The 57,671-nt window shown below is 37.7% G+C and carries 57 protein-coding genes (1 of these 57 running past the window's edge); 31 read left to right on the top strand and 26 right to left on the bottom strand.

What is annotated here, in order from left to right; all coding sequences use genetic code 11:
- Positions 1–742, top strand: the 3' portion of a protein-coding gene (locus CD138_RS05890) for a prephenate dehydratase (RefSeq protein WP_019169333.1). It extends 62 nt beyond the left edge of the window; only the last 742 of its 804 coding nucleotides appear in the window; its start codon lies beyond the left edge, outside the window; the stop codon is at positions 740–742.
- A gap of 69 nt (positions 743–811) precedes the next feature.
- On the opposite strand, the gene CD138_RS05885 is transcribed toward CD138_RS05890, so the two are convergent.
- The gene (locus CD138_RS05885; RefSeq protein WP_019169332.1) at positions 812–1,918 is read right to left on the bottom strand and encodes a glycosyl hydrolase family 28-related protein; all 1,107 of its coding nucleotides are present in this window, start codon (positions 1,916–1,918) and stop codon (positions 812–814) included.
- Between the two features lie 80 nt (positions 1,919–1,998).
- Between CD138_RS05885 and CD138_RS05880 the strand changes: the two genes are divergently transcribed.
- The 4 genes from CD138_RS05880 (at position 1,999) to CD138_RS05865 (ending at position 5,503) form a co-directional block, all read left to right on the top strand.
- Positions 1,999–2,550 (top strand): cysteine hydrolase family protein, encoded by a 552-nt coding sequence (locus CD138_RS05880; protein WP_019169331.1) that lies wholly within the window; start codon positions 1,999–2,001, stop codon positions 2,548–2,550.
- A 57-nt stretch (positions 2,551–2,607) separates the two neighbouring features.
- Positions 2,608–3,534, top strand: a complete 927-nt coding sequence (locus tag CD138_RS05875; protein ID WP_174700863.1) for a manganese-dependent inorganic pyrophosphatase — start codon at positions 2,608–2,610, stop codon at positions 3,532–3,534.
- 29 nt (positions 3,535–3,563) lie between these two features.
- Positions 3,564–3,845 (top strand): GNAT family N-acetyltransferase, encoded by a 282-nt coding sequence (locus CD138_RS05870; RefSeq protein WP_019169329.1) that lies wholly within the window; start codon positions 3,564–3,566, stop codon positions 3,843–3,845.
- Positions 3,846–4,123: 278 nt separating this feature from the next.
- The gene (locus CD138_RS05865) at positions 4,124–5,503 is read left to right on the top strand and encodes an aldehyde dehydrogenase (protein ID WP_019169328.1); all 1,380 of its coding nucleotides are present in this window, start codon (positions 4,124–4,126) and stop codon (positions 5,501–5,503) included.
- Positions 5,504–5,634: 131 nt separating this feature from the next.
- Here CD138_RS05865 and pglS read toward each other — a convergent pair whose 3' ends face one another.
- Together pglS and CD138_RS14150 are read right to left on the bottom strand one after the other, a co-directional pair.
- Positions 5,635–6,684, bottom strand: coding sequence for a 6-phosphogluconolactonase (gene pglS / locus CD138_RS05860; protein WP_019169327.1), 1,050 nt, complete (start codon positions 6,682–6,684; stop codon positions 5,635–5,637).
- Between the two features lie 224 nt (positions 6,685–6,908).
- Positions 6,909–7,082, bottom strand: coding sequence for a hypothetical protein (locus tag CD138_RS14150; protein ID WP_019169326.1), 174 nt, complete (start codon positions 7,080–7,082; stop codon positions 6,909–6,911).
- Between the two features lie 166 nt (positions 7,083–7,248).
- Here CD138_RS14150 and CD138_RS05855 point away from each other — a divergent pair, with 166 nt between their 5' ends.
- Together CD138_RS05855 and CD138_RS05850 are read left to right on the top strand one after the other, a co-directional pair.
- The gene (locus tag CD138_RS05855) at positions 7,249–7,638 is read left to right on the top strand and encodes a hypothetical protein (protein WP_019169325.1); all 390 of its coding nucleotides are present in this window, start codon (positions 7,249–7,251) and stop codon (positions 7,636–7,638) included.
- Positions 7,639–8,354: 716 nt separating this feature from the next.
- Complete coding sequence (locus CD138_RS05850) at positions 8,355–9,398, top strand: C45 family autoproteolytic acyltransferase/hydrolase (protein WP_019169324.1); 1,044 nt, start codon at positions 8,355–8,357, stop codon at positions 9,396–9,398.
- 83 nt (positions 9,399–9,481) lie between these two features.
- Here the strand turns inward: CD138_RS05850 and CD138_RS05845 are convergent, their stop codons facing one another.
- Entirely contained in the window at positions 9,482–10,324 is an 843-nt protein-coding gene (locus tag CD138_RS05845; RefSeq protein ID WP_019169323.1) for a DUF4097 family beta strand repeat-containing protein, read from the bottom strand.
- Positions 10,321–10,884, bottom strand: a complete 564-nt coding sequence (locus CD138_RS05840; RefSeq protein WP_019169322.1) for an HAAS signaling domain-containing protein — start codon at positions 10,882–10,884, stop codon at positions 10,321–10,323. The genes CD138_RS05845 and CD138_RS05840 overlap by 4 nt, the downstream gene beginning before the upstream one ends.
- Positions 10,885–11,063: 179 nt before the next feature.
- Here CD138_RS05840 and CD138_RS05835 point away from each other — a divergent pair, with 179 nt between their 5' ends.
- Complete coding sequence (locus CD138_RS05835) at positions 11,064–11,621, top strand: thioredoxin family protein (protein WP_019169321.1); 558 nt, start codon at positions 11,064–11,066, stop codon at positions 11,619–11,621.
- A 572-nt stretch (positions 11,622–12,193) separates the two neighbouring features.
- Here the strand turns inward: CD138_RS05835 and CD138_RS05830 are convergent.
- The 7 genes from CD138_RS05830 to CD138_RS14630 form a co-directional block, all read right to left on the bottom strand.
- Positions 12,194–13,555 carry a gluconate:H+ symporter gene (locus CD138_RS05830; RefSeq protein ID WP_019167576.1) on the bottom strand — a complete coding sequence of 454 codons (1,362 nt, stop codon included), beginning with the start codon at positions 13,553–13,555 and terminating at the stop codon, positions 12,194–12,196.
- Between the two features lie 10 nt (positions 13,556–13,565).
- Positions 13,566–15,116: a gluconokinase gene (gene gntK, locus CD138_RS05825; RefSeq protein WP_019167575.1), complete on the bottom strand. Its 1,551-nt coding sequence runs from the start codon at positions 15,114–15,116 to the stop codon at positions 13,566–13,568.
- 23 nt (positions 15,117–15,139) lie between these two features.
- Positions 15,140–15,817, bottom strand: coding sequence for a GntR family transcriptional regulator (locus CD138_RS05820; protein WP_019167574.1), 678 nt, complete (start codon positions 15,815–15,817; stop codon positions 15,140–15,142).
- Between the two features lie 727 nt (positions 15,818–16,544).
- The gene (pmtD, locus tag CD138_RS05815; RefSeq protein ID WP_019167573.1) at positions 16,545–17,273 is read right to left on the bottom strand and encodes a phenol-soluble modulin export ABC transporter permease subunit PmtD; all 729 of its coding nucleotides are present in this window, start codon (positions 17,271–17,273) and stop codon (positions 16,545–16,547) included.
- Complete coding sequence (pmtC, locus tag CD138_RS05810) at positions 17,270–18,145, bottom strand: phenol-soluble modulin export ABC transporter ATP-binding protein PmtC (RefSeq protein WP_019167572.1); 876 nt, start codon at positions 18,143–18,145, stop codon at positions 17,270–17,272. The genes pmtD and pmtC overlap by 4 nt, the downstream gene beginning before the upstream one ends.
- A gap of 440 nt (positions 18,146–18,585) precedes the next feature.
- Positions 18,586–18,759, bottom strand: a complete 174-nt coding sequence (locus CD138_RS14145) for an SE1626 family protein (RefSeq protein ID WP_019167571.1) — start codon at positions 18,757–18,759, stop codon at positions 18,586–18,588.
- Positions 18,760–19,017: 258 nt separating this feature from the next.
- Positions 19,018–19,149, bottom strand: coding sequence for a Trp-rich small protein (locus CD138_RS14630; RefSeq protein ID WP_019167570.1), 132 nt, complete (start codon positions 19,147–19,149; stop codon positions 19,018–19,020).
- A gap of 212 nt (positions 19,150–19,361) precedes the next feature.
- On the opposite strand from CD138_RS14630, the gene CD138_RS05805 reads away from it, so the two are divergent.
- From CD138_RS05805 to CD138_RS05790, 4 genes are read left to right on the top strand one after another with little or no spacing between them, the layout of a single operon-like run.
- Complete coding sequence (locus CD138_RS05805) at positions 19,362–20,651, top strand: aminotransferase class I/II-fold pyridoxal phosphate-dependent enzyme (RefSeq protein ID WP_019167569.1); 1,290 nt, start codon at positions 19,362–19,364, stop codon at positions 20,649–20,651.
- A 57-nt stretch (positions 20,652–20,708) separates the two neighbouring features.
- On the top strand, positions 20,709–21,527 hold the full coding sequence (locus CD138_RS05800; protein ID WP_019167568.1) for an SPL family radical SAM protein: 819 nt from the start codon (positions 20,709–20,711) through the stop codon (positions 21,525–21,527).
- A gap of 21 nt (positions 21,528–21,548) precedes the next feature.
- Complete coding sequence (locus CD138_RS05795) at positions 21,549–22,070, top strand: methylated-DNA--[protein]-cysteine S-methyltransferase (protein WP_019167567.1); 522 nt, start codon at positions 21,549–21,551, stop codon at positions 22,068–22,070.
- On the top strand, positions 22,051–23,289 hold the full coding sequence (locus tag CD138_RS05790) for an acetylornithine deacetylase (RefSeq protein ID WP_019167566.1): 1,239 nt from the start codon (positions 22,051–22,053) through the stop codon (positions 23,287–23,289). The genes CD138_RS05795 and CD138_RS05790 overlap by 20 nt, the downstream gene beginning before the upstream one ends.
- 166 nt (positions 23,290–23,455) lie before the next feature.
- Here CD138_RS05790 and CD138_RS05785 read toward each other — a convergent pair whose 3' ends face one another.
- The 3 genes from CD138_RS05785 to groES form a co-directional block, all read right to left on the bottom strand.
- Positions 23,456–23,875: a GNAT family N-acetyltransferase gene (locus tag CD138_RS05785; protein ID WP_019167565.1), complete on the bottom strand. Its 420-nt coding sequence runs from the start codon at positions 23,873–23,875 to the stop codon at positions 23,456–23,458.
- A 414-nt stretch (positions 23,876–24,289) separates the two neighbouring features.
- Positions 24,290–25,909: a chaperonin GroEL gene (groL, locus tag CD138_RS05780; protein ID WP_019167564.1), complete on the bottom strand. Its 1,620-nt coding sequence runs from the start codon at positions 25,907–25,909 to the stop codon at positions 24,290–24,292.
- Positions 25,910–25,957: 48 nt separating this feature from the next.
- Positions 25,958–26,245: a co-chaperone GroES gene (gene groES, locus CD138_RS05775; RefSeq protein ID WP_019167563.1), complete on the bottom strand. Its 288-nt coding sequence runs from the start codon at positions 26,243–26,245 to the stop codon at positions 25,958–25,960.
- Positions 26,246–26,414: 169 nt separating this feature from the next.
- Here groES and mroQ point away from each other — a divergent pair, with 169 nt between their 5' ends.
- Positions 26,415–27,182: an intramembrane glutamic endopeptidase MroQ gene (mroQ, locus tag CD138_RS05770; protein ID WP_019167562.1), complete on the top strand. Its 768-nt coding sequence runs from the start codon at positions 26,415–26,417 to the stop codon at positions 27,180–27,182.
- A 107-nt stretch (positions 27,183–27,289) separates the two neighbouring features.
- Here the strand turns inward: mroQ and CD138_RS05765 are convergent, their stop codons facing one another.
- Positions 27,290–28,660, bottom strand: a complete 1,371-nt coding sequence (locus tag CD138_RS05765) for an SdrH family protein (RefSeq protein WP_019167561.1) — start codon at positions 28,658–28,660, stop codon at positions 27,290–27,292.
- A 162-nt stretch (positions 28,661–28,822) separates the two neighbouring features.
- Here CD138_RS05765 and CD138_RS05760 point away from each other — a divergent pair, with 162 nt between their 5' ends.
- Positions 28,823–29,626 carry a carbon-nitrogen family hydrolase gene (locus CD138_RS05760; protein WP_019167560.1) on the top strand — a complete coding sequence of 268 codons (804 nt, stop codon included), beginning with the start codon at positions 28,823–28,825 and terminating at the stop codon, positions 29,624–29,626.
- A 284-nt stretch (positions 29,627–29,910) separates the two neighbouring features.
- On the opposite strand, the gene CD138_RS14795 is transcribed toward CD138_RS05760, so the two are convergent.
- On the bottom strand, positions 29,911–29,988 hold the full coding sequence (locus CD138_RS14795; protein ID WP_103265969.1) for a delta-lysin family phenol-soluble modulin: 78 nt from the start codon (positions 29,986–29,988) through the stop codon (positions 29,911–29,913).
- Between the two features lie 391 nt (positions 29,989–30,379).
- Between CD138_RS14795 and CD138_RS05750 the strand changes: the two genes are divergently transcribed.
- Genes CD138_RS05750 through agrA form a run of 4 tightly spaced genes read left to right on the top strand, consistent with a single transcriptional unit; the run spans position 30,380 to position 33,130 of the window.
- The gene (locus CD138_RS05750) at positions 30,380–30,946 is read left to right on the top strand and encodes an accessory gene regulator AgrB (protein WP_019167559.1); all 567 of its coding nucleotides are present in this window, start codon (positions 30,380–30,382) and stop codon (positions 30,944–30,946) included.
- A 1-nt stretch (position 30,947) separates the two neighbouring features.
- Positions 30,948–31,085: a cyclic lactone autoinducer peptide AgrD gene (agrD, locus tag CD138_RS05745; protein ID WP_019167558.1), complete on the top strand. Its 138-nt coding sequence runs from the start codon at positions 30,948–30,950 to the stop codon at positions 31,083–31,085.
- A 22-nt stretch (positions 31,086–31,107) separates the two neighbouring features.
- Positions 31,108–32,400: a quorum-sensing sensor histidine kinase AgrC gene (gene agrC / locus CD138_RS05740; RefSeq protein ID WP_026066781.1), complete on the top strand. Its 1,293-nt coding sequence runs from the start codon at positions 31,108–31,110 to the stop codon at positions 32,398–32,400.
- 13 nt (positions 32,401–32,413) lie between these two features.
- Positions 32,414–33,130 (top strand): quorum-sensing response regulator AgrA, encoded by a 717-nt coding sequence (gene agrA / locus CD138_RS05735; RefSeq protein ID WP_019167556.1) that lies wholly within the window; start codon positions 32,414–32,416, stop codon positions 33,128–33,130.
- 59 nt (positions 33,131–33,189) lie between these two features.
- Here the strand turns inward: agrA and CD138_RS05730 are convergent, their stop codons facing one another.
- The 3 genes from CD138_RS05730 to CD138_RS05720 are packed head-to-tail and all read right to left on the bottom strand — an operon-like array spanning position 33,190 to position 36,624.
- Entirely contained in the window at positions 33,190–34,134 is a 945-nt protein-coding gene (locus CD138_RS05730; protein ID WP_019167555.1) for a carbohydrate kinase family protein, read from the bottom strand.
- Positions 34,135–34,137: 3 nt separating this feature from the next.
- A complete protein-coding gene (locus tag CD138_RS05725) occupies positions 34,138–35,622 on the bottom strand; it encodes a sucrose-6-phosphate hydrolase (protein WP_019167554.1) in 1,485 nt (494 codons plus the stop codon).
- Positions 35,623–35,676: 54 nt separating this feature from the next.
- Complete coding sequence (locus CD138_RS05720) at positions 35,677–36,624, bottom strand: LacI family DNA-binding transcriptional regulator (protein ID WP_026066780.1); 948 nt, start codon at positions 36,622–36,624, stop codon at positions 35,677–35,679.
- 237 nt (positions 36,625–36,861) lie between these two features.
- On the opposite strand from CD138_RS05720, the gene CD138_RS05715 reads away from it, so the two are divergent.
- Entirely contained in the window at positions 36,862–37,944 is a 1,083-nt protein-coding gene (locus CD138_RS05715) for a YeeE/YedE family protein (protein WP_019167552.1), read from the top strand.
- Between the two features lie 24 nt (positions 37,945–37,968).
- Complete coding sequence (locus CD138_RS05710) at positions 37,969–38,193, top strand: sulfurtransferase TusA family protein (protein ID WP_019167551.1); 225 nt, start codon at positions 37,969–37,971, stop codon at positions 38,191–38,193.
- Positions 38,194–38,302: 109 nt separating this feature from the next.
- On the opposite strand, the gene CD138_RS05705 is transcribed toward CD138_RS05710, so the two are convergent.
- Positions 38,303–38,950, bottom strand: coding sequence for a redox-sensing transcriptional repressor Rex (locus CD138_RS05705; protein WP_019167550.1), 648 nt, complete (start codon positions 38,948–38,950; stop codon positions 38,303–38,305).
- 153 nt (positions 38,951–39,103) lie between these two features.
- Here CD138_RS05705 and CD138_RS05700 point away from each other — a divergent pair, with 153 nt between their 5' ends.
- Together CD138_RS05700 and CD138_RS05695 are read left to right on the top strand one after the other, a co-directional pair.
- The gene (locus CD138_RS05700; protein ID WP_019167549.1) at positions 39,104–41,056 is read left to right on the top strand and encodes an ABC-F family ATP-binding cassette domain-containing protein; all 1,953 of its coding nucleotides are present in this window, start codon (positions 39,104–39,106) and stop codon (positions 41,054–41,056) included.
- Between the two features lie 363 nt (positions 41,057–41,419).
- Positions 41,420–43,009: a MutS-related protein gene (locus tag CD138_RS05695; protein WP_019167548.1), complete on the top strand. Its 1,590-nt coding sequence runs from the start codon at positions 41,420–41,422 to the stop codon at positions 43,007–43,009.
- A 476-nt stretch (positions 43,010–43,485) separates the two neighbouring features.
- Here CD138_RS05695 and tsaD read toward each other — a convergent pair whose 3' ends face one another.
- From tsaD to tsaE, 4 genes are read right to left on the bottom strand one after another with little or no spacing between them, the layout of a single operon-like run.
- Positions 43,486–44,508: a tRNA (adenosine(37)-N6)-threonylcarbamoyltransferase complex transferase subunit TsaD gene (tsaD, locus tag CD138_RS05690; RefSeq protein ID WP_019167547.1), complete on the bottom strand. Its 1,023-nt coding sequence runs from the start codon at positions 44,506–44,508 to the stop codon at positions 43,486–43,488.
- Positions 44,501–44,971, bottom strand: a complete 471-nt coding sequence (gene rimI / locus CD138_RS05685) for a ribosomal protein S18-alanine N-acetyltransferase (protein WP_019167546.1) — start codon at positions 44,969–44,971, stop codon at positions 44,501–44,503. Before rimI ends, tsaD begins: the two co-directional genes overlap by 8 nt.
- Positions 44,950–45,606: a tRNA (adenosine(37)-N6)-threonylcarbamoyltransferase complex dimerization subunit type 1 TsaB gene (gene tsaB, locus CD138_RS05680; protein ID WP_019167545.1), complete on the bottom strand. Its 657-nt coding sequence runs from the start codon at positions 45,604–45,606 to the stop codon at positions 44,950–44,952. The genes rimI and tsaB overlap by 22 nt, the downstream gene beginning before the upstream one ends.
- Entirely contained in the window at positions 45,587–46,045 is a 459-nt protein-coding gene (gene tsaE / locus CD138_RS05675) for a tRNA (adenosine(37)-N6)-threonylcarbamoyltransferase complex ATPase subunit type 1 TsaE (protein WP_019167544.1), read from the bottom strand. The genes tsaB and tsaE overlap by 20 nt, the downstream gene beginning before the upstream one ends.
- Before the next feature lie 546 nt (positions 46,046–46,591).
- On the opposite strand from tsaE, the gene ilvD reads away from it, so the two are divergent.
- Genes ilvD through ilvA form a run of 9 tightly spaced genes read left to right on the top strand, consistent with a single transcriptional unit; the run spans position 46,592 to position 57,394 of the window.
- A complete protein-coding gene (gene ilvD, locus CD138_RS05670; RefSeq protein ID WP_019167543.1) occupies positions 46,592–48,280 on the top strand; it encodes a dihydroxy-acid dehydratase in 1,689 nt (562 codons plus the stop codon).
- Between the two features lie 19 nt (positions 48,281–48,299).
- On the top strand, positions 48,300–50,054 hold the full coding sequence (ilvB, locus tag CD138_RS05665) for a biosynthetic-type acetolactate synthase large subunit (RefSeq protein ID WP_019167542.1): 1,755 nt from the start codon (positions 48,300–48,302) through the stop codon (positions 50,052–50,054).
- Positions 50,051–50,524, top strand: coding sequence for an acetolactate synthase small subunit (gene ilvN / locus CD138_RS05660; RefSeq protein ID WP_019166388.1), 474 nt, complete (start codon positions 50,051–50,053; stop codon positions 50,522–50,524). Before ilvB ends, ilvN begins: the two co-directional genes overlap by 4 nt.
- Before the next feature lie 36 nt (positions 50,525–50,560).
- A complete protein-coding gene (ilvC, locus tag CD138_RS05655) occupies positions 50,561–51,565 on the top strand; it encodes a ketol-acid reductoisomerase (protein WP_019167541.1) in 1,005 nt (334 codons plus the stop codon).
- Positions 51,566–51,585: 20 nt separating this feature from the next.
- The gene (locus tag CD138_RS05650; protein ID WP_019167540.1) at positions 51,586–53,118 is read left to right on the top strand and encodes a 2-isopropylmalate synthase; all 1,533 of its coding nucleotides are present in this window, start codon (positions 51,586–51,588) and stop codon (positions 53,116–53,118) included.
- A complete protein-coding gene (gene leuB, locus CD138_RS05645; protein ID WP_019167539.1) occupies positions 53,115–54,164 on the top strand; it encodes a 3-isopropylmalate dehydrogenase in 1,050 nt (349 codons plus the stop codon). The genes CD138_RS05650 and leuB overlap by 4 nt, the downstream gene beginning before the upstream one ends.
- Positions 54,165–54,167: 3 nt before the next feature.
- Positions 54,168–55,541 (top strand): 3-isopropylmalate dehydratase large subunit, encoded by a 1,374-nt coding sequence (leuC, locus tag CD138_RS05640; protein WP_019167538.1) that lies wholly within the window; start codon positions 54,168–54,170, stop codon positions 55,539–55,541.
- The gene (leuD, locus tag CD138_RS05635; protein WP_019167537.1) at positions 55,541–56,113 is read left to right on the top strand and encodes a 3-isopropylmalate dehydratase small subunit; all 573 of its coding nucleotides are present in this window, start codon (positions 55,541–55,543) and stop codon (positions 56,111–56,113) included. The genes leuC and leuD overlap by 1 nt, the downstream gene beginning before the upstream one ends.
- A gap of 12 nt (positions 56,114–56,125) precedes the next feature.
- Complete coding sequence (gene ilvA / locus CD138_RS05630; RefSeq protein ID WP_019167536.1) at positions 56,126–57,394, top strand: threonine ammonia-lyase IlvA; 1,269 nt, start codon at positions 56,126–56,128, stop codon at positions 57,392–57,394.
- 72 nt (positions 57,395–57,466) lie between these two features.
- Here ilvA and CD138_RS14515 read toward each other — a convergent pair.
- On the bottom strand, positions 57,467–57,671 hold a 205-nt coding region (locus CD138_RS14515; protein WP_219727719.1), incomplete at its 5' end, for a hypothetical protein.

The following is a 57,671-nucleotide window of genomic DNA, read 5'->3' as shown; positions in this document are numbered from 1 at the left end:
ATCTCAAACACAGCAAGAGGAACAATTGGTTGAATGTTCTAATTTATATGAAGTGATGTCATCCTTACAAAAAGATTCATCAGCAAGTGCCATCGTTCCGATTGAAAACTCTATAGAAGGTACGATTAATGTCATTGCCGACTCACTGATCGAACAAAATTTTGTCATCATTGAAGAAATATTTTTAGATATCGCCTTCGCATTGTATGGCTTTCCACACCAGTCTATCACGGATATCAAGCATGTTTATTCGATTGGACCAGCAATTAGTCAAACACAAAAGTTTATTCATGAACATCAATTTGATTATGATTATACGTCGAGCACTGTAGCGTCTCTCGACAAAATTGATGCAACTACTGGCGCGATTGCCCCTCTCGGAAGTGGAGAAATGTATGGCTATGAACCACTCGCGACACACATTGAGGATTATCCACACAACATGACACGTTTTCTCGTATTAAAACATGCTTCAGAAGTGACAAATCAAATCGGCTCTGAATGTTTATTAGTCATTACACCAACAGAAGATAAACCAGGACTACTGGCGAGCATTTTGAACACTTTTGCGATGTTTCAAGTCAATTTGAAATGGATTGAATCACGTCCACTCAAAACACAACTAGGCATGTATCGCTTTTTCGTACAAGCTGAATGTCCAGATACGATTGTCTTAAACAAAATATTAACGATTTTAGAAACACTTGATTTTAAAATTAAAAATTTAGGACGTTTTCATTAAAAAGTTGAAGTTGGGAATGGGACAAAACACTTATGTTGAATGCTATTTTTGTCCCTCCCTTTACTTCATTTATACGTTTTTATCTGTCATGAGCGCGGTGACTTGTTTTTCATTCCATTGCGGCGGGTTTTCATTATTCAAAATCGCGATGTCATGTACACCTGTTAATTGCGCGACTTGATGCCCACCACAAAATGTATTCCCCAATATATTTACATCTGTATGAGGCGCATCTTGATGACTTCGAATGTGCAAGACATCTTTTGATTGATTATTGACAAACTCGTTATTCATCACAAACAAACCATCGCCCCCTTGTTTGCCTTCATGGTCTCCCTCTAACGTAAATGCATTTTTACCTTGATGGACACCTAAATAGCGAATACCCCCTGCGCAATTTAAAAATAGATTACGTTGAATGAAAATGTTTTTCCCTTTTAACGGTGTCAGCGCATAATCTTGCGTGGCTTCAAAAACATTGTGTTGAATGGTAATATTTTCATAAAAACGATTCAAACGTGTCGCATGTGAACCTATCGCACGATTCCAACTTTGCATCTCACCTTCAAACGAATTACCGAAATAACAATGTTCAATAATTGCATTTTTCGTAATCGTCCCATCGTTGACTCCGAATTTTGGAAATGCGCCTTCAACAAATAAATCTAACTGTACCGCCTCTGAAAACCATCGCTCACCTGTCACATCATAAAATCCAATAAAGTTACAATGATGAATGTGCAAACCGTCGAGTCCACAAGCATCAATGCCATGACCACCGACGACATTTTTAATCGTCAAATGACATATTTCAATTTCTCGTGCATGGCCTATACACATCGCTGTATTATTGTAAGGGTAATGTACGCCGTTCATATTCCAAATGCCGCCTTGAATTTTAATGTGACTGTTGCCATTGTAACCATAATAGCGTTTCAAACGTGAACCATTTTTAAGCAATGCGTCTTTTCCAGTTCTTAACAGTTCAGTATCAGGGTCTAATACAAGTGTCGTTCCTTCATATATCTTTAATGCTTTGGCGATATGATAAATACCACTAGGAATATAGACAGTAATTGGCCCCTTTTTGGCTTGGTTGAGTGCACGTTGTATGCCCCAAGTATCCAAAAATCGATTCTGGCCAATCGCACCAAAATCTAATACATTTATTTTCATATACGTGCCATCCTTTCACGATTAAGTTATACTTATTATACTGTTGTTTAATCTTTATACCACTTTTAGGAGAGAATGAAATGTCAAATAAAGCTTTAGTTGTTGTTGATTATTCGTATGATTTTGTTGCAGATGATGGCAAACTGACTTGTGGCGCAGCTGGTCAAGCGATCGAGCCGTACATTGTTGAACGCATTCAAGCATACCACGAAGCTCAAGAAAGTATCTTTTTTATGATGGATTTACACTTTGAAGATGATCCTTACCATCCTGAGACAAAATGTTTTCCACCACACAATATTCAAGGCACGCAAGGACGTGAATTGTATGGTGAGGTTAAAACATTGTATGATACGATAAAAGATAGCGCACATGTTTATTTTTTAGACAAACGCCGTTACGATTCCTTTTACGGTACACCGTTAGATAGTATGTTACGTGAACGCCAAGTCGACACCGTTGAAATCGTCGGCGTGTGTACAGATATTTGTGTTTTACACACTGCGATTAGTGCATACAATTTAAATTATCAATTAATTATCCCTAAAAAAGGTGTGGCCACATTTAATGAAGCTGGACACCAATGGGCATTGACACATTTTAAAACGACATTGGGCGCTCAGGTAGAATAATGACTACTCTCCGTGCTAAAATAGAACTGAAAATTAGAATATGAATAAGGAGATTTAATAATGACAACTTATATTTTTGGTCATCAAAACCCAGACACTGATGCCATTTCTTCAGCAATCATAATGGCAGATTTCGAACAACAACATGGAAACAAGGAAGCTAAAGCATTTCGTATTGGTGAGTTAGGTCCTGAAACTCAATATGCGTTAGATTATTTCAACGTAGCAGTTCCAGAATTTTTAACGGATGACTTAACTGGACAAGACGTCATTTTAGTTGACCATAATGAGTTTCAACAAAGTGCTCAAAACATTGAAAAAGCGAATATTCGACACGTTATCGATCATCACAGAATCGCAAATTTTGAAACAGCGGGCCCACTTTATTACCGTTCAGAACCTGTGGGCTGTACAGCTACAATTTTGTATAAAATGTATAACGAGCGCAAGTATGAAATTCGTCCGGAAATTGCAGGTTTAATGGTTTCTGCAATTATTTCAGACAGTTTATTATTCAAATCCCCAACATGTACACAACAAGATATCGATGCAGCACAAGCACTCGCTAAAATCGCTAATGTGGAATTAGAAACATACGGTTTAGAGATGTTAAAAGCAGGTGCTTCAACAACAAACAAAACTGAAGACGAATTGTTAAATACTGATGCAAAATCTTTCAGCATGGTGGATCATACAGTTCGTATCGCACAAGTGAACAGTGTCGATATTGAAGAAGTTTTTGAACGTCAAGAAGCGCTAGAAAATGCGATGAATAAAGCAAGTGCTGAAAATAGCTACGACACATTTATCCTTGTCGTAACAGACATCATTAATAGTGATTCAAAAATTCTCGTAGTTGGTGCAGAACAAGAGAAAATCGCACAAGCGTTCAATACAACGTTAGATAATCATACAGCATTTTTACCAGGTGTTGTTTCTCGTAAAAAACAAATTGTACCACCGATTACTGAAGCATTATCATAATATAAAAATATAAACAAAGGTGTGATCGCATGTCTGAAAAAGTGAAAGCTGGATATCATAAGTTTTATTACGGTGAAACAGAAAATAGACCGGATGCCCAAATTCTATTTTCATACTATGATACGAATGTGATTGATGTGTATAGTACTTATGTCAGTCCTTCTTTGCGCGGTGGCGGCGTTGCCAAACAATTGTTTGATGCTGTCATTGAAAAAGCAAAGAATGAAAACTTGAAAATCATTCCATCTTGTAGCTATGTCGCGCATCAATTCGAACGCGATGCTTCACTTGCACCATACAGAGCGGAATAAAGCGCTCACTTGAAGTCGAGACACAGTCCAACGTGTCTCGATTCTTTTTTATCTACTCTGTCATTCAGTGTCATCGCATCCATTCGAAGTACTTTTCAAAACGCTTTTATTATCATGTCGAAAATGATGACCTCTCACCGATGTATTTCAGTGGAATATGTTACAATCATACATAATGATCATTAACAAATCGATAGCTAATGTGTAGCTTCAACGACATGCGTTTCCCCTATCAGAAATGATAAATGACATTCGACTTTTGAAAGGAGCATTCCCTATTGAATCCATTTCACACACAATTCGATGCAACACAACGTTATTTTAAATCACATGCGACACGTTCGCTTAAATCACGCAAAAAAGTTTTAAAACAGTTAGCTAAACAAATCAACTTACACGAACAAGAAATTTTCGATGCACTGAAACAAGATTTAGGAAAAAATGAAGTCGAAGCTTATGGCACAGAAATCGGTTATACATTAAACAATATTCGTTACATTCGTAAAAACCTATCGAAGTGGGCAAAAACAGAAGCAGTTGACACGCCCTTTTTTCTTTTTCCTGCCAAAAGTTTTATCGTCAACGAACCTTTAGGCACTGTTTTGATTATTGGACCTTTTAACTACCCTTTTCAATTGATTTTCGAACCTTTAATTGGCGCAATTGCTGCAGGTAATACTGCCATTGTAAAACCTTCCGAACTGACGCCAAATGTAGCGGTGGTCATTGAAAAAATTATTAAACAGACATTTGATCCAGAATATGTTACCGTTGCGCAGGGTGGTGCCGAAACAATTCAATCATTATTGGAGCTTCCTTTTGATCATATCTTCTTTACTGGTAGTCAAAAAGTAGGCCAAATCGTTTACGAAGCCGCAGCGAAACAATTAATTCCTGTGACACTCGAACTGGGTGGTAAGTCACCTACAATTATTGACAAAACGGCTAACTTAAAAGTCGCAAGTGAGCGTATCTGCTTCGGTAAATTTATGAATGCAGGTCAAACGTGTGTCGCGCCAGATTATATCCTCATTGATGAAACGGTTAAAGCTGATTTTATTGAAGCAATGACGTCAACGATTCGTGAATTTTATGGTCCACAACCGATTGACAGTGACGATTTAGGCCGAATTGTCAATGACCGTCATTTTAATCGATTGTCACACCTTTTAGAAGCACATCAATCGAACGTCATTATCGGAGGCGACACAGATGCCGTACAGCGTTACGTGTCACCAACAATACTTGATCATATTCATGCGAATGATCCAATCATGCAAGAAGAAATTTTCGGACCTATTTTACCGATTTTGACTTATCAAAACTTTGATGAAGCTATCTCGTTTATTCAGTCAAAACCGAAACCATTGTCACTTTATTTATTCAGTGAAGACGAAAATACGACAACACGCGTTTTGAATGAACTATCATTTGGCAGTGCTGCCATTAACGATACGATTTTGCAATTAGCTAATCCGAAGCTTCCTTTTGGCGGTGTTGGTGCTTCAGGTATTGGACGTTACCATGGCAAATATTCATTTGAAACATTTTCACATCAAAAGCCCTATATTTTTAAAACGACAAAGTTAGAAACGGGGTTATTATTCCCACCGTATAAAGGAAAACTTGGATATGTAAAAAAGCTTTTTAAGAAATAAATCTATAACATATAAAGAACAAACCCATGTTATTTTGATTTCTAATCATTGCTTTTACTTTAAAACTAAAAAGAACAGGCTCGGAAAACTTACAGAGAATTCCTGAGCCTGTTCATTATTTTTCTATCGTATTATAAATGTGTTTCGTCTAAAAACTTCACACATACGCCTTCCGATGCCGTTTGTTGATCATCTGTTTTTGTTAATTGCCCCGTATCGAGGTCACGTTGGAATACAACCACTTCTGAATTTTCTTCTTGGTGTGCCGCTACGAGATATGCATCATCTGCTGTAATATTAAAATCTCTTGGGAATGATCCGCCACTTGAAACGATGTCGACCAACTCAAGTTTCGCACCGTCTTCTAACAATTTAAAGATGGCAATACTGTCGTGACCACGGTTACTGACATATAAGTAACGTTGATCATGAGAAAGCCTTACAGCTGCTAACTTTGTTGGTAATAGAAAATCTTTAGGTATCGTCAAATGACGTTCTAATTCTGAAAAACGACCATCCTCATATGCCATCACAACGACAGTGTTTGATAATTCATTGACAACATAAGCATAACGCCCTGTTTTGTGGTACGCGATATGTCTTGGTCCGTCACCTGGTTCCATTGCTGTACGGTGTGCCACTTCTAAACCTTGGTCACCATAATGATATGTCACGAGTAAATCTGCACCTAAGTCAACAGCTACCACATATTTATGTTCAGGTGTCACGTCTAAATAATGGACATGTGACTGTTCTTGTCTATCAACATTAGGACCGTGTGGATAATCGTGAATGACTTCCTCAATTAAGCGCTTAATACGGTTGTTTTCGGCATCCAATTCATATATGCGAGCAACACCATCACCGTACACCGCTTCAAACACATATTTCCCATCCGGTGACACAGCGACATAACAGCCTGAACCTTTAAATGACTCCAATGACTCACCTGTTTTTTCAAGACTGCCATCTTGTTTAATTTTAAATGTTGCTAAGCCGGCATTTTTATCATTTTTGGTAATGCCGATTAATGTATCTTCATGTTGCACAAGATACGTTGACGCATTCAATTCGTATCCTGTTTCTACAGTTTCAATACGTCCTGACTGTTCATCTAATTCAAAACGATAAATTCCTTTACCATCCTTTTTTGTATAAGAGCCTATATAACCTTTTACCATGGCAAGCATCCCTCCATTTTCTTAGGTCTATTTTATCAAATTTTCATGATGAGACACACGAGAAATGTTTCGTGTCTTCATACTTTGTGCACCTTATTTCAATAAAAAAAGCGAGATTGAAATCTAAACCGTTCATAGACTTCATATCCTCGCTCTCAGTATTCAAAACCATAACAATGATTTCACAATAGACACTTTTATCGGTTTAAATCACGAATGTATTTTTATCCTTGATTCGCTTCGATATCCGCAATAATTTCTTTCGTTTTGTTTTCGATTTCTTCAAAATCTTTTTTAAACACATATGTCAACACTGCTAAGCCAAGTCCTACAACGCCAGTAATCACTAGTGTTGAAACGAATAAAAATTTAAATAACCCTTTAATGAAATTACACATAAGTCTTCACCTCTAAATTATTGATGTTACATTTATCATATCATAAATCTACTACATCATTAAACTTATACCCCAATCTCGACTTTTTTAATCAGAAATCAATTCAATTTTTACAGGCAATATGTTACATTATCAGTATAAAGAATAATGAAAGAGGGCTCTTAAAATGCCATATATATCATTAGTAAGTTCATGGAAAAACAATGATATTGATAAAATTAAAGATATGCTGGATGATCGTGTCGCTGCTTATTACGTCAATGAGCTAGGTGAACCACAGTCGCTCACAAAATCAAATGTTATTGATATGTTACGAAAACGCATGAATCAAATTGCAAAGATGAAAGATACACAATGGAACTTTGAAATGATTCATCGTGCACAAATTAACGACGATCAATTGATTATATTTTATGTATACTCAGTAGAAAATCCAGATTATCCAAAAACAACTAAGACACTCATCACTTTAACATTTGGAGACACACCATCGCTTAAACATCGTATTAAAACGATCTATATCACAACCAACGTCACAGAAATTCATTCGACCTAACACCATATTTGAATGCAAAATGAAATCGATTCAAACTGCATTACACTGAATGAGGTTTGCTGTGATACTTCACAAGTCAAACCGCCATTCAATCATGGTGCAGTTCAGTCATGGAATTTTCCACGCCTGAAATCTCCTTCTCCCTTCATTTCGCTATAGATAACTAGGCAGTTAATGCATTAGTACAAACTTTTTTTCGTGTTCGCTTAACCTATGAATGTGAACGCCCCAAACAATTTAACGCAATATGGTTACGCCACATTTGTTATGGTGCGCCGGTTCACCCACAAAAAAAGAACCGAGATACAATGCTTACCTCAGTCCCCTCAATTGAATATATTGATTCCCTATTCGCTTTTCACATTTACATAACGAAATATTTCAACATATCCTCTTTATTATAAATGTGCAATGAATTGATGATCTCTATATGACATATGTTTATTTTGATTACATGTTCTCGTGTGTGCATATTTAATATCTTCTCAAAACTTCAAAACAGCGACTTTAATCAATTGGTAAAATTTTTATAGAACCAACGTTTTGCTTTATAATAGTATTCCCACATACACTTCACCCCTATTGATTTAATATACTTTTACAATTGTTATCATGTTAAAATAAGTATATTAAAGACGTATATGAATTACCATTAAGGAAATATTACAACCTATTAACAAATTATGTTAACAAGATGTCAGAAAGGATGAATACACATGCAACAAGTAGTCTCAGACATTCTAACTTTTCGTGGTACACATTATGATTACGGTGTTGCTACTGGGCAATGGCTACAACGAACTGCCATGTTGAAAAATAGAGAAAGAGAATGGAAAAAGCGTGTCCCACGTTTTGACATCGATGTAGAAGAAACGTATCAAATCTTCCAACAGTTTGCACCTAACATATGGGAAGAAATTCAAGGGATTCAAGATGTATTAAATATACCGACAAGACAAGCTATTTTAAACTTTGCCCATTATCGTTTCACGACATTGCCTGATAGTGGTTGCTCGGTATTTGTTGGTGAAGATTTCTTAGTTCGCAATTACGATTATCATCCAGCTACTTATGATGCACGTTATCAATTGTTTCAACCTACTGATGGCGGTTATGCGCAAATAGGGCCGATGTCACGGACAACTGGGAGAATGGACGGTATGAACGAACATGGTTTAGTCATGGCTTATAATTTTATGCATCGTAAAAAGCCTGCCAATGGTTTTGTCTGTTATATGATCGGTCGCCTAGTATTGGAATATTGTCGTGATGTCGAAGAAGCGATACACTTTTTAAAAGCGTTGCCTCACCGAAGTTCTTTTAGTTATATCGTTCAAGATAAAACCGGTGCACATGCGATTGTAGAAGTCACACCGAGAGGCATTGATGTCCGCTATGATACGACTTGTACCAATCACTTTAAATTACTGACACATGAAAACCGTAATTACACAAAAGAGTCAGAAGAACGTTTGGCGCGACTTGAAGCCCAAGTCCAATTACCTGAACAATCACGCTTTGACATTTTCAAACGCTTTAATGATCCACAATACGAACTGTATAGCAAGTTGTTCAAAAGTTGGAGTGGCACAATTCATACAACAATGTATGAACCGCGTCAACTTTATGCATGGATGACTTTAGGTGAAAATCAGCACCCTGTTAAATTCGATTTTGGGGCGTGGCTAGAAGGCCAGCAAATTGAAACGACGATGTTAACAGGTTATCTTGATACTGACATTCATTTTGCCACACATTGATGGCGGATAGCTTTAACGACACGACATCGAAATAAAAAATACAGGTGCTCGGATCAGTTAATATCCAAGTCCCTGTATTTTTCCTATTCGACAGTAATATCCCCACGTGTCGTATAAAGTTCGATTTGATGCGTGCCTTTCCCATTTTTACCTTTTTTGATTTGGTCATTATTAATAATTGCTTTACCCTTTTCAGGGTTGAGCGACAGCATCACATCAGTTGGCGGTTGACGATATCCTAAATAAATGTTGCCGTCTTTAACCGATCCTTTAAAGTCACACCCCATTAGCATCTCTTGCAAATGAATATCACCTCTATTCAACTTGAAAATGCTGTTCTTTAATAATGTCTTTTCTCCGTTGATTTTTCCTTGCTCAATATTGAATTCGCTATGATCTAAACGACTATTTTCAATGTTTACAAGTGTTTCATTAGCACTAAATTTTGAATGGGTTAATTGACTATTTCGAATATTCAATTCTCCACTATCGCCGTTCCAAATTGAGGCATGATCAATGTCTACATTTTCTATATTCACCGCACCTATATTGGAGGTAAGATCCACTTCTTTTAATTGTGCTGGCGGAATACCGATTTCAAGTTGTCCTTCTAAATTATTAAATGGATTCAGATTCGGTGTTCGAATACCTGATCGATTCATTTCAGTAATCGTCAATACTCGGCTTTGTTTCGAAACTTTCATTTCTTGTTTTCCTTCATAAGATATGTGAAAGTAATCACTCGGCACCATTTTAATATTCGTCGCATCCACGTTAATGACAATTTGATTGATGGCATTTTTTTCAAACGTTTGATCTATTTTTTCAACAGATTGTTTCTTATTTTCAAAACCAAACCACACTACTGTTCCTAAAATAAAGCATATTAAAAAGCAACTGAGACCAAATACGAAAAGCTTTCTCATGACTGTGATGTTCCTTTTTTAATAAAATTGACGTTCCATTTTAAATATTTAATCAGTAAGTTACGAATGGCCATAATCAGTTTAACAATGATCACGATAAACATCATGCCCAATCCTAAATATGCAAAACTATATAGATAATTGCTGAGGGAAAATGAAAACTTCCCCGACCAAATATCTGTAATCAATAATAACAGTGGCGATAACAACATGCCTAAAGTAATAAATGTACCAATCAGTATGAGTAAACCTACAAAAAAGAGCGGAATCACAACAAAAAACAAAGTAATCATACTCATTCCAATCGTCGCAAATACTGCACGAACTAAATGCGTCACATCTGGTTTCTTTTCAGCATTTTTTACTGCATATTTGGCATAACGTTGCTTCGCGATTTGTTTCGGAGTATCCAGAGCATTGACGATGGCTTTATCCGATTTGCCATTCAAACCTTCACGATAAAAATGGTTTTCATATTCATTCATGACTTCATCAACGACGTGATTTGGCAATCGATTCAATTGATATTCTAATTCATTTAAAAACGTAATTTTATCCATCGCAGCCCCTCCTTTTTTTGAATATTTTCATTACCACAAATTATAAGGAGTTGTGCTGTAAAATTAAACACTTTTTGAATATTTGTATTGTAAATGTCATAATCTTAATTTGTCGTAATCTTTTTAATTTTCTTCAAATTCATACACTGGTATAATAGATAAAAAGGGAGGGGTATTTTATGGCACATTTAAGAACTTATTACGCAGAAGCTAAACCTTTCGAACAATACATTCAAGATATGGAACAAAACCAAAATGAAGTCTTAAATATTTATAAAGATTTCGAGATGCCTACTGAAGATCCAAGAATTGAAAAAATTAAAGACAGTGGTTACAAATATGTCTTAGTCATTACAGAAGATTGGTGTGGCGATGCAATGATGAACAACCCAATTTTGAAACACATTGCAGAACAAGCAAATTTAGAAGTTCGCGCATTTTACCGTGATGACAATACAGATTTAATCGATCAATATTTAACAAATGGTAAGTCACGTGCTATTCCAATTTATATTTTTATGAATGAGAAGTTTGAACAAAAAGCGGTATGGGGACCTCGTGCAATCAATGTCCAAAAATTTGTAGAAGAAGTACGTAAAGACACATTACCAGACAAACAGGATCCAAGTTTTGAAGAAAAGCAAAAAGAAGTACATCTCAAGATTCGTGAACGCTATTTGACAGACGCATCATTTTGGCACGATGTGTATGAATCCATCATCACTCGACTCGTTTAATGCAACAAAGAATCAGGACTGGGAAATTAAGTTTTCCCAGTCCCTATCCTTTTTATGGACATATATCGATTAATAATGATAAAACAGGCAAAAATGAGGGTGAATGGGACGTTATCATTGGATGTTATGGGGAGCTCCATTTCATCAACTTGCCCTCAGTGACTGTATTTGATGTGTGATTGCCCTGAAGGCTGAGACTCCCGAGGGATATAGTAAAAAACAAAAGGTCGTCTTTTAACTTTGGTAGTGGTTGCTGTTTATCGCAGTAGCTGTCTGACTTCTCAATGCTCATGCTTTTGAGAAGTCTAGTCAGCCTTACGGGGGCAGTACGACGAAATCTTTGTTATACATGAGATTTCTGTACTGCTCCCAAAATCCGCCAACGCGACATGCATGTCATCGTTCAATCAAGCGTTGGCTAGTTGAGACAAGTCCCCTGGGAACGCAAAGCCATAAGGGCAATCAGAAGCCACAAATCACAGCGAAGGCAAGTTAAACTAAAACTGCACTCATAGCATCAAAAATGATTATATCCAACCCTCTTTTAAATTTATGCATTTTATTTTCAAAGATTAAACGAACAAGCTCAAGAAGAGAACGAAAACGAGTCCACTGACTGAAATAATCGTTTCAATTAAAGACCATGTTAAAAATGTTTCTTTCACTGTTAACCCGAAATACTCTTTGAACATCCAGAAACCCGCGTCGTTAACATGTGAACAGAAGATGCTACCCGCCCCAATCGCTAATGCGACAAGTGCTAAATTCACATCGGCTGTTTGTAATAGCGGTAATACGATACCTGTTGTTGAGATTGCTGCTACAGTCGCTGAACCCAGCGCGAGACGTAAAAGCGCTGCGACTAACCAAGCTAATAAGATAGGCGAAATGTGGACGTCAGTAAATATCTTTTCAATCGCACCGCCAACACCACCATCAATAAGTACTTGTTTGAATGCCCCACCAGCACCGATAATCAACAGCATCATCCCAATCGGATAAATCGCCTGTGTTAATGTATTCATTACTTGTTTCGTTGGGATACCGCGACGCACACCCATGCTGAAGATCGCAAATACAACGGCGATTAACATAGCTGTACCTGCACTACCGATAAAGTAAATGATACTTTCAAGTGTATTGTGCGCTTTACCTTCATGGCCAGAAATCAGTTGCCAAAGCGTCGCAAATAGCATGAGCAATACAGGTAATAATGCTGTGAAAGTACTGAGTCCAAAACTTGGTAATTCTTCTTCTTTAAAAGATTTCGTTGCACCTAGTGATGAAATATCTCCTTCACGTTGAAACGCAGTCGGTGTGAGTCGTGGCGCGATTTTCGCAAAAAGTGGACCTGCGATAATCGTAACCGGTATTGCAACAATAAAGCCATATAATAATACTTCTCCAATGTTTGCACCTAGTTCTTTAGCAATCACGACCGGACCCGGATGCGGCGGTAAGAAACCATGTGTCACTGATAAAGCTGTTACCATAGGCATACCAATTTTCAATTGTGATACATTCATTCGTTTTGCAATTGTAAAGACAAGTGGGATGAGTAGCACGAGACCCACTTCGAAAAATAGTGCAATCCCAATAATAAATGAAGCAATAACCATCGCCCATTGCACATATTTTTTACCGAGTTTAGCAATCAAAGTGTCCGCAATTTGCGTTGCACCGCCACCATCAGCGAGCAACTTCCCGAGCATCGCACCAAGACCAAAAATTAATGCGATATGCCCGAGTGTGCCGCCCATTCCAGTTTCAATCGTTGCAACTATTTTATCAAATGGCATACCGAGTAATATGCCGGTTACCATCGCCGTAATAACAAGTGCCACAAACGTGTTTAACTGGAACTTCATAATTAATAATAATAAAATTAAAATCGCAATAACCACACTCAATAGTGGCCAAATTTCTTGAAACATAATATCCCCTCTATTCTTTGTTCATTTCTAAATCGCGTTGAAATTGTGCTAATGTTTGATATGACGGACTTAAATCTCTACTAATTTGGATAAAGATAGAAGCCAGTTTTTGATAAACATCGACATGTGAAGGTTCTGGTTGATGTTGATGTGTGGCACCTACCCATGCTTTCACAATGTCATAGTTATCAATTTGTTCAAGTGCTTTTAACCCTAAAACACAGGCGCCGAGACATGAGCTTTCATAACTTTTTGGTATTTCAACATACGTGTTAAAAATATCCGCCATCATTTGACGCCATAAATGACTTTTTGAAAAACCACCCGTCGCTTTAATTGATTGAGGTGTCGTACCAATCACTTCAATTAATGCTAAAAAGACAGTATATAAATTGAATAATACGCCTTCCATGACCGCACGAATCATATGTTCTTTTTGATGTGATAATGTCAATCCAATAAATGAGCCGCGCGCATCAGATGTCCATAATGGCGCACGTTCACCTGTTAAATAAGGATGGAACAACAATCCTTGTGCCCCCGGTTGAACATTTTGTGCAATACGCGACATCACATCATACGTTTCTATGCCTAATCGTTTGGCCGTCTCGATTTCACTCGCTAACAATTCATCACGCAACCAGCGCAAGACGACACCCCCATTATTGACAGGTCCACCAATGACATAATGTTCATCATCTAGCACATAACAGAAAATGCGACCTTTTTCGTCAATAACAGGATGATCAACAACTGTACGTATCGCGCCTGATGTCCCAATCGTAATAGCCACTTCTCCTGGTTCAAAACTATTCACACCCAGGTTTGACAGTACACCATCACTCGCACCAACAACGATAGGTAAATCACGACGTAAACCGAGTTTTTCGGCCATATTATCATCTTTGAACTCAAGTACATGTGTTGTCGATACTAATTTGGGAAGTTTTGAATCCGGAATTTCTAGTAATGACAGTACCTCTTCATCCCATGATTGCTCTTTTAAATTGTACAATCCTGTCGCCGAAGCAATCGAAGCATCCATCACCCATTCACCCGTCAATTGATAGAGGACATACGATTTAATATCGACATAACGTGCGGCCGTTTCAAATAGTGCGGTTTCATCTTGTTTCAACCACCATAATTTACTTAACGGTGACATCGCATGAATCGGTGTACCGGTACGTTGATAAATGGTATGTCCATCATGATGGTTCAACAAATCTTCAGCTGCAAAACGCGCACGATTATCCGCCCAAGTTATACTTTTTGTTAAAGGACGTTGTTGTTCATCAATCAGTAATAAACTATGCATTTGTGCACTGAATGAGATAAACTGAAGTGCGTCTGGTTGAACATGTCCTTCGCGCACGACTTCTGAAATGGTTTCTGTCACTGCATGAACGATAATTTGTGGGTCTTGCTCTGAAACGTCAACACGTGGCGTGTGCAATGCGTATTCTATCTGTGCTTTATGTTGTACGACCCCATCAGTATTAAACAACACTGCTTTCGTGCTAGTCGTTCCAATATCTACACCAATCATATATTTCTCCATAGTGATACACCTTTCTTTTCAAATTACTGAGCCCAAAATGCGCCAATATCATCATTTAAATCATTAAAATTCGCTTCAAACGCTTGATACATCATTGCTCTATCTTTTTGTTCAATTGCCGTAACAAATAATTCATGGTTTCGAATCACACGTTCAAAATCATCAAAATCTTCTTCCATGCGCTTTTTCATTCCAACATAGTTAAGACATAACATTGTTGGCATAATTTGTTTCCATAAATGTGTTAAATAATGATGATCACAGGCGAAAACCATTAACTCGTGAAACTTCAAATCATTTTCCGCAAAACTCGCGGCATCTTTATACTGTATATTCACTTTCATCATGGCTAATGCTTGCTGCATGGATTGCACAATTGCCATCCAATCCGACCGTTGAATGACCTTCGTGAATGCAAACGACTCAATCATCAGTCGAATGTCAGTCAATTCTTGCCGTTGCTTATCTGTAAAGGGTAAAATTTCTGCACCCATCCGTTCCAAACGAATTAAACGTTCTTGCGCGAGTATTTTAAACGCATCTCGCACAGGTGAACGACTCACTTGAAATTCATTTGCCACTTGATTTTCGGTTAGTAATTTATGCGTTGTACGTTCCCCACTAATGATACTTAAACGTAAAGCAGCAGCAATGGCCTCCCCTTTTGATAAATACGTCAGCCACTGTTTAGGAATTTCCATCTCATCACCCCTAACTTGTATACAAGTATTCTAATTCAAAAAATTTAAAATGTAAACGCTTACGCAAAATGTTAGAATTTTCTTATTTTTATAATTGCCGTATGGATACGCATTTCCTAGGTGCGATTTTGGAAAGCATTACTCAATTTACTATCAACACTAAACATCCAAAATAAAAATCACGCTACTTTTATTAAGCAACGTGATTTTTTATGATTGCCAACCGGGGAACGAGACGCCTGAGGGTTACGGCATTGATTGAGTGTAATCTTTGGTAATTTAATAGAGGATAATGTTTAACGCAGTAGCTGTCTGACTTCTCACTGCTTTTGCTATTGAGAAGTCTAGTCAGCCATGCGGGGGGCAATACGACAAAATCTTTGTTACACATGAGATTTCTGTATTGCTCCCGAAAATCCACTAACGCTTCCATCAATATAGCAATATGGTTAAAGCGTTTGTGAGTTGAGGTGAGGCACCTAGGAACGCGAATCCCCCAGCATCAATCACTACCCATACAATACAAAAATCACGCCACTTTCTTAATTCATGTCACTTTTGATTGCAAAAAAACCGCGCAAGACGCCTGAGACATTAGCTGAAACTGAAAATCCATTTTTTGCTTTACTGTTTTTTCAATAAGCAAAAATGCGTTGAAGTTTCAGCGCCTCGGAAAGCGTAGCGCGGTTAAGCAATCAAATGTTTCAAATATAAAAGTGAATTATTTTTAAATATCTTTTTTCGCAATTAAACCTAAGTTCGCCAACCACAATACGATAATTGATGCGACATTAATAAACCACTGCCAATTGGTAAAAGTCACACCATTACCCAACGTCTTATCACTTAAATAACTAAACGGAATATACTCTAATGAATCTTGAATGCTGTCCCCAATCTCAGGAATGAGTGGAATAAACGGTTTAACAACAGGTAATAATAGTAACAGTAAAATACCAAGCGTATACACTAATGCTGGCTTTTGAACGATTAAGTTAATTAAAAACAATAACAATCCATAAACAAAGAATAAAATTAAATAAAACACGAGCAATTTCCAAGATTGATCATTATCTAAATTTGTGCCATCCGTCATCCATTGAATCAAATATGTGACAATCACGACAACTGCAGTCGTGAAAATACTAATAAAAATGATCGATAACGTTTTAGCGATGAAGTAACCGATACGACTCTGTCTTTGATTCAAAAAGAGTTGAATCGTCCCCTGAGCCGTATCACGCGTAATGGTTTTAATCACAAAGAGTAAACCAATTAGCGAAAAGAACCATTTCCCTACACTGAACATCGTATTCGCATCGACTGGATGATCGTTAGTCACTTGAATAATCACTGTGATAACCAATGGCGCAATACCGAGAAGAATCGCTAAATATGTAAGTGGGCTTTTTAAAATGCTCACGATATCGAATTTGAACAGTTGCATGATATTCATGATTGATCACCTCGTTGATTAATATTGAAGTAAGTGTCTCGTAATGAAACTTTACGTGTTTCAATATATTGCGGATAAATTTCTTTTTGGGCTAAACCTTGAAGGAATTTTCGATAGTCGCGTTGCCCATTTAAGATAATTTCTCCTGATTCTTTCTGTGATTGCACAACTTTAAAATGATCGGTTAAGAAATACAATGCTTGTTCAAAATCATCGGGATCAACTTGAATAATGGTTTGGTCTGTGGATTGTCCTTCAGCCATGTTCACATCTTGTACAAAGTGTCCATCTCTTAAAAATACGGCACGATCACAAATGAGCTCAATATCTTCTAATTTATGACTAGAAATGAGAATTTTCATATCTAATTGTTGGACAAGTTGCTCAATCGTTTTTAAGACATCGATTGAACCGTCTGGATCCATCCCATTTGTCGGCTCATCTAAGATTAAATATTTTGGTTTATTCATCAGTGAAACTGCGATGGCGAGTTTTTGTTTCATCCCCATCGAATATTTTTTCACTTTTTTCTTAATATAGGATTCCATACCAAACGCTTTAATAATATTGTTCGTATATGCTTCATCAAAACCTTTACCTAATACTTGTGCAAAAAGTTTTAAATTGTATAGACCAGATTTATTATCGTAAAGTTTTGGATGTTCAATTAAATAGCCAATATGATCATCATTCGCAACTTGAACATCTCCTTGGTAATTGATAATGTTGTCATTCATAATTTTCATTAAAGTGGTTTTCCCCACACCATTTTTACCAATTAACCCAACAATTTTACTATCATTAAATGAAAAATCAATGCCATTAATGACCGTATTGTTGCCATATTGTTTGGTGATTTGTTTCAATTCCATCCACGAATCCTCCTGTTTATTTTTTAGATGATACATTCGAGATTAAAATAACTACAACCTTAACCTGTCATAAAGTATGGCGCACTTATCAAAGAGAAATTCACCGCATTTAAAATAGCGCATCCTGTTCAATATTATCGGTCAGTCACGACAATGGCGATATGTATTTTTGCGACTCAACCTCACTGTAAAAATTGCCCTTATATCATTTGTCATATTGAATTCATGATTTAAATGAGGACTTTCGTATGTGCATAGTGTCAGTCTCTTATGTTTATCACTTCAACTTCTCTCCCAAAAACTTCTACTATATCATAGAAAATCTTCAACACTCGTAAAGATAACAAAATGAACCGATAGAATACAACTATCAACTTGTTATATTTAAAATTTTAAACTTTTTTACAATTTATTTCATCAAATTCAATGATTTAAAATGTTTAACGTTGCTTTTTTCGATCATTATGCCGGCTAATAAATGCACAAATCATAAATAAAATGGTCGCGACAAATAATTTAATGGCTGAAGTCTCTTCACCTAAAAACTGTAAAACGATACCAATAACAAAAATGATTAACGCAATCACCACAAAAATTTTCGTTAAATGTTTCATTTGATTCTCCTTATTTTAATTGTTGATTCAAACATTAGAAAAAGCCGTCTCATTTGTCAACAATACTTCATAAACTTATAATATTTAAAAACTTCAGTTGCGTAGGAAAGATGACCATTGACAGAATACATATTTTTCGTAAATAAATCGTTTGCCTCCAAATTATGAAGATGATAATATAATAGTGTATCCACACATGATTAAATCACCCCAAACTTGTTGCCGCAAGTTTGGGGCTTTTATTTGTTGAGTCTTGCATTACGAATGCATGGAATCATCTTTTTTCTTTTTTTCTCTATCTCGACTTCTCCACTTCGATTCAACCCAACATCTAAAAATAATTAAAATGCCACCATTAATTAATAACATCCAAAATTCTGTCCACGACATGATTAAACACCTCCTACTTTTAGAAACCATATTCTATCAAACGCCAAAAATGTAGGGTGTGGTGGCTACATATATTTTAACACAAAATACCGAACGTGTGTTCTCATTTTGCGCTTATAACTTGAATTTTTTATCAGTCTATTCTTTAAATTTATAGCTATTCACTGTATGATAGACGTATATGATGAAAAAATAGAAAGAGGTCGAATCTTATGAACCCTTTAGCGCTACAATTAAACGAACAGTTAAGTGAAGAAAACCCAGTCGTCCTAGATATGCTTTCCGACCTTGGTACAAATATGTATTATCCCAAAGGCATTTTGACGCAATCAGCTGAAGCCAAAACGACGAAATATAATGCGACAATCGGTATGGCTACAACTGCTGAAGGTAAAATGTACACTGAAACGTTATATGGCATGTTTGACCATTTAACGACAGATGAAGTTTTTGCTTATGCCCCACCACAAGGTTTAGCTGAATTACGTGAACTTTGGCAACAGAAAATGTTAAAAGAAAACCCTGACTTAACGAAAGAAGCGATGAGTTTACCTATCGTGACGAACGCTTTAACGCACGGTTTATCATTAATTGGAGATTTATTCGTGAATCCTGGCGACACTGTACTATTACCTCAACACAATTGGGGCAACTATAATCTTGTGTATGGTATTCGTCATCAAGCGACAATGCAAACTTACCCTATTTTTGATGCACAAGGTCATTTCACAACTGAACATCTCGTAAAAGCGTTAGATGACTTTGAAGCAGATAAAGTGATCATGTTATTAAATTATCCGAACAATCCGACTGGCTATACACCAACAACAGAAGAAGTTGAGACGATTGTGCAAGCCATTGATCGACTCGCAAAACGCGGTGTCAATGTCGTTGCAGTTGTCGACGATGCGTATTACGGATTGTTTTACGAAGATGTCTACACACAATCCATTTTCACTGCACTGACACAATTGAACAATGAACGTGTGTTACCTATTCGTTTAGATGGTGCAACAAAAGAATTTTTCGCATGGGGATTCCGTGTCGGTTTCTTAACTTTTGGTACTTCAAATGACACGACAAAAAATGTGTTAGAAGCTAAAATGAAAGGGCTCATCCGTAGTAATAACTCAAGTGGTGCCACACCTTCTCAAGCAGCAGTTCAACATGCGCTGAAACAAGGTGCCTCTTTCAATGATGAAGTGCAACACAACATTCAAATTTTACAATCGCGTTATGAAGTGACAAAAGAACTCGTATATAACGAAGATTACCAATCATTATGGCAGCCTTATGACTTTAACTCTGGCTACTTTATGGCATTGAAAGTGAAAGGTGTCAACGCTGAAGAATTGCGTGTACATCTGATTGAAAAACATTCGATTGGTATTGTCGCTCTGAATGATACTGACATTCGTATTGCCTTTAGTTGTATCGAAAAAGAAGATTTACCGCACGTATTTAAATCAATAGCAACAGCGATTCAAACTTTACAATCATAAATCCAGCACAGACAGGTCGTCGTTAGTCACCTGTCTGTTTTTATTTAGGGGGATAAAATGGAAATTCATGCACGCCAACCACAACAATTTTTAACGAAAGCGAGTGGCTATTTAAAAGATTATACACATACGCTTAATCCTTATATGGGCTGTCAATATGGATGCACTTATTGTTATGTCCGTCGCTCTCCTATTTCACTATTTTCAGGCAAAACTTGGGGTGACTGGGTTACTGCCAAAACAGATGCGCAGTTGAAATTTAGAAAAGAACTTCAAAAAAACAAATCTAAAGGACCATTCACGGTATTCATGTCCTCTTCCACCGACCCGTATCAACCGCTCGAGAAAAAATATGAAATCACACGCTATTTGTTATCTGAAATGCATGATTGCCCACCCGATTTTTTATTCATTCAAACACGGAGCCCACTCATACAACGAGACATCGACATGCTTCAATCTTATCCTGGAAATTTCATCGTAAGTATGACCGTTGAAACAGACCGTGAAGATATCATTCGGCATTTCACACCAAAGGCACCAAGTATTGAAGCTCGTCTTAAAGCAGTAGACAAACTTTGTGCAGCTCACATTCCAACTCAAATAGCCATCGCGCCTGTCCTTCCTTGTACCAATCAGTTTGCCCAAAAATTAGCCAAACATGTCGATCTTATTACGATTGACGATTACTTTATGGGGGATGGCTCAAACGGCCGTCGCACGCAATCTCTTGGTATTCAATCTTTATATGAAACACTTGATTTACAGTCTTGGTATCATCCAGACGCGTATCTGCATGTGTTAAAATTAATGCAAGACGTTTTTCCACATGAGAATATTGAGATCAGTCGTGATGGTTTCGTGCCATTTCAATAAATTCAAAGGAGGTTGATTTTTATGCCATTTTATTTTCAACATATTGATACACCCCTCGGTTTAATGACCGCTATTGTCAATGATGATGCGTTGTTAGGCTTATCGTTTACAGATTCTAAAGATTATCACACTGCATTGAATCATTTTCAAAAACAAGCACCGCTCATTCAAATTTCACATCATCCAATCGTGAATCAAATCGCATTTGAATTACAAGGTTATTTTCATGGTCATTGTCAAACGTTTAAAACACCTGTTGCGCATGTCATTGGTACACCTTTTCAACAAGAAGTGTGGCAAGCGCTACAACAACTTCCTTTTGGGGCGGTTGTCAATTATAGTGATATCGCACAAATGATTGGACGTCCAAAAAGTGTACGTGCTGTCGCTTCTGCTATTGGTCAAAATCCACTTTCTATTATTGTTCCTTGTCATCGTGTATTAAGAAAAGATGGCCAATTAGGTGGTTTTAATAGTGGACTCCATCGTAAAAAACATTTATTAGCATTGGAAGGTGACATTCATGGAACAACGCCATTATGATATTCTTGAAACATTAGTTGCACATCCAACAGTCAGTCCCCCTGCCCGCAATACCGTTACTTTACAACGACAAATTGCTACTTGGCTTGAAGACATAGGTTTTGAAGTCCAAACCATTCCTTTTTACGATAATGACTGTATCGTGGTTGGAACATTGAAAGGACGTCAACCTGATGCACCTCGTCTTATTTTAAACGGCCATGTCGATGTCGCTGAAGTGGAAGACGAACAATTTTGGCGCTTTAACCCCTTTCAACTGACTGAAACAGATGGATTTCTTTATGGCAGAGGCGTCGCAGATATGAAAGGTGGTATGTCCGCCCTCTTTTACAATTTAGAGCGTTTGCATCAAGAAGGTAGACAACCTGAAGGCGATATTATTGTCCATTCTGTTGTTGGTGAGGAAGTAGGAGAAGCAGGTACGAAAATTGCTTGTGAACATTCACCTCAAGCCGATCTAGCTCTAGTATTAGATACGAGTGACAATATTGCGATGGGACAAGGTGGCGTCATTACAGGTTGGATTACGATTCAAAGTGAGGAAACCATTCATGATGGTGCAAGAAGCCATATCATTCATGCAGGTGGCGGTCGTCATGGTGCGAGTGCTATTGAAAAAATGGTGAAGATCATCCAAGCGTTACAAGAACTCGAACGTCATTGGGCCGTTACGAAATCCTATCCCGGCATGCCACCCGGCGCGAATACCATTAATCCAGCCGTGATTGAAGGGGGTCGTCATCCTGCTTTTATTGCAGACCAATGTCGATTATGGATAACAGTACATTATTTGCCTGATGAAAATTATGACACCATTATTGAAGAAATTGAAACATATTTAAATAAAGTTGCCGATAGTGATTTATGGCTCAGTCAAAATCCACTTCAATTTGAATGGGGCGGCACTTCTATGATTGAAGATAAAGGTGAAATTTTCCCAAGTTTCACTTTACCGACATCTCATCCTGGATTTCACATGTTAGCTGAAGCACACGAACACGTGCATGAGACACCGCTTCAAACGACGATGAGCACAACGGTAACAGATGGCGGTTGGACCGCAGACTTTGGCATTCCAACTATTTTATACGGTCCCGGTAAACTTGATGAAGCCCATGGAACCAACGAAAAAATGAGCATTCAAGATTTAGATCATTTTACCGAAGTCTTGTATACATTTTTAAAAACATGGTATGAAACACCTCAGCGGAAATCATAGACATTTCCATAATATATAAAAAGCAGCATTCAAAGATAGACCCTACACTTTGGACGCTGCTTTTTGATTTGTTATGAATGTATCCTATTTTTTCGACATACCATACATTCATCACCACTTTAAATCGAACTGTAATGAATGGATGCATTCACGTATTGGCATACGATCATTCAGTATATGCCATCTTTAATTTTTCGCTTTGATATATAGCCATCGCTGTTTTCAACTTTTTAAAACCTTGTTTATTATAAAATTCTATTTTTCCTGTCGTTGATATTAAATGAATACAGGACACATCTCCAATTTGCTCTAATAAGTCATTGACAATTCTACTGCCTATTTTTAAATTTTGATATTCAGGCCTAACAATCACATCGTAAATCGCTGCATTAAAAACACCATCAGATAGCGCTCTACCTATACCAATCACTTTACTATTATGAATAGCGAATACATTGTGCGTACTATTTTTTAGAATGCTTTCAATATTATCTTTGTTATGATTCAACCAGCCTACTGATTGATAAGTTTTATAAATAGTGTCTAAGTAGCTATTATCAAATGTATCAACAAGTTTTATCTCCATATTAACCTCATCCCCATTTATATTTATTCACTGTCCTTTGCCAAAATCCATCATCTTCTCTTAGTACTCATTACAAGTATTTATCGATACATTTGCTCTATATAATTAAAGTGAAAATGATAAATAATTGCTGGTATTTTATGGTATTCAACTGTATTAATTTGTTTTACAAGGTTTGATAAATAAAAAATTAGCTTTTTGCCAGAAATATCATTTGAAGTAAACGATATCAAAACATTATCCAGTTCTTTCTAGCAAATTTTGTAATTCAGTTGGTAATCAATTGAATATCATATAAAAAAGACGCTTCCCAAAAATTGAGGTATCTATTGGAAAGCGTCACAAAATATTTATTCAAATCATAATGTTTGATCAATCATTAAAACATTGATGTAAAGACATTTGATAGTCCTATTACATCATACCTGGCATGCCGCCCATTTGTGGCATATCATTGCCTTTATCTTCTGGAATGTTTGCAACTACCGCTTCAGTTGTTAAGAACATTGCCGCAACACTTGCTGCGTGTTGTAAAGCAGAACGTGTCACTTTCGTTGGATCCACGATACCGGCTTCTAACATGTTCACCCATTCATCAGTTGCTGCGTTGTAACCAATACCTGGTTCAGCATTTTTCATTCTTTCAACAATGACTGAACCTTCAAGACCTGCATTTTCAGCAATTTGACGCACTGGTGCTTGCAATGCTTTCAATACAATGTTCACACCTGTTGCTTCATCGCCTTCCGCTTCAATCGCTTGTACGTCTTTGAAAATGTTCATTAATGCCGTACCACCACCAGCAACAATGCCTTCTTCAACTGCTGCACGTGTTGAGTTCAATGCATCTTCAATACGTAATTTACGCTCTTTTAATTCAGTTTCAGAAGCTGCACCCACTTTAATCACTGCAACACCGCCAGCTAATTTTGCTAAACGTTCTTGAAGTTTTTCACGGTCAAAGTCAGAATCTGTTTCTTCAATTTGTGCTTTTAATTGGCCTACACGTGCATCGATGTTCGCAGGATCACCGTCACCATCCACGACTGTCGTATTGTCTTTAGTCACTTCAACTTTGTTTGCAGTACCTAACATATCTAAAGTCGCTTCTTTTAATTCAAGACCTAAATCATCTGTAATCACTTGTGCGCCTGTTACAATCGCTAAGTCTTCTAACATTGCTTTACGACGATCACCGAAACCAGGTGCTTTAACTGCAACTGCTGTGAATGTACCACGCATACGATTTAAGACGAGGTTTGTTAATGCATCGCCTTCTACTTCGTCAGCTACAATTAAAATTGGGCGGTTAGATTGTACAATTTGCTCTAATAAAGGCAAGATATCTTGGAATGAAGAGATTTTCTTGTCAGTAATTAAAATGTATGGTCTTTCTAATTCTGCAATCATTTTGTCAGAATCAGTTACCATGTATGGTGATTGGTAACCACGGTCAAATTGCATCCCTTCAACGACTTCTAATTCTGTATTAAAGCCATTTGATTCTTCAATTGAAATAACACCGTCATTACCGACTTTTTCCATCGCTTCAGAAATGTAACGACCTACTTCTTCATCAGCAGCAGAAATCGCGCCGACTTGTGCAATTTCTTCTTTGTTTTCAACTTTTTGAGAAATATTGTGTAATGATTCAATCGCGACTGCCACAGCTTTATCGATACCTTGGCGAATACCGACTGGGTTGGCACCACTTGTCACGTTTTTAAGCCCTTCTTGAATCATTGCTTGTGCAAGTACAGTCGCTGTCGTCGTACCGTCCCCTGCAATCTCATTTGTTTTATTTGCCACTTCTTGAACAAGTTTCGCGCCCATATTTTCGTAAGGGTCTTCTAATTCAATTTCTTTTGCGATTGTTACACCGTCATTTGTAATGAGTGGTGCTGTAAATTCTTTATCAAGTACAACATTGCGCCCTTTTGGACCAATTGTCACTTTAACAGCATTTGCTAATTTATCGACACCACGTAACATTGCTTGACGTGCGTCTTCAGAAAATTTTAATTCCTTTGCCATTCTAAAACCTCCATTGTTGGATTCATTTCTTCTATATTTAATGTATGATTAGTCTTCAATAACTGCTAAAACTTCATCTTCAGTTAACACTAAGTATTCCGTATCGTTTCGTTTTACTTCAGTGCCTGCATATTGTTGAAACACAACACGATCGCCTACGTTTAATTCTGGTTTCAGACGTTCACCATTGTCTAAAGTACGTCCCGGACCTACCGCAACGATAACACCTTCATTTGATTTTTCCTTAGCTGAATCAGTTAAAACAATACCGCTTTTAGTTGTTTGTTCATTTTCTTTCTTTTCGATAACGACACGGTTTCCTAATGGTCTAAGCATGTGTGAATGCCTCCTTATGTTCAACTTCAATTTAGCACTTTCATATATTGAGTGCTAATTTAGTTCTATAATAATCAAAATTGGTCAAAATTTCAAGCGATTACGTTCAAAGCCATTGTCCGCGTCTTTATTTTCCGTTAGAATAAAGAAGATTGAACGGAGGCTAATTATGAAGAGATTTTGGGTTTCACTACTCACTGTAGTACTATACATCTTTGCACAAGTTTCACCTTATATCGCACGTGCGCTAGGTTGGATACAGACAGACAACCAAGCAGAATTGTTACGGCAGTCGATAACAGTACAATTGTATGCCTTTATCATTGTCGCCATATTGATCATCTTACTACAGTTTTTCGTAAAAAATAAATTGAACTTTGAACTCGGTCCGAAAGAGAAAAAGCGTTATGTGCTCCCCTATATTTTAGTGGGTGTTGTCATAGTGTTTATCGCGCAAATGATTGTTAATCTCATTTCTGTCCAACTTTTAGGAGCGAATCCAGCGAGCGAAAACACATTAAGAATTATGAAAATCGCACGTCAAATGCCAATATTTATAGTATTAATAGCAATTGTCGGTCCATTATTAGAAGAGTTTGTCTTTAGAAAAGTATTGTTTGGCGAACTCTATCATGCGATTAAAGCAAGCAAATGGGTGAAATTCGCAATCGCAGCGACGATCAGTTCTGCAGTGTTTGCTGTCGTACATATGGATTTTTCACATTTCTTAGCTTATTTTGTCATGGGAATCATCTTTTCAGCATTTTATATTTATACGAAACGGTTGAGTGTTTCCATTGGTATTCATATGGCTCAAAATGGATTAGTCGCACTGATACAATTAATGATGCCTGAAAAAATGATTGAAGATGCCGTTAAACAAGCACAATTCATTGATTTATTCATGACGCATTGGATGTCATTATTCCTTTCATAAGGCATACACGGTTTACTTCACAAAATTACTTTTAAGATTTTCAATGATATTACAATGCACAAAAGGGTTAAGTCGACTTCATTTAAAGTGACTTAACCCTTTATTTTTTATTTCCAATAATGATGCAGTCGTTTCCATAAAATCATACTTATGAGGCCGACAAAACCGACCATAACAACACCAATATAAATCATAGGCTTGTAACTTAAAGATTTTCCTGTGTCTTCTTTCATGTCTTTCATATGATGCGTATTAAAATTTTCTCCATGCTGCTCAATTTTCTTTACTTTATCTTGCTGATGCTTATTTACTCGAGACTTATCACCATTTTTCTTAAAATCTGGCATTGAACCAAATTCCCCTGTGACGAGTGCTAACACTTGTTTATCTAAACGGTGATAGTATTGCTCTGTTGAAAGCGGATTAAAATATTGATATCTAAAATAATCTGTACTCCGTTGTAAGTCATCTAAAAATTCATTTTGCTTAAATTGTTCTTTCCGACTTAAATTTTTAATATCCTGTGGTACTTGATTTCCAAATTCGCTTAAACGCGCAACTTCTTCCTTAAACAATGGATTATATTTATAATTATTATTCAATAAACCTGCGTATGCATCATATGCTGATGAACCATAATGATTCGGCTGGTTTGAACTTTCAACCGTTCCATTTTGTTGTACTTGACCGTCATTTCCATTCGACAAATGCTCATTCTTTTGTGGAGATCCCTCGTGACCTCCTCCACCGTTGGACTCGGTCATTTCACCGCCATTACCATGCCCACCGTTATCTGTTGCAGGTGGTGGTGTATTGTTTGAATGATCATCTTTTTGATTCGGACGATTCGGTTCTTTAGGTGGTAATGCTGGTTTGTCTGGTCTATCTGGTTTGTCTGGTTTATTCGGTTTTGTATTTGGGTTTTTCGAAGGTTGATCTTCCTGCGATTGGTTCGGCTTCTTGTGCTCATCTTTCTCTGGTTTTACTACTTGATCTTCATCTTTCTGTGTTTCAGATTGATCGGGTTGAGACGGTTGATTTGCTTGACTTGAGTCGTTGTTATGCTCATTTTCTTTGTGAGATGGCACTTCTTCAGTACCCGGTTGCTCATTAGATGGATGGTGTTCAGTACTCGGTAGTGTTGATTCACTTTCATCCGTTGTGAGTTCATCATCATCCGGTTTCACATTTTCTGTTGGCTTGTCCTCAATTTCATCCGCTGTTATTTTTGTTGGAGTGAATGTTGGCGTTTCAGCAACATGTCTGTCTGAAGTAATCACGCTTCGTCGCTCATCTATTTGTTCATAATAAGATGTGACCGTCATTGTATTCAAAGTCGTCGGCACCTCATTGACTTCTGCTGCTTGAACGACTTCATGCGATAATAAAAGAGGTGACACAACGTATAAAATGCTGGTTGAACCCAATCCTATTTTAAATAGTCGTTTAACTCTATGTTCTTTTTGATGTTCTACCATCAGATTCACCTCTGATACCTAAGTTTTTCATCAAAGCCAGTATAAACAAAAGTCACGCTAATTACCACCTTCATTTTAATATTATTGTATTCTGTTAAGATTTTTGTTAAACCAGTCATCATTTAGTACACTAGTATTAATCTAGAAGTGAGGGGGATTACGATGCAACTACAATTATTTCAATTTAATATCACACGTGCTGATTCAAGTCAAAACGAACAGAAAATCACTACATTATTTGAAGAACATTTAGATGATCAAACTGATGTCGTTGTCTTGCCTGAAATGTGGAATAATGGCTATGCGTTAGCACAATTAGAACAGTTAGCAGATGAAAACTTAACACAAAGTTATGCTTTTATACAAAAATTAGCTCAAGATTATCAAGTAGACATCATTGCAGGATCTGTTTCTAATCGTAAAGAAGGCACCATTTACAATACAGCCTTTGCCGTAAATCGTCGAGGCGAAAAAATTTATAAATATGATAAAATTCATCTCGTTCCTATGTTAGACGAACCAGACTTTTTGACAGGTGGCGAGACTGTACCCTACCCTTATATGCTTTCTGATGGAACAAGCGTGTCTCAAATCATTTGCTATGATTTACGCTTTCCAGAATTAAGTCGCTATCCGGCAGCTCAAGGCGCAAAAGTGATGTTTTATGTCGCACAGTGGCCCGAAGTCCGACTCACGCATTGGCGTCAGCTCTTACAAGCACGTGCAGTTGAAAATGATATGTATGTGGTTGCGGTTAATGGTAGTGGCAATGATGGTCAAACAACGTATGCAGGTCATTCAATGGTTGTGGATCCGAATGGTCAAATAATAGCTGAAGCAGATGAAAATGAAGCCGTGATGACCGTCACACTGGACCTTCAAAAAGTAGACGAACAACGTCGTGCAATTCCAGTGTTTGAAAATATGAGACCCGCTGTTTACCGCTATGCACAAAAAGAAGATTAAAATATGAGGAGACTAATATACAAAAATTTTCATCTCCCATCCCCTTATTTTTTAAAGGGCATAAAAATAAACAGGCGAGCTTGGGAGTGACTCGCCTGTTCTTCATATTAAGGGAATGTTTTATTTACAGTTATTCTATTTAATTGGGGATGTTATTAATTATGAAAAAATTTAGTGAATTTACCGATTATTAAATATTGCTACAACGGCTTCAATATCGAAACCTGATTTTACTATAGTCTAAGTAAGGAAAAAGATTCTAACAAAATTGCTTGGTTAAAAAATTATTTCGTGAATTTTTTAACTGTTTCAGCGATGAGTTTAATGAAATCAACAATTGTGCTAATGATATCTCCTGCCATAGTGAGCACCTCCTTAATTTATAAATAAAACCAAAGACTCTAATAGATTGTTGCTCCCTTAGTCATGTAAGCTGAGCGAAGAATACAATGACTAAGAACATCTGACTTTACTTAATCAGTAAATTTGTCTAAGTGTACTCGACAACACTTATCACAAAATCACTTCATCTCCATCACCAATGTGATGATGTTTATATTACAACATGTTTTTTCTCGTTTGTGTGAATGAGTGCGTAACTCGATGATTTTTATGCTTAACTGTTCAAACATTTATGGTAAAATATAAAAAAACAATCATTTCTAACAGTTAGGAATGATAATTGAACAGTTAGGCAAAAAATAAAGCGTTTTAATAGTTGTATATTATAATTTAAACAAGGAGGAGAGCCGTATGTTACTCATTGACAATGGCATTGAAAAAATGGCGCTAAAGCTCCAACAAAGACAGAATTTGAGTCATATTGAGTTTTTAAAAGTGCGTTTGGGCATGCAAGTTGTCGTGATTAACACCTTTAAGGCTATAGTGACTTACGGGCTTGCACTCCTATTGAACATATTTTTATACACACTTATCGTTCACCTAACTTTTCTTACCTTAAGAACTTATTCACATGGTGCACATGCGAAGACATCCATGCTTTGTCACGTACAAAACATTGTTGCATTCGTCATGTTACCGTGGTTAATTGTGCAATATGACATTTCGTTTCAATTTTTGTTAATCTTGAGTTTATTGAGTGCTTTGATTGTCATCAAATATGCACCAGCAGCTACGAAAAAAAGACCAATCGCTCCAAAAAAAGTGAAAGGTCTTAAAATCAAATCAATCATTGTATTCGTTTTGCTCATGACTATTGCATGCATCGTACCACCACCATACAATCGCTTTGTCGTTTATGGTGTATTATTACAGTCTTTCACATTATTACCTATATTTTCTATTAAGGAGGAAGTTTAACATGAGAATTTTAGAAGTTTTATTCAACCTTATTACAAATTTATTCCAATCAATCGGTACTTTTGCTAGAATCCCAACGAGTACTGGATTTTTCGATGAACCAGAAATCCCTGCTGAGTTGTTAGAAGAGGAAAAATAAAAGTTAGAAAGTGTGTATAAAATTGGAAATACTTATAGCCGTATTTATAGTGTTATTTCAATCGTTTATTTTCGCATCAGTAACGAGTATTATCCAAAAATATAAATACAGTCAAAGGGATTACATTCTTCTCATCTTCGGGATAGTAATCCCTTCTATTGTTTTATATTTAATTTTCGATAAATATAGTTTGCTTTATTTAATTCTTTGCTTTTTTATCTTCTATTTCAGACGAGCTAAAATTTTTGGAATTATTACAGTTCTGCTGTCTATTCTTGTTTTACTCATTAATGATTTCATCGCGACATGGGTTTTTGCTTATCTAAATACATATCACATCAATTTTTATGTGACATCATTCATTTATATGGTCATTTTTGCGCTAGGTTGTTACCTTTTCTCTTATATTATCATTACATTATTTAACAAACTCAAAACATCTTGGTTGTATATTAATAAGCTTTATTTGATTGCCCTAGCTGTATTTTTAGCGTGCGGGTTCGTCATTTTCTTCTCTTTTTTACCAAGAACAGTTGGTGATATCTATGAGTTTCAATATTTTGGTATCATTTGTTTTATTTCTTTTTCAGTCTTCTCGATTTTAATCATCGCAACGACTTTAACGATTGAACGTGAAATCAATTATAAACGAAAAAAACAGGAATTAGATGATTATTACAAATATACCGTACAAATTGAAAAAATTAACAACAAAATGCGCAAATTCCGACACGACTATACGAATATATTATTAACGATGTCTGAATATTTACGTGACGACGATTTAGAAGGTTTAAAAAAGTATTATCAAGAACATATTAGTCCTTTAAAACGTGAATTTGAATCCAATACGATGCGACTTAACGGGATAGAGAATCTAAAAGTACGAGAAATTAAAGGTTTAATAACCACTAAAATCTTACAAGCACAAGAAAATGATATCGAAATAACTGTTGAAGTGGCAGATGAAATTACGCGAATCGATATGGATGCGATTCAACTGAGCCGTGTGATAGGGATTATTATGGATAATGCGATAGAAGCTTCCAATACCATCGATGATCCTACGATTCAAATCGCATTCATTAAGACGGATGCGTCCGTAATGATTATTATTATGAACAAAGCGCCAAAAGATATGCCGAAACTTCATACCTTGTTCCAAGACGGCTTTTCAACTAAAGGAAATAATCGGGGTATAGGATTAACAACGTTGAAAGAAATTATTGATCAAACGGACAATGTACTCCTTGATACAACGATTGAGAATCATTATTTTATTCAAAAACTAGAGATTATGAACGATTACGAATAAGGATGTGTGTACCATGAAAATTTTGATTTGTGAGGATGATCCGAAACAACGTGAACGCATGGTTTCCATTATTGAGAATTATATTATGATTGAAGAAAAGCCTATGGAAATTGCGCTTGCCACTAGTGATCCGTATGCGGTTTTAGAAACTTCTAAAAATATGACAGATATTGGTTGCTACTTTTTAGATATTCAATTAGAGTCTGATATTAATGGAATTAAACTGGGTAGCGAGATTCGAAAGCATGATCCTGTTGGCAATATTATTTTTGTGACAAGTCATAGTGAACTGACGTACCTGACTTTTGTCTACAAAGTGGCTGCTATGGATTTTATTTTCAAAGATGATCCTGATGAATTGAGAACACGCATTATCGACTGTTTAGAAACGGCATTAAAACGACTCGATCTACTAACTAAAGATCATAATGTTGAAACTTTAGAGCTCAAACGCGGGACAAGCTCTGTTTATGTCAATTATGATGATGTGATGTTTTTTGAGTCTTCACCTAAGTCACACCGCTTAATCGCGCATCTCGACAATCGTCAAATCGAGTTTTATGGCAACTTGAAGGAATTAGCACAACTCGATGATCGATTCTTCAGATGTCATAATAGTTTTGTATTGAATCGAAGGAATATAACGCGTGTTGATACAAAAGAACGAATTGCTTATTTTAAAAATGAAGAATTTTGTTATGTCTCAGTGCGTAATTTGAAGAAAATATAATAGCTGTCTCTCAATTTAAAAAGCCAATTTCCCAGCTGTGTGGGAAATTGGCTTTTTCATTAGAGTTCTTCCAATGTGGGTAGGCTTGAAATAGCTCCGTATTGGGATACAACACGACCTGAAACTTGATGTGCAAATTTCAATATGTCTTGTCCATGTTGCCGAAGTGTCTCCAAAGGTTGTTGCTCGGATTGACATAACTTCGCGTTAATGGCACCAATAAAGGCATCTCCTGCTCCTGTAGTATCAACAACTTGTGCGGGAGGTGTCGGTACGTCAATCGTTGTACCATCTTTGAAAATGATCGCCGCACCATGAGCCCCTTTCGTGTATATCACAGCTTGAACGTTACCGACAAACAATGATTTTAACGCCGCTTCTTCATCGTCATGACGCGTTACAAATGATAATTCTTCATCTGACACTTTTACAACATGCGCACGTGGCAAAAATGCTTGTAATGTCTCGTAATATACATCATGATCCTCCCATAAAGGTAAACGGACATTCGGATCAAACACAATTGTCGCCCCTACTTGATCTGCTTTATCTAATAATTGAACATGGGCTTCTTTCATAGGACTTTCGACTAACGCAACAGAGCAAAAATGGACTAAATCTCCTTGTTGTAAATCAATCGTCTCGATATTTTCAGGTTGATACAGCATGTCTGCGCTCGGTTTTCGATAAAATGAAAAGTCGCGTTCTCCTTCATTAGATAAACTGACAAACGCAAGTGCTGTATTCGCCTTTTTTGTCGTTAACACATGTGCAGTATCGACTTCAACACTTTGTAACGTCTCGATGATCTTGTCACCAAATGCATCTTCACCCACTTGCGTAATCAAATGACTGTTACCACCTAATTTTTGAACAGCTGCGGCCACGTTACATGGTGCGCCACCCACTTGAGGTTCAAACCCCGTCACATCTTTCAGTGATGTCTCTCTTTGTGTAGGAATAAAATCGATGAGTGCTTCACCTATCGCATAAAAATGTTTCATTCGTTATTCTCCTTCCACAATATCGTATTTCGTCATTTTTAAATAAATTTGACCGGAATCCGTTACGACTTTAAATTTGTTTGATGTCGTTTTCGGGAAAATTCGTGACGTTAATACCCGTTCCCCTTCATTACAAAAAATTTCAATACTCGATGTATCCACGAAAATACGTAATTGTTTGAGATCCGTATCTAATTGGGTCACTCTCATCGTCCCTTCAACTGGATACGGTAACGCCCCACTATCAAAGCGCTCAAGTGAAATTTGTCGTGTCTTAGACTGATATCGAATCGTTGTAAATTCATCACGTGATGCACGCAGTTGTAATTCAAATGCAGAAGCATCATTTTCTAAAATATCAACAACAAGTTCATATTGCACGCCTTCATATGGATGGAGTTGTTTAATAAATTTATTCGCATAACCAAGTGCGACTTCTTCATTTTTGCGTAATTTTCTTAAATTCATATGTGGTTTTTGTTTTAATTTACCGTCTTCAATTGTTAATGTTCTCGGCAAGGTTAAACAATGTGCCCAGCCTTCATCATCTGTTGGGTATTCTGTGTCTGGCAATCCCATCCAGCCTATCAAGACGCGTCGCCCCGCTTCATCAGTCATCGTTTGAGGGGCATAAAAATCAAACCCATGATCAAGTTCAACAAATGGCCCATGCTCAAAAACTAATGTGTCAAAATTTAACGTTCCCATAATGTAGCCACTTTGATATATATTTTGATATGCATCGCCTTGTGATTCTATGCCTTGTGGACAGAACAGCAAAATATCTCTACCATGAATCTGAAAATAATCCGGACACTCCCACATATAACCAAAATCTTCTAATTGTGTTTGAATTTCACCTTTAAACTGCCATTGTCCTTCTGGATGTTCAGCTTCGTATAATACGGCACAACCGGTTTGATTTTCACGTTGTGCACCGATTAATGCATACCATTTCCCATCTTTTTCAAACACTTTAGGATCGCGAAAATGTTGTGTATAGCCTTTAGGAGGTGCTGGAATCGCTGGAGGCAATATTTTACGAACCGTTCCATCTGGTAAAACTTTGGCTACAATTTGGCTACTATGTCGGTTCCACTCGTCGTCTCGATGATTGCCCGTGTACATATAATATAATGATTGATTAAACGAAAACGCACTTCCACTATAGACACCATGACTATCCAACGCTTGATCAGGACGTAATATCACACCTCGATCTTCAAACTGTACGAGATTTTTACTTGTGAGTAAACGCCAATATTTCAAACCATGCACTGCACCTAAAGGAAACCATTGATGTGCGATGTAATATAGTCCATTAAAATAGATCAACCCGTTTGGATCATTTAATAATCCTGTTGGGGGTTGAATATGATATGTCTGTGGAAATGGAGAATGATTCACTTTGGTTCTTAATAACGCCATTTCTTCGTTCGTTGTTTCTTCATACTTGCGATAACGCTTTTCTCTACTCCATTGTTCCATAATGTACCTCCTTTATAAGATTTGGTAACGGTTCCACTTCCAAAAAGATAAACCTTAAAATTTGGATTTCACGTCGAGCTGACGACTTTGAATAAGATTTGGCTGTTCCATTTGAAGTTGTAATTGTTCAAATGCGATACGTCCGGCCGCTTCATATTGATAAGGTATTGTAAAAATCTTTGGATGCACAATTTGTGTCATCGGGTCTCCACCGAACCCGGCAATCCAAGGTGTTTCGGTCATATGGTCATGCATCAACGCTTGATAGAGCGCCATCGCAATCGTATCGGTCGCACCGACATATGCCACAGAAGGCTGTAGTGTGAGGTGTCCGTTTATCGATTGGAGTGCAGTTTCATAATCAAATGATGCCATCAATGTCTCATAAGTAACCTGATGTGCCGTTAACACTTCGATCAATCCTCTCAGCCGTTGTTCACGGACCGCGACATCATCTTCTTGAATACTTGCATAAATGACATGCTTTTTCCCTTGCGCCACAATTTCTCTTCCCATTAATTGACCGGCTTGATAATCATTGTGATAAACCGAACTTAACGATGTATGTGCTTGACCTATAATAATGACTGGTTTATCTATCTCTTGAATCACAGCCATATGTGCATCTGTCACGGTAGTCGCCATAAATAAAATGCCGTCTACTTTACTTCTTTTAAATGATTTCAGTGCATCAAGTTCCTGTTCCTCATGTCGCTCAGTCAAATTCAATAGCATTTGGTAGCCAAGTGCATCACATTTCTTTTTAATACCTTTAACAGTTTGTGATACGGCATGTGAATACATTCGTGGGAAAATAATGCCGATCATCATACTTTTTTGTGCTCTCAAGCTTTGAGCAAATTGATTCGGTTCATAACCGTATGTATCAATCACGTGTTGAATCTTCCGCTTGGTCTTTAAACTGATCGATCCTTGATTCAAATACCTCGAAACTGTACTTTTTGAAACGCCCGCTAGATTGGCGATATCCTGTATATTCAATTGTTCGTCACCTCACAGTCTCAATAGCTATTTTATCATAAAATCGACCGTCATTTCTGTATAAAATACAATGCTATTCAAAAATAAAATATCGTATTTAAGTCTGAATGAATGATTTCAACATATGAGAATTCACAACGTTTAATTTTAAATTTTTCAATAAATTGGATTGCATTCTTTTGGCATATCTCATATAATACCTATTAAAATAATCGGATATAGAAAGGAGTTATTTTGATGTGGACGATGTTAAGTGGTTTAACTGTTGGGAGTCTACTCGGGTTCGTAATGCAACGTACGCGATTTTGTCTCACTGGCGGTTTTAGAGACATGTATGTACAAAAAAACAACAAAATGTTCTATGCGTTACTGATTGCCATTTCAATTCAAGCAATTGGTTTATTTATTCTAACCTCCATGGGTGTTTTGACGATACATAATGGCACATTCCCTATTATCGGCACTATTATTGGATCTTTTATTTTTGGTGTAGGTATTGTTCTCGCTGGCGGATGTGCAACAGGAACATGGTATCGTGCCGGTGAAGGCCTTATAGGAAGCTGGATTGCGTTGTTTATGTATGGCTTATTTGCTGCGATTTCAAAATTCGGTATTTTGTTACCATTCAAAAATATTATTAACAGCCCAACGGTTGCAAATGCAGATATTTCTACTTCAACCGGTATTCCAAGCTGGATTTGGATCATCGCATTAGTGAGCATTACAATATTTTTTGTTATCAAAACTTTACGCAAACCCAAACCTAAAGTGACGATTCCAAAATTAAAATCACGTTATACAGGCATACGTTACTTTTTATTTGAAAAACGATTCCATCCTTTTTTAGCAGCGATTGCAGTAGGACTGATTGCGTTACTCGCTTGGCCAATGAGTTATTCAACTGGGCGTGAAGGTGGTTTAGGTATTACGACGCCTTCCGCAAATATTATCCAATTTTTAACAACTGGTGATTTCGCTCTCATTGATTGGGGCGTCTTCCTTGTATTAGGTATCTTCTTAGGTTCATATATTGCAGCACGTGGAGCAAAAGAATTTAAATGGCGTTTACCAGATATTAAGACCATTCGTAACAGTGCCATTGGCGGCGCCTTGATGGGTTTTGGCGCGGCGGTTGCAGGGGGTTGTTCTATCGGGAATGGTTTAGTCGCAACCGCAGCACTTTCTTGGCAAGGGTGGATTGGTCTAGCCTCAATGATTCTAGGGACATGGTTTATGAGTTATTTCTTATTTGTAAAACCGCTGCAGGCTGCCAGACGTCAAACGAATGTTGCAATAAATTCTCCAAACGCGTCTCATTAAATAATTAAAGAAAGGTGATCAATGATGAAACACGAATTAGGCACTATTGGCATGGTGTGCCCTTTCCCATTAATAGAAGCACAAAAGAAAATGGAAGTTTTAAATATAGGGGACGAATTGAAAATTGATTTCGATTGTACACAAGCTACAGAAGCCATACCTCAATGGGCTGCAGAACAAAACTACCCCATTACTGAATTTGAGCAATTAGGGGATGCTTCTTGGACCATTACCGTGCAAAAAGCTTAATTGCTGTAATAAAAAGCAACGCACCTTAAACACAAGGGCGTTGCTTTTTATCATTGAGTGCTTCTAAGTCCACTTTAAAATAATTGATTATACGAACATTTATTCACATTTACGCTTCAGATGCACCATAATTTTTCATGAAAAAGAGTAGCGATTGGAGTTCAATCCCTAAGTCAATTTGATGTACTTGTACAGATTGCGGTGCATGGACGCGTTTAGGTGTGAAATTAAGTATACCTTTGACACCTGCTTCAACGAGCTGGTCTGTCACAGCTTGTGCCGCTGATTCTGGTGTCGCAATAATCACGACTTCTAATTCTCCTGAAGCAATCGTTTCTTTAATATCGTCCATCGACTTAATCGTAATATCCCCTACTGTTGTACCGATAATGTCTTCTCTGATGTCAAAAGCTTCTGTGATTGTCATGTCATCATGGATTGAAAAGTTATACGAAATTAAAGCCGTCCCTAAGTGTCCTACTCCGACAATACCAATTTTGATAATATCTGAATCACTCAGTTCAGATTTAAAAAATTCTAATAAACTATCAATATTATAGCCGTAACCTTTTTTACCTAATTCACCAAAATAAGAAAAATCACGACGAATGGTAGCTGAATCTATATTTAAGCCTTCACTAATAGCTTTTGAATTAACACGATCTTCGCCTTTCGCTTTTAAGGTATTCACAAATCTATAGTACAAAGGGAGACGTTTTAAAGTTGCTCTAGGAATTTTGTTCATTGATTTTCCCATTTTGAAGTCCTCCGTTATCATTTCTGGTGTATGTGATAGCTTTCACAGTTTGTATATTTAATTATAACTTAATTTATATGATATGGAAACATTTAGTATTTGATACGTATAGGGTTTGTTGTACAATAAATAAGAATGAAAGGAGTATGCCCTATGATTTTAATGCAGTTAAGTCAGATTACGAAATCGTTTGATGGCGAAGAAATTTTTGATGGCGTTAATTTTGAAGTCAAAACGGGTGAGCGCATTGGTATCGTAGGTCGAAACGGTGCGGGTAAATCCACATTGATGAAAATTATTGCCGGTGTAGAATCATATGACTCAGGCCACATCTCAAAAATCAAAGGCCTTAAACTCGGCTATTTAACCCAACAAATGACTTTAAATACTGAAAATACGGTTTTTGAAGAAATGGCAAAACCTTTTGAAAAAGTGAAAGCACTTGGCCAACGCATGCAAGAAGAAACAGACTGGCTCGCTGCACATTCAGAAGCGTATGAAACGACAGAATACCAAACACATATCGCAAAATATGAACAATTATCCAACGAATTTGAACAACTCGGTGGTTATCATTATGACAGTAAAATTAAAACTGTATTGAATGGCCTTGATTTTAGTGAAGCCGATTACGACCGTCCGATTAATGATTTTAGCGGTGGTCAAAAAACGCGTCTGTCACTCGCTCAAATGTTATTAAGTGAACCCGACTTACTTTTACTCGATGAACCGACGAACCATTTAGACATGGCAACGACGGAATGGCTAGAAGATTATTTAAAATATTTTAAAGGCGCCATCGTTATCATTTCACATGACCGCTTCTTCCTAGATAAAATCGTAACGCAAATCTATGACGTTTCTCTAGGTGAAGTGAAGCATTATGTTGGAAATTACGCAAAATTTATTCAGTTACGTGATCAATATTTTCAAAAACGACTTGCAGAATATGAGCGTCAACAAAATGAAATTAAACGCCTTGAAACGTTTGTCGAAAAGAATATTACACGTGCGTCTACAAGTGGCATGGCGAAAAGTCGACGTAAGACTTTAGAGAAAATGGCACGTATCGAAAAACCAATGCTCGATGCGAGAAGTGCGAACATACAATTCGATTTCGATCGCAATACAGGAAATGATGTCATGCATATCAAAGATTTAGAAATTGGGTACAGTGCACCGATTACAGCACCGATTCGTTTTGAAATTAACAAAGGTGACCACATTGGCATTATCGGTCCAAATGGTATAGGAAAATCGACATTAATTAAAACTTTGGCGAAACGACTCTCTCCTCTTTCTGGTCAAATCATTGAAGGCGCAAATTTAAAGATGGGATACTATGATCAAAAGCAAGCCGAGTTCCGCTCTAATAAAACCATTTTAGATTTCGTATGGGATCAATACCGTCACATGCCTGAAAAGGATATTCGTGCGGTATTAGGACGCTTTTTATTCACACAAGATGAAGTACTTAAAGTGATTAATGATTTATCAGGTGGCGAAAAAGCAAGACTCCAACTCGCATTATTAATGTTAGAACGCAATAATGTTTTGATTTTGGACGAACCAACAAACCATCTCGACATTGATTCAAAGGAAATGTTAGAACAAGCGCTTAAAAACTTTGAAGGTACTTTAATTTTCGTATCGCACGATCGTTATTTTATTAATGAACTTGCTAATCGCATTTTTGATTTGAATGAATCAGGTGGACATTTGTATTTGGGCGACTATCAATATTATTTAGAAAAGTTAGAGCAACAAAACGCACTCGCTGCATATGAAGAACAGCGTGAAACGCACCATACGAATGATGAGACGATTGCTACACAAAATACGTATCAAGATCAAAAAGCAATGCGTCGTGAAAAACGTAAAATCGAACGTCAAATTGAAGCGGAAGAACAAAAAATCACGGAATTAGAAGCTCGTATTGAAGCAATTGATATTGAAATGACAGATGATGCAACAATGAACGACTATGAAAAAACACAAGCATTGGCTGACGAACGAACAGCTATCGAACAATCTTTAGAACAAGTTATGACAAATTGGGAAGAATTACAACTTGCATTAAGTGAATTTGAAGATGAGATGAACTGAGCGTGGTAGAATTTTCTACTATGCTCATTTTTTTACGCCCGAAATACAGACAATTCATCCACATTAAAAAGCCGATAATACCAGCTATCCACAAAGTTATTCGAGTTATACACAGAAAAAGTACACACACCCCTTCGTTTTATGCACAATCTCACCTCACTTATCCCCAGAATCCACTTAAATTTATGCACAGGTTGTTCACAAAATGTGCATAAGTACGCACGTTCCCTCTTGACAGATGACATGCTACGTGAAATTAAAATGATGTGAAAATGCTTCAAACGCTTTCATAATCCATTGCTTCTCTCATTATATTATGTAAAAATATAAATGATATATAAATTATCGAAAGGATTTATACATATGACTCCAAATACTTTCTTTATGATGCTACTTGTTGTGGCAATAGTGGGTACGATACTCATAACTGAAACAGTGCGTCGTATCCGCCATCATCGTCTGTTGGAATATCACATGACACATTTCACACGGTACGATACTTCTGAAAATCCTCATGCGGTTTATGATGCTTATTTTAGAAATGAAAATGAATCCCGGGCAAATGATGCGATAATAGATGATAAAACATGGTCAGATTTGTCGATGGACCTCGTGTTTGAGCAACTTAATTTTACCTATAGTGCCATGGGTGAAAATCAATTATACAGTGCGTTGCGTTTACAATATCCTCTTGTGCATTATGATTTTTTAGATCAGCTTGAAGCGTATCCAAATGAACATAAAACAATTGTGAAAAGACTTACCGACATTGGGAAAAGTATTTATCCCACTTATGATCATTCTATTTTTGAAAATCAATATAGCTGGTATCACACGTTATTGGCTACTTTGCCATTCATCGGTGTCATCGTGTGCTTCTTTGATTTAGGAAAAGGGCTTTTATGGATTTGCTTTTCATTACTCATCAATATCGTCATTAGTTTTCGTTTTAATTACTACGTGGAGAAAGATTTGAAGCAACTTTTCATTATGGGACGTGCTGTTCGTGAAACAGAAATACTTTCAAAGTTATCCATCACGCCCGATTTCAATCATTCTTTAAAACCATTAAGCTTTATTTCACGGTTTCGCTATTTACTCATTAATGTTGAAACGATACCTGGTTACTTTGTGATGCTTTTTAAATATATGTTTTTAATCGATATCCATTTATATACGACACTTGTCTGCCGTTTTAAAGGTCATTATGATACGGTTTTAGCATGTTTTCGTTATATTGGTGAGTTAGATAGTTTGTTAGCCGTTTATCAATATCGCCATCATTACGACACAACTGAACCTGTGATAGCAGACAGCGTACAATTTGAAGGTTTGACGCATCCATTGATTGAAGATGCGGTACCGAATGACTTTAAGTTTAACCAAAATATATTATTAACCGGTTCAAATGCTTCTGGAAAGTCAACATTCATGAAAGCTGTCGCATTAAATTTAATTCTAGCTCAAGCGATTCGTACAGTCACAGCCGACAAGTTTCAATTTGTTCCTTGCATAGTGAAGACGACCATGGCAAATGCAGACGATGTTACGAGTGGGGACAGTTACTTTATGGCTGAATTAAAATCACTCAAACGATTATTTCAACAAGATTCAGAAGCCCCTCTTTATTATTTTATTGATGAAATCTTTAAAGGCACGAATACGACTGAACGTGTTGCAGCTTCACATGCAGTACTTGAGTATTTAAACGAATCTCCACAAACCCATGTGATTGCGGCAACACATGACATTGAGTTAACGGATGTATTGGCCGCTCAATATGCCAACTATCATTTTAATGAACGTGTGACAGATGGTGAGATTGTATTTGATTATCAAATTAAAGAAGGCCCTGCAAATACAAGAAATGCGTTAGAATTAATTCGAATTATGAAATTTCCAAATCGCATTTATACAGATGCGCAAGAATATGTGAAGCAACTTGAGTCATAAATATGTGCCTTATTTGATGAATACAACGCAAAAACAGGACTGAGAAACTTACTACCTCTCAGTCCTGTTTTATTATTTTTCGCAATGGTACTTTATTTTAAATTGTTACAGCAAAATATTGAATGGTTCAGCATTTCCTACACTTTCACTACTTTTTCCACAAAAGTGAGAGGGTATAGCGATTGAATGATAATAAACGATTAATTTATTAACTACTCATTTCTCTTGCACTTTCAACCCGCACTTTAAAAATTGCAAGAACCATTGTAGACTCCCGAGGGATTAGCTGGTCCGGAAAATCCAATTCGGCTTCCAACAAATGTCCATTTTAATCAAGCCGAATTGAGTTGAAGGGTCAGCCCCTCGGAAAGCGCAGAATGGTTCAGCAATCTGAAAGATTAAGATTGAAATTAAAATCATAACCACAATGTAAATATTTAAAACTCAAGATGAATGTATAAAACTTCCCTTTCACCTTAATCTCGGTACATCTCAATATCCATACTACTCTGCCCATTCAACGCCATATCTCCACGAATCCCTTTTAAATAAATCTCATGCGCTGCTGCCCCGATCATCGCCGCATTATCTGTACATAACTTTGGCTCTGGAATTGCAAGCTCTATCCCTTTTTCTGCCGTAGCCGCTTCTAATGCTTGACGTAAACCTCGATTACTCGCAACACCACCTGCAACGATGAGTTGTTTGACACCATACGCTTCACATGCACGCATTGCTTTCCCAACAAGTACTTCAACAACACTGTTTTGGAAGCTCGTCGCAACATTTTCTGGAATGACAGGCTCACCTTTTTGCGCTAACTGATGCAATTTATTAATGACTGCACTCTTTAAACCACTGAAACTAAAGTCATAGCTATCCGGCTCTAACCATACGCGAGGAAAATCGTACGTGTCTTCTCCTTGGGCCGCAAGTCGATCAATTGCTGGACCACCTGGATATGGCAAACCGATTTTACGTGCAACTTTGTCATACGCTTCTCCAACTGCATCATCACGTGTTTCCCCTATCACTTCAAACTGTAAATGGTTTTCCATGTACACAAGTTCTGTATGACCACCTGAAACAATCAGTGCAATGAGTGGAAATTTTAAACCACTTTGAAGTTGGTTCGCATAAACGTGTCCTGCAATATGATGCACTGGAATGAGTGGTTTATCATTGGCAAAGGCGAGTGCTTTCGCTGCGTTCACACCGACAAGTAAAGCACCAATCAGTCCCGGTCCTTGTGTCACAGCCACTGCATCGACGTCCGCCATCGTTGTATGTGCTTCTTGCAGCGCTTCTTCTATCATGACCGTAATGTTTTCGACGTGATGACGACTCGCGACTTCTGGCACAACACCTCCAAAACGTTGATGACTTTCAATTTGGCTTAAAACACTGTTACTTAAAATCGTTTGACCATTTTCAATGACACTGACACTTGTTTCATCACAGCTTGTTTCAAGTGCAAGAATTTTTGTTTGCTTATTCATTTAAATTCACCCACATGACTAATGCATCCTCTCCATCACCATAATAATTTTTTCGTTTTCCTCCAAATTGGAACCCGAGCTTTTGATACACATGTTGTGCAACGACATTATCGACACGCACTTCTAAACTCATCACTGTTGCAATAGAACCGGCAAAGTTCATCCCGTATTTTAATAACATTTGGCCTAGACCATGACCTTGATAAGCTGAATCTATCGCAATTGTCGTCACTTGTGCTTGATCGACAACGACCCATAAACCTAAATATCCAATAACACGTTTGTCATATTCCAGCACAAAATAATGCGCAAAATTATTTTGTTCCAGTTCATAATAAAACGCATCAATCGTCCATGAACTCTGTTTAAAACTCGCCTGTTCAAGATCAAACACTTCAGGGACATCTTCGTGTGACATGCGTCTAATTTGAAGCTGATCTTCTATTTTTGTTGATTCAGCCAATTTTGTTCCGCCTCCGATAGCTTTAAATATTGCGGTGTGAAAGTATGAATATCGCGCGGCTCTCCTTTGTGTGGATACATTTGATCCGCTCGAGGGGGCTGTTTTAGACACGTAAATGGAGCTAATTCCGATTCAAATTGTGCCACATCTTCACCGACAAAAATGACATTCTCGTCTGTTTGCCACTGTTCAATTAACTTTTCGATTGGCATGTATTGATCTGCCATCACATTAACCAATTCACTATTTTGCCATTGATACACACCTGCAAAGACGTGTTGTCGTCGTGCATTAATGATTGGAATAATGTACGCATCTGAATATTGTATTTGTGCCGCAATCGCTTTTAACGATGAGACCCCATACAACTGAATATTCAACGTATATGCGAGTGTTTTCGCCGTCGTGACACCGATACGTAATCCTGTATATGAACCAGGACCTTCTGTGACGATAATTTCATCTAAATCAGCAGGTTTCAATTGTGCTTGTTTTAATAACCATTCAACGAGAGGCATCAACTGTACTGAATGATTACGTTTAATCGTTGTCGTATGTGTGATCAATACGTGACCCTCTTGCATAATTGCTACTGATAATGGTTGGTTGGCACTATCAATCAGTAAACTGTACATGTTCGATAGCCTCCTTTATTTCTTCAAAATGTGAGCCACGTGCTTCAAAACTGAGCTCTCGTTCTGTTTCATTAATCGTTTGAATGTTGATTTTTAAATAATGAGGTGGCAAATAATCTTGAATGAACTGACTCCACTCCACCACTGTCACCGCTTCGTCTTCAAAAAATTCATCAAAACCTAAGTCTTCATCAGAATCTTCTAATCGATAACAATCCATATGATGAAACTTTAAAGTCGTTCCTTGATATGATTTGATAATATTAAAAGTCGGTGAACTGATATGACGTTTCACACCTAACGCCTGTCCGATAAACTGACTTAAAGTTGTTTTTCCAGCACCTAGGTCTCCGTCTAATAACAATACATCTTGTGCTTTGAGATAAGTTGCAAGTTGATTTGCAAATGCTTGCATCGCTGTTTTATTTTTAATTCTCATTCTGTTCGCACTCCTGACTCGATTTTCTAACCTATTGTAACAAATTTTTATCGTTTTGACCTCATCAACTTACTGTAACGATGAAACCTTGGCACACACGAATCACTTCTCAATGAATACCACTTAGAAAATATTTTCAGAAAATTTTTTGATTTACTGTTGACTTATTTTCTAAGATAGGGTAAATTAATGACATCTAATTTTTAGACAATTCTTTCTATTCACAACATTTAGATGTTGTCATTTTAGAATATTATGCAGAAAGGTATACATCGTAAAATTCAAATGTATGATGATTGATGTATCACCTATACTATTCACTTTAGAAAAGGAGCGTATATACAATGAAAAGACATGCAATGATGACCCATACCGTACAAAATCATAATATTGTCATTTTATTATTACGCTCAGGGCTGGAGCTTTAGTAGCAACTTTACTAAATGCTTAAGTCCTATTTCTAGTTGAATGGGACTTACAAGGTACGTCCCAGATTCATTTTTGGGGCGTACCTTTTTTATTTGAAAAACCGAGGAGGCATTTGAGATGAGAAGTGACATGATTAAAAAAGGAGATCACCAAGCACCAGCGAGGAGTTTGTTACATGCAACAGGTCAAATAAAATCCCCTACCGATATGAACAAACCTTTTATCGCAATTTGTAACTCTTATATTGATATCGTACCTGGACATGTGCATTTACGTGAACTTGGAGATATCGCGAAAGAGGCCATTCGTGAAGCAGGCGGTGTGCCATTTGAATTTAATACGATTGGCGTAGATGACGGTATTGCGATGGGACATATCGGGATGCGTTATTCATTACCAAGCCGTGAAATTATTGCGGATGCAGCTGAAACAGTCATTAATGCCCACTGGTTTGATGGGGTCTTTTACATCCCGAACTGTGACAAAATTACGCCCGGAATGCTGATGGCCGCGATGAGAACAAACGTCCCTGCGATATTCTGTTCTGGTGGTCCAATGAAAGCCGGTCTGTCAGCGCAAGGCAAAGCACTTACACTCTCATCTATGTTTGAAGCGGTTGGTGCATTTAAAGAAGGCGCGATGACGAAAGAGGAATTTTTAGACATGGAACAAAATGCTTGTCCGACATGTGGTTCTTGTTCGGGTATGTTCACAGCAAACTCGATGAACTGCTTAATGGAGGTATTAGGTTTAGCCTTACCCTACAACGGTACAGCGTTAGCAGTCAGTGATCAACGTCGTGAAATGATTCGTGCTGCTGCAAAACAACTGGTTGAAAATGTTAAAAATGATTTAAAACCAAGAGATATCGTAACAAAAGAAGCGATTGACGATGCTTTTGCTTTAGATATGGCAATGGGTGGATCGACAAATACGGTGCTGCATACCCTTGCGATTGCCCAAGAAGCAGGTATCGATTATGACTTAACACGCATCAACGAAATTGCGAAAAAGACACCTTACTTATCTAAAATTGCTCCAAGTTCATCTTATTCTATGGATGATGTACATCAAGCAGGTGGTGTGCCAGCTATTATTAATGAATTGATGAAAAAAGAAGGCGTATTACATCCAGATCGTATCACAGTCACTGGCAAAACTTTAAGAGAAAACAACCAAGATAAAGAAATTACGAATGATGTGGTGATTCGTCGTTTAGACAATCCATACGATCAACAAGGTGGTCTCTCAATTCTTTATGGTAATATTGCTCCAGATGGTGCGGTCATTAAAGTAGGTGGTGTTGATCCATCGATTAAAACTTTTAAAGGGAAAGCAATCTGTTTTGATAGTCACGATGAAGCAGTAGAAGCAATCGACAATCATACCGTACGCGCTGGACATGTTGTAGTTATTCGCTACGAAGGTCCTAAAGGCGGTCCAGGCATGCCAGAAATGTTAGCCCCTACTTCATCTATCGTTGGACGTGGCCTCGGTAAAGACGTTGCATTGATTACAGATGGTCGTTTTTCAGGCGCAACAAGAGGCATTGCAGTCGGTCATATTTCACCAGAAGCCGCTGCTGGAGGTCCGATTGGTTTAATTGAAGACGGTGATGACATTACGATTGATCTCGTAAATCGTGATCTCACGTTACATGTGGATGACGACGTACTCGCAAAACGTCAAGTACAGCGTCAACCATTTAAAGCGAAAGTGAAAACAGGCTATCTCGCACGTTATACCGCATTAGTGACAAGTGCCAATACAGGTGGCGTAATGCAAGTTCCAGAAGACTTACTTTAATTAAATGGAGGGGATTCAAATGACGCAAATTCATCATACTGTGCCACAAGACAACAATGAGTCACATGAAGCAATACACCAACCAGATACGAGCGCATTAAAATCTGGCGCACAATTGCTCGTCGATGCATTTTTGGAAGAAGGCGTTGAGTACATATTCGGTTATCCTGGAGGGGCTGTACTCCCCCTTTATGACACATTTTACAACGAACAAATCAAACATATTCTCTATCGCCATGAACAAGGTGCAACCCATGCGGCAGAAGGTTATGCACGTGTCAGTGGTAAACCAGGTGTTGTAGTCGTAACGAGCGGACCTGGGGCAACGAATGCAATTACAGGCATTGCCGATGCGTATAGTGATTCACTTCCACTCATTGTCATTACTGGCCAAGTCGCGACACCTGGTATTGGTAAAGACGCTTTCCAAGAAGCGGACATTTTATCAATGACGACGCCAATCACAAAACATAATTATCAAGTGAACGATGTGAAAGAAATTCCGCGCATTATTAAAGAAGCGTTTCATGTCGCAAACTCTGGTCGTAAAGGCCCTGTTGTCATCGATTTTCCAAAAGATATGGGTATTTTATCGACGGATTCACCTGTCGATAATACAGTGAACACACCAGGTTATTTTGTGAATACGAAGCCGGATATTGATGAGATTCAAAAACTGAACGATTATTTAAAAACATCTGAGCGTCCGGTCATTTTAGCCGGTGCAGGTATCCATTTCTCTAAATCGAATGCGTTATTACAGCAATTAGTTGAAAAATATCAAATCCCTGTCGTTACAACACTTCACGGTTTAGGTGCAATTCCTTACGATGACCCCCACTTCTTAGGTATGGGCGGCATGCATGGTTCATATGCGAGTAATATGGCATTAACGGAATGTGACCTACTCATTAACTTTGGCTCACGATTTGATGACCGTTTAGCAAGTAATCCAGATGAGTTTGCACCTAATGCGACTGTCGTACATGTTGATATTGATCCATCTGAAATCGATAAAATCATTAAAACGGACCTCGGTATTGTTGCAGATGTTAAAAATGTGATTGAGGCATTGTTAAAATATGATACTGAAAAAATCAATCACGACGCATGGCTTACAACAGTTAAAAGTTATCAACAAGAACATCCATTTAAATATGTGGATGATCCGCTTGAAAAGTTTTGTAAACCACAACGCGCGATTGAATACATTGGCGAAATTACGCAAGGTAAAGCTTATGTCGCAACAGATGTCGGCCAACACCAAATGTGGGTAGCACAATTTTATCCATTCCAAACTTATGGTCAACTGATTACAAGTGGTGGTCTCGGCACGATGGGATTCGGTATTCCAGCAGCAATCGGTGCAAAATTTGCCAAACCGAATGAAACGGTTGTAGCATTCGTCGGTGATGGTGGCTTTCAAATGACGAACCAAGAAATGGCGTTGCTAAATGAATTTAACTTGAATATTAAAATTGTGTTGATCAATAACGGCACACTCGGAATGGTGAAACAGTGGCAAGACAAGTTTTTCAATCAACGTTTTTCACATTCCGTATTCAATGATCAGCCTGATTTTATGAAAATGAGTGAAGCTTACGGTGTCAAAGGCTTTTTAATCGATGACCCTAAATGTTTAGAATCACAAATCGATGCGGCATTTTTACATAACGGTCCTGCATTAATAGAAATTCGCATTTCACCTGTAGAACCCGTATTGCCTATGGTACCAAGTGGCAAAGCGAACCATGAGATGGAGGGACTATTATGAGACGAACATTCAAATTACGTGTATTCGATAAAGCCGGGACACTCAACCGATTAACAAGTTTATTCGTAAGACGGCAGATCAACATCGTCAGTATTACTGCCACACCGACGTTAGATGAAGGCATTTCTGAAATCACATTTATCGCCGAAGTGCCTGATGATGAAAAGCAACGAACAATCATTCAGCAGTTAATTAAGCAAGTCAATACGTTGACCGTTGAAGATATTACAAACATTAATACATTTAATCGCGAATTATTGCTGATTAAACTTAAAAAGCCAATACCTCAACAGCAATTTGAAAAAGTATTACAACCGTATGATGCGCTAGTCTCTATTTTGAAGGAAAATGGTCAATATTTGTATTTACAAGCGACAGGCCCACAATACACGTTGAACCACCTTTTAGACGATCTATCATCATTTCATATTGATCAAGTTGCACGTACTGGTACAGCTGGAATTATTTGAAAAATCAAAAAAATTATTATTTGGAGGCATTTTAATATGACAAAAGTTTATTATGATTCATCAGTAGAGAAAGATGTATTACAAGGTAAAAAAATTGCGGTCGTTGGTTATGGTTCACAAGGCCATGCCCATGCACAAAACTTAAAAGACAATGGTTATGATGTTGTGATTGGTATTCGCCCTGGACGTTCATTCGATCAAGCACAAGAAGACGGTTTTAATGTTTACACGGTGGCAGAAGCTGTAAAACAAGCAGATGTTGTCATGGTATTACTCCCTGATGAAATTCAAGGTGACGTTTACAAAAATGACATCGAGCCGAACTTAGAAGCAGGTAACGCATTAGCATTTGCACACGGATTTAATATTCAATTCGATGTGATTCAACCCCCTACTGATGTTGATGTATTCCTTGTTGCGCCAAAAGGTCCAGGTCATCTTGTAAGACGTACATTTGTTGAAGGTTCAGCCGTTCCAGCATTATTCGCTGTCCAACAAGATGCGACTGGTGAAGCACGCGACTTGGCATTAAGTTATGCAAAAGGTATCGGCGCAACTCGAGCAGGCGTGTTAGAAACATCATTCAAAGAAGAAACAGAAACGGATTTATTTGGTGAACAAGCTGTCCTTTGCGGTGGTGTGACACGACTCATCCAAAGCGGTTTTGAAGTGCTCGTTGAAGCCGGTTACCAACCTGAAATTGCCTACTTTGAAGTATTACATGAAATGAAGTTGATCGTTGACTTAATGTACGAAGGCGGTCTTGAAAACATGCGCTATTCGATTTCAAACACTGCAGAATTTGGCGATTACGTATCTGGTCCACGTGTGATTACGGATGAAACGAAAGAAAATATGAAAGCAGTATTAAAAGATATTCAAGATGGTACATTTAGTGATTCATTCATTAAAGACAATCAAGACGGCTTTAAAAAGTTTAAACAAATGCGCGAAGAACAACGCGGCCATCAAATTACTGAAGTCGGTCAAGCACTACGCGAAATGATGCCATTCATTAAGTCAAAAAGCATTCAAAAATAATTTTTAAGGAGTGAATGAAAATGTCTAGTCATATTCAGATTTTTGATACTACACTACGCGATGGAGAACAAACACCAGGAGTCAGCTTCTCTTTTGAAGAACGTTTAAAACTTGCACAACAACTTGAAAAATGGGGTGTCGATGTCATCGAAGCCGGTTTTCCTGCTTCAAGTCAAGGCAGCTTTGAATCAGTACAGGCGATTGCTCGAACTTTAAAGCATACGACTGTTACAGGATTAGCACGCTGTTTAAAGTCTGATATCGATGCTGTATACGAAGCGACAAAAGATGCCGTATCCCCTTCTATACACGTTTTTATTGCAACGAGTCCGATTCACTTAGAGTCAAAACTTCATATGACGGAAGCCGAAGTTCTCGAAGCAATTACAACGCACGTTCGTTATGCAAAAGAGCGTTTCGATATCGTACAATTTTCACCAGAGGATGCAACACGTACACCCCTGCCATTCTTAATCGAAAGTGTACAAACAGCTGTGAATGCTGGGGCAACTGTAATCAATATACCTGATACAGTGGGCTATTCGTATCCAACTGAATATGGCAACATTTTCAAAGAGCTTACAGAACAAATTAAATCAGATGTGCCGATTACGTATAGTGCTCATTGTCACGATGACCTCGGTTTAGCAGTCGCAAATAGCATGGCTGCTATCGAAAACGGTGCGACACGTATTGAAGGTACTGTTAACGGTATTGGCGAACGTGCTGGTAATACTGCACTTGAAGAAGTTGCATTAGGCTTATATGTCCGCCAAGATCATTATCAAATTCAAACACAAATTCAACTCGAATTAACGAAACAAACATCCGATATGGTCGCACGCTATGCTGGATTAAGAGTGCCACGCAACAAAGCGATTGTCGGTAAAAATGCATTTAGTCATGAATCCGGCATTCACCAAGACGGCTTCTTGAAAAATCCGGAAACGTATGAAATTATGACGCCTCAACTGGTCGGTGTGAAAAAGACAGAACTCCCACTCGGCAAACTGTCTGGTAAGCATGCCTTCCAAGATAAATTGAAACAACTTGGCTATGATATTGATTTAGAAGAACAAAAAGTACTGTTTAAGGCATTTAAATCGATTGCCGATAAGAAGAAACACGTGACTGATCAAGACATCCACGCGTTGATTCAAGATACTGAACATGAAAAACATGTCGCTTATCACCTTGAAGCGTTGCAACTCCAATTTGTATCAAATGGCTTGCAAAGTGCTGTCGTCGTTGTTCGTGATAATGAAGGTCAGCAATATCAAGATTCTAGTATCGGTACAGGGTCGATTGTTGCGATTTACAATGCGGTCGATCGTATCTTTAATGTAGAACCAGTACTATTAGATTATCGTATTGACGCTGTATCTGAAGGTCGAGACGCTCAAGCTGAAGTGCATGTACAAGTTGAGGTTGCGGGTCAAGAACATACAGGTGTCGGTTTTGACCATGACATTTTATATGCATCGTGTAAAGCGTATGTCGAAGCGGTCGGTAAGGCTGTGCAGTCCATTCAAAAAGAAGGTGTCGCACAATGACCTTTCACATTGTAGCATTGCCAGGTGACGGTATTGGACCGGAAATCATGTCAGGAACACTCGACTGTCTAGAAGTCATCGCACAACAATTTAACTTTGATTATACTGTAGAAACTTATGCGATGGGAGGCTGTGCCATTGATCAATATGGCACACCCCTACCTGACGAAACTTTAAATGCATGTCAACGCGCCGATGCGATTTTACTCGGTGCAATTGGCGGACCGCAATGGACGAATCCACAATGTCGTCCTGAACAAGGATTACTGAAATTAAGAAAAGCATTGAATTTGTATGCCAATATTCGTCCAACTCGTGTCACAGCGGATATGGCTCATTTGTCACCATTGAAGCAAAACATTGTCGAACATACGGATTTCGTCATTGTTAGAGAATTAACGAGTGGTATCTATTTTGGCGAACCGCGTTACCTTAAAGACGATGAGGCACGTGATTCATTGACTTATACAAAGGAAGAAATTACGCGTATTGCACATGTCGGTTTTCAACTCGCACAATCGCGTCGCAACAAGCTCACATCTGTCGATAAAGAAAATGTACTTGCGAGTAGTCAGTTGTGGCGACGTACGGTCAATGAAGTAGCTGAACACTATCCTGACGTCACAGTCGAACATTTACTCGTTGACGCTTGTAGTATGCATTTAATCAAACGTCCTGCAGATTTTGATGTCATCATTACTGAAAATTTATTTGGTGATATTTTAAGCGATGAAGCGTCGATGTTACCGGGTTCATTAGGCTTATCCCCTTCTGCAAGTTTTAGTGAAGGTGGCCCAAAACTTTATGAACCGATACATGGCTCAGCGCCTGATATCGCCGGTCAAAACAAGGCAAATCCTTTTGGTATGTTACTGTCACTAGCGATGTGCTTACGTGAATCAGCAGAGCGCGATGATTTAGCGACTGCGATTGAAACAACAGTGGATACATTAATTGCTAAAGGGATCACAACTGCTGATTTAGGGGGACGCTACGGCACGACGGACATTTTTAATCAATTTAAAGCTTTAATCAAGGGGGCGTAACAAATGGGGCAAACACTTTTCGATAAAATATGGGACCAACATACAATTACTGGACAGCAAGGTGAACCACAATTATTATATATTGATTTGCATTTGATTCATGAAGTGACGTCACCTCAAGCTTTTGAAGGATTGAGAATGCAAAAGCGGTCATTAAGAAGACCTGATTTAACGTTTGGCACTTTGGATCATAATGTCCCAACGATTGATATTTTCAACATTACAGATGATATCGCCAACAAACAAATTCAAGCACTACAACAAAACTGTAAAGACTTTAATGTCACTTTATTTGATATGGGCTCAGATGAACAAGGCATTGTTCACATGGTCGGTCCTGAAATGGGATTGACACAACCTGGAAAAACGATTGTTTGCGGTGATTCTCATACTGCTACACACGGCGCTTTCGGTGCTATTGCATTCGGTATCGGAACAAGTGAAGTCGAACACGTTTTTGCGACTCAAACGTTGTGGCAAACGAAGCCGAAAAATTTAAAAATTAACGTAACAGGTCAATTGCCTAAAGGGGTCTATGCGAAAGATATTATTTTACATTTGATTAATCAACATGGCGTCGATTTTGGTACAGGCTATGCGTTAGAATTTGCTGGGGAAACGATTCGTAATTTATCGATGGAAGGTCGTATGACGATTTGTAATATGGCGATTGAAGCAGGCGCGAAATATGGCTTAATTCAACCAGATGAAACAACTTTTGAATATTTGAAAGGCCGTCGCTATGCACAACATATCGAGGACAAACTTGAGGGTTGGCGCGAACTTTACAGCGATGAAGATGCATCATTCGATAAAGTGATTGAACTGGACGTCACACAATTAGAACCTCAAGTGACTTGGGGCACAAGTCCTGAAATGGGTGTGAGTTTTAATACACCGTTCCCAGAAATTCAAAATGTGAATGATGAACGTGCGTATCAATATATGGATTTAAAACCAGGTCAACTTGCGACAGATATTCCGTTAGGCTATGTTTTCCTTGGTTCATGTACGAATGCACGTATTTCTGATTTAGTTGAAGCGAGTCACATTGTTAAAGGTCATCAAGTACATGAGAACATTACAGCAATTGTCGTACCCGGCTCACGTCAAGTGAAGAAAGAAGCGGAAGCATTAGGTTTGGATAAGATATTTAAAGATGCCGGCTTTGAATGGAGAGAACCTGGTTGTAGTATGTGTCTCGGTATGAATCCGGACCAAGTGCCAGCTGGCGTGCACTGTGCATCAACAAGTAACCGTAACTTTGAAGGGCGTCAAGGTAAAGGGGCAAGAACGCATCTTGTATCCCCTGCTATGGCAGCAGCTGCAGCAATTCATGGCCATTTTGTTGATGTGAGAAAGGTGGTTGAAGCGTAATGGAAATTAAACCGATTACACAATATACGGGCAAAACGGTCCCATTGTTTCATGACAATATTGACACGGATCAAATTATTCCGAAAGTTCATTTAAAACGAATTTCTAAAACAGGTTACGGCCCTTTTCTCTTTGATGAATGGCGTTATTTAGAAGACGGGTCTGACAATCCTGATTTTGTGTTAAACCAACCTGAATATCAAGGTGCATCCATTTTAATTACCGGTGACAACTTCGGATGTGGCTCTAGTCGTGAACATGCGGCATGGGCGTTAAAAGATTATGGTTTTCAAGTCATTATCGCAGAAAGTTTTAGTGACATTTTTTATATGAACTGTACTAAAAATGCGTTACTACCGATTCGACTAGACCGTGCATCACGAGAAGCGATTGCACGTTATCCTGAAATCACAATTGACTTACCACAACAAATCATTCAAACACCCGAGCAAAATTATCACTTTGACATTGATGAAACGTGGAAAGAAAAACTTGTGAAGGGCCTCGATGATATTGCCATCACATTAAAATATGAAGCATTAATCAAAGACTATGAACTAAAACATACTTAAGGAGTGGGAACAATGTCTGTAAAAACTACACCTGTTCAAGCACAAGATGTTGAAGATGCATTTTTACGTCTCAACACGATTGTTAAAGCAACCCCATTAGAAAAGGATCATTATTTATCCCTTAAATATCAATGCAACGTTTATTTAAAGCGCGAAGATCTCCAATGGGTGCGTTCATTTAAATTACGTGGCGCTTACAATGCCATTGCTGTATTACCAGAAGAAAAAAGAAATCAAGGTATCACATGTGCGAGCGCCGGAAACCATGCGCAAGGTGTGGCGTTTACGGCTAAATACCTCAACTTACATGCGGTGATCTTCATGCCTGTCACAACACCTAAACAAAAAGTCAACCAAGTTCAATTTTTCGGTGGTGACAACGTTGAAATTAAATTAGAAGGCGATACTTTTGATGACTGTTTAAAATCTGCACTTAGTTATACCGAACAACATGAGATGACTTTTATCGATCCATTTAATAATGTGCATACGATTGCAGGTCAAGGAACTTTGGCAAAAGAAATCATTGAAAGTGCTAAAGAAGAAGATATTACGATCGATTATGTTTTTGGGGCAATCGGTGGCGGCGGACTCATGTCAGGTGTAGCGACATATTTTACAGCACACTCCCCTTCTACCAAACTGATTGGTGTAGAACCTTTGGGCGCAAGTAGCATGTATCAATCTGTTCAGGCAGGTCACGTGGTTACTTTAGACAATATCGATAAATTTGTCGATGGTGCTTCAGTGGCACGTGTCGGTGAAATTACATTTGATATTTGTCGACAAACATTAGATGATTATCTTCAAATTGATGAAGGTGCGGTATGTTCGACTATTTTAGATATGTATTCTAAACAAGCTATCGTCGCAGAACCTGCAGGCGCATTAAGTGTCAGTGCTTTGGATCAGTATCAAGTACATATTAAAGGGAAAAATGTCGTCTGTATCGTCTCTGGAGGTAATAACGATATTAACCGAATGAAGGAAATTGAAGAACGTTCATTATTATATGAAGAAATGAAGCACTACTTTATTTTAAACTTCCCACAACGTCCTAGGGCTTTAAGACAATTCGTAAATGATGTACTCGGACCACACGATGACATTACCAAATTCGAATATTTGAAGAAGTCCTCTCAAAATACCGGAACGGTAATTATCGGCATCCAACTTCAAAATAGAGCCGATTTAGACATGCTCATCCGTAACGTCAATCAATTTGATCCTAAAAACATTTATATTAATGAAAACAAAATGCTGTATTCGTTATTAATTTAATCAAATCAAAAGCACGAAGCTGGGAAATCGGCTCCTCAGGTTCGTGCTTTTTTATTCTATAATAAGCTAATTTTAGGGGTATAAAAAATAGTCGAAAGCCATCGTATAGTGCGGCTTGCTCAAAAATGACTGAGAAAGGATGGCAGACGCAGACAACATAAAAAGCTTCGAAACAATGATGATTGCTTCGAAGCTTTTGAAATAACCTGGCACCGTCCTACTCTCGCGGAACGTAAGTCCGACTACCATCGGCGCTAAAGAGCTTAACTTCTGTGTT

It is taken from the genome of Staphylococcus intermedius NCTC 11048, assembly GCF_002902385.1.
Lineage (GTDB): Bacteria > Bacillota > Bacilli > Staphylococcales > Staphylococcaceae > Staphylococcus > Staphylococcus intermedius.
The sequence above is the reverse complement of the archived record's forward strand: the minus strand, read 5'-3'. Positions and strand labels throughout refer to the sequence as shown.

Coding starts and splice junctions, on each gene's coding strand:
- CD138_RS05885 (WP_019169332.1), bottom strand. CDS start 1,918: ATGAAAATAAATGTATTAGATTTTGGTGCGATTGGCCAGAATCGATTT.
- CD138_RS05880 (WP_019169331.1), top strand. CDS start 1,999: ATGTCAAATAAAGCTTTAGTTGTTGTTGATTATTCGTATGATTTTGTT.
- CD138_RS05870 (WP_019169329.1), top strand. CDS start 3,564: ATGTCTGAAAAAGTGAAAGCTGGATATCATAAGTTTTATTACGGTGAA.
- pglS (WP_019169327.1), bottom strand. CDS start 6,684: ATGGTAAAAGGTTATATAGGCTCTTATACAAAAAAGGATGGTAAAGGA.
- CD138_RS14150 (WP_019169326.1), bottom strand. CDS start 7,082: ATGTGTAATTTCATTAAAGGGTTATTTAAATTTTTATTCGTTTCAACA.
- CD138_RS05855 (WP_019169325.1), top strand. CDS start 7,249: ATGCCATATATATCATTAGTAAGTTCATGGAAAAACAATGATATTGAT.
- CD138_RS05850 (WP_019169324.1), top strand. CDS start 8,355: ATGCAACAAGTAGTCTCAGACATTCTAACTTTTCGTGGTACACATTAT.
- CD138_RS05845 (WP_019169323.1), bottom strand. CDS start 10,324: ATGAGAAAGCTTTTCGTATTTGGTCTCAGTTGCTTTTTAATATGCTTT.
- CD138_RS05840 (WP_019169322.1), bottom strand. CDS start 10,884: ATGGATAAAATTACGTTTTTAAATGAATTAGAATATCAATTGAATCGA.
- CD138_RS05835 (WP_019169321.1), top strand. CDS start 11,064: ATGGCACATTTAAGAACTTATTACGCAGAAGCTAAACCTTTCGAACAA.
- CD138_RS05830 (WP_019167576.1), bottom strand. CDS start 13,555: ATGTTTCAAGAAATTTGGCCACTATTGAGTGTGGTTATTGCGATTTTA.
- gntK (WP_019167575.1), bottom strand. CDS start 15,116: ATGGAGAAATATATGATTGGTGTAGATATTGGAACGACTAGCACGAAA.
- CD138_RS05820 (WP_019167574.1), bottom strand. CDS start 15,817: ATGGAAATTCCTAAACAGTGGCTGACGTATTTATCAAAAGGGGAGGCC.
- pmtD (WP_019167573.1), bottom strand. CDS start 17,273: ATGAATATCATGCAACTGTTCAAATTCGATATCGTGAGCATTTTAAAA.
- pmtC (WP_019167572.1), bottom strand. CDS start 18,145: ATGGAATTGAAACAAATCACCAAACAATATGGCAACAATACGGTCATT.
- CD138_RS14145 (WP_019167571.1), bottom strand. CDS start 18,759: ATGAAACATTTAACGAAAATTTTTGTGGTGATTGCGTTAATCATTTTT.
- CD138_RS14630 (WP_019167570.1), bottom strand. CDS start 19,149: ATGTCGTGGACAGAATTTTGGATGTTATTAATTAATGGTGGCATTTTA.
- CD138_RS05805 (WP_019167569.1), top strand. CDS start 19,362: ATGAACCCTTTAGCGCTACAATTAAACGAACAGTTAAGTGAAGAAAAC.
- CD138_RS05800 (WP_019167568.1), top strand. CDS start 20,709: ATGGAAATTCATGCACGCCAACCACAACAATTTTTAACGAAAGCGAGT.
- CD138_RS05795 (WP_019167567.1), top strand. CDS start 21,549: ATGCCATTTTATTTTCAACATATTGATACACCCCTCGGTTTAATGACC.
- CD138_RS05790 (WP_019167566.1), top strand. CDS start 22,051: ATGGAACAACGCCATTATGATATTCTTGAAACATTAGTTGCACATCCA.
- CD138_RS05785 (WP_019167565.1), bottom strand. CDS start 23,875: ATGGAGATAAAACTTGTTGATACATTTGATAATAGCTACTTAGACACT.
- groL (WP_019167564.1), bottom strand. CDS start 25,909: ATGGCAAAGGAATTAAAATTTTCTGAAGACGCACGTCAAGCAATGTTA.
- groES (WP_019167563.1), bottom strand. CDS start 26,245: ATGCTTAGACCATTAGGAAACCGTGTCGTTATCGAAAAGAAAGAAAAT.
- mroQ (WP_019167562.1), top strand. CDS start 26,415: ATGAAGAGATTTTGGGTTTCACTACTCACTGTAGTACTATACATCTTT.
- CD138_RS05765 (WP_019167561.1), bottom strand. CDS start 28,660: ATGGTAGAACATCAAAAAGAACATAGAGTTAAACGACTATTTAAAATA.
- CD138_RS05760 (WP_019167560.1), top strand. CDS start 28,823: ATGCAACTACAATTATTTCAATTTAATATCACACGTGCTGATTCAAGT.
- CD138_RS14795 (WP_103265969.1), bottom strand. CDS start 29,988: ATGGCAGGAGATATCATTAGCACAATTGTTGATTTCATTAAACTCATC.
- CD138_RS05750 (WP_019167559.1), top strand. CDS start 30,380: ATGTTACTCATTGACAATGGCATTGAAAAAATGGCGCTAAAGCTCCAA.
- agrD (WP_019167558.1), top strand. CDS start 30,948: ATGAGAATTTTAGAAGTTTTATTCAACCTTATTACAAATTTATTCCAA.
- agrA (WP_019167556.1), top strand. CDS start 32,414: ATGAAAATTTTGATTTGTGAGGATGATCCGAAACAACGTGAACGCATG.
- CD138_RS05730 (WP_019167555.1), bottom strand. CDS start 34,134: ATGAAACATTTTTATGCGATAGGTGAAGCACTCATCGATTTTATTCCT.
- CD138_RS05725 (WP_019167554.1), bottom strand. CDS start 35,622: ATGGAACAATGGAGTAGAGAAAAGCGTTATCGCAAGTATGAAGAAACA.
- CD138_RS05715 (WP_019167552.1), top strand. CDS start 36,862: ATGTGGACGATGTTAAGTGGTTTAACTGTTGGGAGTCTACTCGGGTTC.
- CD138_RS05710 (WP_019167551.1), top strand. CDS start 37,969: ATGAAACACGAATTAGGCACTATTGGCATGGTGTGCCCTTTCCCATTA.
- CD138_RS05705 (WP_019167550.1), bottom strand. CDS start 38,950: ATGGGAAAATCAATGAACAAAATTCCTAGAGCAACTTTAAAACGTCTC.
- CD138_RS05700 (WP_019167549.1), top strand. CDS start 39,104: ATGATTTTAATGCAGTTAAGTCAGATTACGAAATCGTTTGATGGCGAA.
- CD138_RS05695 (WP_019167548.1), top strand. CDS start 41,420: ATGACTCCAAATACTTTCTTTATGATGCTACTTGTTGTGGCAATAGTG.
- tsaD (WP_019167547.1), bottom strand. CDS start 44,508: ATGAATAAGCAAACAAAAATTCTTGCACTTGAAACAAGCTGTGATGAA.
- tsaB (WP_019167545.1), bottom strand. CDS start 45,606: ATGTACAGTTTACTGATTGATAGTGCCAACCAACCATTATCAGTAGCA.
- tsaE (WP_019167544.1), bottom strand. CDS start 46,045: ATGAGAATTAAAAATAAAACAGCGATGCAAGCATTTGCAAATCAACTT.
- ilvD (WP_019167543.1), top strand. CDS start 46,592: ATGAGAAGTGACATGATTAAAAAAGGAGATCACCAAGCACCAGCGAGG.
- ilvB (WP_019167542.1), top strand. CDS start 48,300: ATGACGCAAATTCATCATACTGTGCCACAAGACAACAATGAGTCACAT.
- ilvN (WP_019166388.1), top strand. CDS start 50,051: ATGAGACGAACATTCAAATTACGTGTATTCGATAAAGCCGGGACACTC.
- ilvC (WP_019167541.1), top strand. CDS start 50,561: ATGACAAAAGTTTATTATGATTCATCAGTAGAGAAAGATGTATTACAA.
- CD138_RS05650 (WP_019167540.1), top strand. CDS start 51,586: ATGTCTAGTCATATTCAGATTTTTGATACTACACTACGCGATGGAGAA.
- leuB (WP_019167539.1), top strand. CDS start 53,115: ATGACCTTTCACATTGTAGCATTGCCAGGTGACGGTATTGGACCGGAA.
- leuC (WP_019167538.1), top strand. CDS start 54,168: ATGGGGCAAACACTTTTCGATAAAATATGGGACCAACATACAATTACT.
- leuD (WP_019167537.1), top strand. CDS start 55,541: ATGGAAATTAAACCGATTACACAATATACGGGCAAAACGGTCCCATTG.
- ilvA (WP_019167536.1), top strand. CDS start 56,126: ATGTCTGTAAAAACTACACCTGTTCAAGCACAAGATGTTGAAGATGCA.